51 protein-coding genes, 3 tRNA genes and 1 pseudogene (1 of these 55 running past the window's edge) are annotated in these 56,333 nt (G+C 62.4%); 23 read left to right on the forward strand and 32 right to left on the reverse strand.

Annotation, left to right across the window (positions count from 1 at the left end):
* Positions 1–359 precede the first annotated feature (359 nt).
* The 8 genes from AB5Y94_RS15675 to AB5Y94_RS15710 all read right to left on the reverse strand — a co-directional run bounded on the left by AB5Y94_RS15675 (position 360) and on the right by AB5Y94_RS15710 (position 5,766).
* Positions 360–2,933 carry a replication endonuclease gene (locus AB5Y94_RS15675; protein WP_368206127.1) on the reverse strand — a complete coding sequence of 858 codons (2,574 nt, stop codon included), beginning with the start codon at positions 2,931–2,933 and terminating at the stop codon, positions 360–362.
* The gene (locus tag AB5Y94_RS15680) at positions 2,933–3,217 is read right to left on the reverse strand and encodes a hypothetical protein (RefSeq protein WP_368206128.1); all 285 of its coding nucleotides are present in this window, start codon (positions 3,215–3,217) and stop codon (positions 2,933–2,935) included. The genes AB5Y94_RS15675 and AB5Y94_RS15680 overlap by 1 nt, the downstream gene beginning before the upstream one ends.
* Positions 3,214–3,663, reverse strand: a complete 450-nt coding sequence (locus AB5Y94_RS15685) for a hypothetical protein (RefSeq protein WP_368206129.1) — start codon at positions 3,661–3,663, stop codon at positions 3,214–3,216. Before AB5Y94_RS15685 ends, AB5Y94_RS15680 begins: the two co-directional genes overlap by 4 nt.
* 267 nt (positions 3,664–3,930) lie before the next feature.
* Complete coding sequence (locus tag AB5Y94_RS15690; protein WP_235354733.1) at positions 3,931–4,218, reverse strand: helix-turn-helix domain-containing protein; 288 nt, start codon at positions 4,216–4,218, stop codon at positions 3,931–3,933.
* Positions 4,219–4,220: 2 nt separating this feature from the next.
* Entirely contained in the window at positions 4,221–4,406 is a 186-nt protein-coding gene (locus tag AB5Y94_RS15695; RefSeq protein ID WP_042870735.1) for a hypothetical protein, read from the reverse strand.
* A 38-nt stretch (positions 4,407–4,444) separates the two neighbouring features.
* Positions 4,445–4,870 carry a hypothetical protein gene (locus AB5Y94_RS15700; RefSeq protein WP_126880522.1) on the reverse strand — a complete coding sequence of 142 codons (426 nt, stop codon included), beginning with the start codon at positions 4,868–4,870 and terminating at the stop codon, positions 4,445–4,447.
* 12 nt (positions 4,871–4,882) lie between these two features.
* On the reverse strand, positions 4,883–5,365 hold the full coding sequence (locus AB5Y94_RS15705; protein ID WP_368206130.1) for a phage regulatory CII family protein: 483 nt from the start codon (positions 5,363–5,365) through the stop codon (positions 4,883–4,885).
* A gap of 74 nt (positions 5,366–5,439) precedes the next feature.
* The gene (locus AB5Y94_RS15710; protein ID WP_082030449.1) at positions 5,440–5,766 is read right to left on the reverse strand and encodes a Cox family DNA-binding protein; all 327 of its coding nucleotides are present in this window, start codon (positions 5,764–5,766) and stop codon (positions 5,440–5,442) included.
* A gap of 128 nt (positions 5,767–5,894) precedes the next feature.
* On the opposite strand from AB5Y94_RS15710, the gene AB5Y94_RS15715 reads away from it, so the two are divergent.
* From AB5Y94_RS15715 to AB5Y94_RS15740, 6 genes are all read left to right on the forward strand, one after another.
* Positions 5,895–6,194, forward strand: coding sequence for a helix-turn-helix transcriptional regulator (locus AB5Y94_RS15715; protein ID WP_146062134.1), 300 nt, complete (start codon positions 5,895–5,897; stop codon positions 6,192–6,194).
* Positions 6,195–6,278: 84 nt separating this feature from the next.
* Positions 6,279–7,259: a tyrosine-type recombinase/integrase gene (locus AB5Y94_RS15720; protein ID WP_042870739.1), complete on the forward strand. Its 981-nt coding sequence runs from the start codon at positions 6,279–6,281 to the stop codon at positions 7,257–7,259.
* A gap of 350 nt (positions 7,260–7,609) precedes the next feature.
* Positions 7,610–8,926: a hemolysin family protein gene (locus tag AB5Y94_RS15725; protein ID WP_206220375.1), complete on the forward strand. Its 1,317-nt coding sequence runs from the start codon at positions 7,610–7,612 to the stop codon at positions 8,924–8,926.
* A 22-nt stretch (positions 8,927–8,948) separates the two neighbouring features.
* On the forward strand, positions 8,949–9,491 hold the full coding sequence (locus AB5Y94_RS15730) for a hypothetical protein (protein ID WP_005302733.1): 543 nt from the start codon (positions 8,949–8,951) through the stop codon (positions 9,489–9,491).
* Positions 9,492–9,768: 277 nt separating this feature from the next.
* A complete protein-coding gene (locus AB5Y94_RS15735; protein ID WP_368206131.1) occupies positions 9,769–10,671 on the forward strand; it encodes a homocysteine S-methyltransferase family protein in 903 nt (300 codons plus the stop codon).
* 9 nt (positions 10,672–10,680) lie between these two features.
* Positions 10,681–12,081, forward strand: coding sequence for a basic amino acid/polyamine antiporter (locus AB5Y94_RS15740; protein WP_368206132.1), 1,401 nt, complete (start codon positions 10,681–10,683; stop codon positions 12,079–12,081).
* Between the two features lie 66 nt (positions 12,082–12,147).
* Here AB5Y94_RS15740 and AB5Y94_RS15745 read toward each other — a convergent pair whose 3' ends face one another.
* Positions 12,148–12,987, reverse strand: coding sequence for a sterol desaturase family protein (locus AB5Y94_RS15745; protein WP_368206149.1), 840 nt, complete (start codon positions 12,985–12,987; stop codon positions 12,148–12,150).
* 229 nt (positions 12,988–13,216) lie between these two features.
* Between AB5Y94_RS15745 and AB5Y94_RS15750 the strand changes: the two genes are divergently transcribed.
* Complete coding sequence (locus AB5Y94_RS15750; protein WP_025201435.1) at positions 13,217–13,984, forward strand: ABC transporter substrate-binding protein; 768 nt, start codon at positions 13,217–13,219, stop codon at positions 13,982–13,984.
* Positions 13,985–14,084: 100 nt separating this feature from the next.
* On the opposite strand, the gene AB5Y94_RS15755 is transcribed toward AB5Y94_RS15750, so the two are convergent.
* From AB5Y94_RS15755 to AB5Y94_RS15805, 11 genes are all read right to left on the reverse strand, one after another.
* A complete protein-coding gene (locus tag AB5Y94_RS15755; RefSeq protein ID WP_368206133.1) occupies positions 14,085–14,828 on the reverse strand; it encodes an amino acid ABC transporter ATP-binding protein in 744 nt (247 codons plus the stop codon).
* Complete coding sequence (locus tag AB5Y94_RS15760) at positions 14,812–15,771, reverse strand: amino acid ABC transporter permease (protein WP_041203158.1); 960 nt, start codon at positions 15,769–15,771, stop codon at positions 14,812–14,814. The genes AB5Y94_RS15755 and AB5Y94_RS15760 overlap by 17 nt, the downstream gene beginning before the upstream one ends.
* Positions 15,772–15,861: 90 nt before the next feature.
* Positions 15,862–16,650 carry a transporter substrate-binding domain-containing protein gene (locus AB5Y94_RS15765; protein WP_019838861.1) on the reverse strand — a complete coding sequence of 263 codons (789 nt, stop codon included), beginning with the start codon at positions 16,648–16,650 and terminating at the stop codon, positions 15,862–15,864.
* 476 nt (positions 16,651–17,126) lie between these two features.
* Entirely contained in the window at positions 17,127–18,455 is a 1,329-nt protein-coding gene (locus AB5Y94_RS15770) for an MFS transporter (protein WP_368206134.1), read from the reverse strand.
* Between the two features lie 27 nt (positions 18,456–18,482).
* Positions 18,483–20,003, reverse strand: coding sequence for a signal transduction histidine-protein kinase/phosphatase UhpB (gene uhpB / locus AB5Y94_RS15775; RefSeq protein WP_368206135.1), 1,521 nt, complete (start codon positions 20,001–20,003; stop codon positions 18,483–18,485).
* Positions 20,000–20,590 (reverse strand): transcriptional regulator UhpA, encoded by a 591-nt coding sequence (uhpA, locus tag AB5Y94_RS15780; protein ID WP_005302722.1) that lies wholly within the window; start codon positions 20,588–20,590, stop codon positions 20,000–20,002. The genes uhpB and uhpA overlap by 4 nt, the downstream gene beginning before the upstream one ends.
* Positions 20,591–20,777: 187 nt before the next feature.
* Positions 20,778–21,173, reverse strand: a complete 396-nt coding sequence (gene rnk, locus AB5Y94_RS15785) for a nucleoside diphosphate kinase regulator (RefSeq protein WP_005302721.1) — start codon at positions 21,171–21,173, stop codon at positions 20,778–20,780.
* A gap of 231 nt (positions 21,174–21,404) precedes the next feature.
* A complete protein-coding gene (locus AB5Y94_RS15790) occupies positions 21,405–22,139 on the reverse strand; it encodes an ABC transporter substrate-binding protein (protein WP_162519024.1) in 735 nt (244 codons plus the stop codon).
* An 80-nt stretch (positions 22,140–22,219) separates the two neighbouring features.
* A complete protein-coding gene (locus tag AB5Y94_RS15795; protein WP_368206136.1) occupies positions 22,220–22,903 on the reverse strand; it encodes a hypothetical protein in 684 nt (227 codons plus the stop codon).
* Between the two features lie 50 nt (positions 22,904–22,953).
* Positions 22,954–24,348, reverse strand: a complete 1,395-nt coding sequence (locus AB5Y94_RS15800) for an alkaline phosphatase (protein ID WP_368206137.1) — start codon at positions 24,346–24,348, stop codon at positions 22,954–22,956.
* An 11-nt stretch (positions 24,349–24,359) separates the two neighbouring features.
* Positions 24,360–25,751 carry an alkaline phosphatase gene (locus AB5Y94_RS15805; RefSeq protein ID WP_024942425.1) on the reverse strand — a complete coding sequence of 464 codons (1,392 nt, stop codon included), beginning with the start codon at positions 25,749–25,751 and terminating at the stop codon, positions 24,360–24,362.
* A 332-nt stretch (positions 25,752–26,083) separates the two neighbouring features.
* Between AB5Y94_RS15805 and ylqF the strand changes: the two genes are divergently transcribed.
* Positions 26,084–27,034 (forward strand): ribosome biogenesis GTPase YlqF, encoded by a 951-nt coding sequence (gene ylqF / locus AB5Y94_RS15810; protein ID WP_010633500.1) that lies wholly within the window; start codon positions 26,084–26,086, stop codon positions 27,032–27,034.
* A 283-nt stretch (positions 27,035–27,317) separates the two neighbouring features.
* Positions 27,318–28,466, forward strand: a complete 1,149-nt coding sequence (locus tag AB5Y94_RS15815; protein WP_139752956.1) for an MFS transporter — start codon at positions 27,318–27,320, stop codon at positions 28,464–28,466.
* 128 nt (positions 28,467–28,594) lie between these two features.
* Here AB5Y94_RS15815 and AB5Y94_RS15820 read toward each other — a convergent pair whose 3' ends face one another.
* The 3 genes from AB5Y94_RS15820 to dinG form a co-directional block, all read right to left on the reverse strand.
* On the reverse strand, positions 28,595–29,491 hold the full coding sequence (locus AB5Y94_RS15820) for a histone deacetylase (RefSeq protein WP_042052016.1): 897 nt from the start codon (positions 29,489–29,491) through the stop codon (positions 28,595–28,597).
* Between the two features lie 91 nt (positions 29,492–29,582).
* On the reverse strand, positions 29,583–30,242 hold the full coding sequence (locus AB5Y94_RS15825; RefSeq protein WP_368206138.1) for a DUF2057 family protein: 660 nt from the start codon (positions 30,240–30,242) through the stop codon (positions 29,583–29,585).
* Positions 30,243–30,416: 174 nt separating this feature from the next.
* A complete protein-coding gene (dinG, locus tag AB5Y94_RS15830; protein ID WP_368206139.1) occupies positions 30,417–32,489 on the reverse strand; it encodes an ATP-dependent DNA helicase DinG in 2,073 nt (690 codons plus the stop codon).
* Positions 32,490–32,870: 381 nt separating this feature from the next.
* Here dinG and AB5Y94_RS15835 point away from each other — a divergent pair, with 381 nt between their 5' ends.
* The 3 genes from AB5Y94_RS15835 to AB5Y94_RS15845 all read left to right on the forward strand — a co-directional run bounded on the left by AB5Y94_RS15835 (position 32,871) and on the right by AB5Y94_RS15845 (position 36,531).
* The gene (locus AB5Y94_RS15835) at positions 32,871–33,995 is read left to right on the forward strand and encodes a porin (RefSeq protein ID WP_368206140.1); all 1,125 of its coding nucleotides are present in this window, start codon (positions 32,871–32,873) and stop codon (positions 33,993–33,995) included.
* Between the two features lie 229 nt (positions 33,996–34,224).
* Positions 34,225–35,166 carry a hypothetical protein gene (locus AB5Y94_RS15840; protein ID WP_368206141.1) on the forward strand — a complete coding sequence of 314 codons (942 nt, stop codon included), beginning with the start codon at positions 34,225–34,227 and terminating at the stop codon, positions 35,164–35,166.
* 174 nt (positions 35,167–35,340) lie between these two features.
* The gene (locus AB5Y94_RS15845) at positions 35,341–36,531 is read left to right on the forward strand and encodes an amino acid aminotransferase (protein WP_017765585.1); all 1,191 of its coding nucleotides are present in this window, start codon (positions 35,341–35,343) and stop codon (positions 36,529–36,531) included.
* A gap of 76 nt (positions 36,532–36,607) precedes the next feature.
* Here AB5Y94_RS15845 and AB5Y94_RS15850 read toward each other — a convergent pair whose 3' ends face one another.
* From AB5Y94_RS15850 to AB5Y94_RS15860, 3 genes are all read right to left on the reverse strand, one after another.
* Entirely contained in the window at positions 36,608–38,116 is a 1,509-nt protein-coding gene (locus AB5Y94_RS15850; RefSeq protein ID WP_368206142.1) for a helicase HerA-like domain-containing protein, read from the reverse strand.
* Between the two features lie 123 nt (positions 38,117–38,239).
* Positions 38,240–38,734, reverse strand: a complete 495-nt coding sequence (locus AB5Y94_RS15855; protein WP_019838874.1) for a DUF2062 domain-containing protein — start codon at positions 38,732–38,734, stop codon at positions 38,240–38,242.
* On the reverse strand, positions 38,728–39,246 hold the full coding sequence (locus AB5Y94_RS15860; RefSeq protein ID WP_011706585.1) for a DUF2062 domain-containing protein: 519 nt from the start codon (positions 39,244–39,246) through the stop codon (positions 38,728–38,730). The genes AB5Y94_RS15855 and AB5Y94_RS15860 overlap by 7 nt, the downstream gene beginning before the upstream one ends.
* On the opposite strand from AB5Y94_RS15860, the pseudogene AB5Y94_RS15865 reads away from it, so the two are divergent.
* The 11 genes and pseudogenes from AB5Y94_RS15865 (at position 39,184) to AB5Y94_RS15915 (ending at position 49,874) form a co-directional block, all read left to right on the forward strand.
* A pseudogene (locus AB5Y94_RS15865) lies at positions 39,184–41,458 on the forward strand (DNA internalization-related competence protein ComEC/Rec2). The gene AB5Y94_RS15860 and the pseudogene AB5Y94_RS15865 overlap by 63 nt on opposite strands.
* A 340-nt stretch (positions 41,459–41,798) precedes the next feature.
* The gene (gene msbA, locus AB5Y94_RS15870) at positions 41,799–43,568 is read left to right on the forward strand and encodes a lipid A ABC transporter ATP-binding protein/permease MsbA (RefSeq protein ID WP_368206143.1); all 1,770 of its coding nucleotides are present in this window, start codon (positions 41,799–41,801) and stop codon (positions 43,566–43,568) included.
* A complete protein-coding gene (lpxK, locus tag AB5Y94_RS15875; RefSeq protein WP_368206144.1) occupies positions 43,568–44,569 on the forward strand; it encodes a tetraacyldisaccharide 4'-kinase in 1,002 nt (333 codons plus the stop codon). The genes msbA and lpxK overlap by 1 nt, the downstream gene beginning before the upstream one ends.
* A 123-nt stretch (positions 44,570–44,692) precedes the next feature.
* Entirely contained in the window at positions 44,693–44,881 is a 189-nt protein-coding gene (locus tag AB5Y94_RS15880; RefSeq protein WP_005302702.1) for a Trm112 family protein, read from the forward strand.
* Positions 44,878–45,630, forward strand: coding sequence for a 3-deoxy-manno-octulosonate cytidylyltransferase (gene kdsB / locus AB5Y94_RS15885; protein ID WP_010633514.1), 753 nt, complete (start codon positions 44,878–44,880; stop codon positions 45,628–45,630). The genes AB5Y94_RS15880 and kdsB overlap by 4 nt, the downstream gene beginning before the upstream one ends.
* Positions 45,631–45,842: 212 nt before the next feature.
* Complete coding sequence (gene uvrY / locus AB5Y94_RS15890; RefSeq protein WP_005302696.1) at positions 45,843–46,487, forward strand: UvrY/SirA/GacA family response regulator transcription factor; 645 nt, start codon at positions 45,843–45,845, stop codon at positions 46,485–46,487.
* Positions 46,488–46,675: 188 nt separating this feature from the next.
* On the forward strand, positions 46,676–48,526 hold the full coding sequence (gene uvrC, locus AB5Y94_RS15895) for an excinuclease ABC subunit UvrC (protein ID WP_126881514.1): 1,851 nt from the start codon (positions 46,676–46,678) through the stop codon (positions 48,524–48,526).
* A gap of 302 nt (positions 48,527–48,828) precedes the next feature.
* On the forward strand, positions 48,829–49,383 hold the full coding sequence (gene pgsA, locus AB5Y94_RS15900; RefSeq protein ID WP_010633516.1) for a CDP-diacylglycerol--glycerol-3-phosphate 3-phosphatidyltransferase: 555 nt from the start codon (positions 48,829–48,831) through the stop codon (positions 49,381–49,383).
* 179 nt (positions 49,384–49,562) lie between these two features.
* Positions 49,563–49,638, forward strand: a tRNA-Gly gene (locus tag AB5Y94_RS15905).
* 34 nt (positions 49,639–49,672) lie between these two features.
* A tRNA-Cys gene (locus tag AB5Y94_RS15910) sits at positions 49,673–49,746 on the forward strand.
* 41 nt (positions 49,747–49,787) lie between these two features.
* Positions 49,788–49,874, forward strand: a tRNA-Leu gene (locus AB5Y94_RS15915).
* Positions 49,875–50,601: 727 nt separating this feature from the next.
* Here AB5Y94_RS15915 and AB5Y94_RS15920 read toward each other — a convergent pair.
* The 6 genes in view from AB5Y94_RS15920 to AB5Y94_RS15945 are tightly spaced (at most 8 nt apart) and all read right to left on the reverse strand, a layout consistent with a single transcriptional unit that may run on beyond the window.
* Entirely contained in the window at positions 50,602–52,215 is a 1,614-nt protein-coding gene (locus AB5Y94_RS15920; RefSeq protein WP_368206145.1) for a hypothetical protein, read from the reverse strand.
* Positions 52,212–52,760: a hypothetical protein gene (locus tag AB5Y94_RS15925; protein ID WP_368206146.1), complete on the reverse strand. Its 549-nt coding sequence runs from the start codon at positions 52,758–52,760 to the stop codon at positions 52,212–52,214. Before AB5Y94_RS15925 ends, AB5Y94_RS15920 begins: the two co-directional genes overlap by 4 nt.
* Positions 52,757–53,638 carry a hypothetical protein gene (locus AB5Y94_RS15930; protein ID WP_368206147.1) on the reverse strand — a complete coding sequence of 294 codons (882 nt, stop codon included), beginning with the start codon at positions 53,636–53,638 and terminating at the stop codon, positions 52,757–52,759. Before AB5Y94_RS15930 ends, AB5Y94_RS15925 begins: the two co-directional genes overlap by 4 nt.
* Positions 53,635–54,057 (reverse strand): tail fiber assembly protein, encoded by a 423-nt coding sequence (locus tag AB5Y94_RS15935; protein ID WP_368206148.1) that lies wholly within the window; start codon positions 54,055–54,057, stop codon positions 53,635–53,637. Before AB5Y94_RS15935 ends, AB5Y94_RS15930 begins: the two co-directional genes overlap by 4 nt.
* A gap of 8 nt (positions 54,058–54,065) precedes the next feature.
* Positions 54,066–55,886, reverse strand: coding sequence for a phage tail protein (locus tag AB5Y94_RS15940; RefSeq protein WP_368205531.1), 1,821 nt, complete (start codon positions 55,884–55,886; stop codon positions 54,066–54,068).
* Positions 55,883–56,333 carry the 3' portion of a phage tail protein gene (locus AB5Y94_RS15945; RefSeq protein WP_368205530.1) on the reverse strand. 152 nt of this gene lie beyond the right edge of the window, so only the last 451 of its 603 coding nucleotides appear in the window; its start codon lies off the right edge, out of view; the stop codon is at positions 55,883–55,885. The genes AB5Y94_RS15940 and AB5Y94_RS15945 overlap by 4 nt, the downstream gene beginning before the upstream one ends.

The following is a 56,333-nucleotide window of genomic DNA, read 5'->3' on the forward strand; positions in this document are numbered from 1 at the left end:
TCTTTGGCGAGCTCTAGCAGGCTGAGTTTACGACGTGCTACTTTCTCGTTGGTGGTCATACGGTGACTCCGGATAACACGGTAGGGGTACCGTTTTGTTATCCGGTTTGAAGCCGTATGACCACTCCCTTTTGTGGGCAACTGTCAGGTGAATACCATCTCCATACACTCCGAAGTAGCGTTGGGCCTGTGATGACTGTAGAGTTTGTGCGTAACAACGGCAGCCAGCAGGACGTTTCGTGCATCTGGTTTGGCGGAGACGGGACTCCATCAACTGCATTCTTTTATCCAGCAGCTCTCGTGTTGCATACCCATAGCTAAGATGCTTTGCTACAAAGAGGCCTCTACGGCCCCTTTGTCTTACCCCCCGAAAAATTCGGCATTACTGATCGCCTCTTGGTGGCGCTCGACTGGCGGTTGTGGCCACGTCCGCAGATCGACGGTATCGCGTAGCCGGTCAAGCTGGGTGCGGGCTGCCTCGGCGTCCCCATCTCCCAGGGCCTCCAGCAACACCAGAGCTTCATCGGCGCCAGCGGCCGTCATGCTAGCCAGCCAGGCCGCTGGATCCCCGGACTCGGCCAGTAAGCCCCGCACATCCTTGAGCTCCGCCTGGCGCTTTGCCTCCCGGCGTTTGGCTTCGGCTTCAATTTGATACGGTGATGGCTCGTTTGGTGATTCGAACGGATGCCGTTCGGTCACTTTCAACTCACCATCCCGAATGCAAACTGACCGGTCCCCCACCCTGACCACCAGGCCGAGCCGGATCATGGCCACACCCTCGGCATCTAGCCCCAAATGGAATAGATTTCTGTCACCCAGTGGATCCTCTTTATATCCTCGGAGATCGTCGCGTACAGTTGTTGCCAGAGCTCCAAGGGGGAAACCCCCTTCGCTTCGCTCGGTACCCACTAACTCGCTGCGCTCGCCCACAGACCAAAACCCGCTGCCCTGGGCCTCGGCGGTGCTCTGTGACCCACACTTGCGCAGCACCCATTCCCCAACACGGGTTTGCTGGATGAGGCCGTCAGCGGCCCGCACACCCACAAGCTTGGTTTGCGGTTCGCCGTACTGATTGGGTTCGGCAAAAGCGGTGCGGTGGATACTCAAGGGGCGTTCATCGCGCCGGCAACAGGGGCCGCCCATGGCTTGGGTGAAGTTCTTCCAGTCCACCGCGTCGGCATAGCGCCTGCACTCTTCCATGATGGGGCTGGCCAGCGGGGCCACGACGATCCCCTTGGCCTCTTGCAGGCGGCCAGGTAGCCGGCGCAGTTCCCGCCAGATCCCGACCGGTGGCCCTTTCAAGGGTTGGAACTGGCGCAGGCCCCAGAGCGAGGCCCAAGCCCGCACCCGACGGGCGCCTTCGGTAGCTGCGGTTTCTGCTTCCAGATCGCCTTCGTCACCGACCCGGTACCCGTCGATGTTTTTGGCGATGTATTTGACGATGTAGCCCACGGCTCCGCCCTTCTCCTTGTCCATTACCTTCCAGTCAAAGCGGGGCGTGATGTCGCTATAGGGCTTTTTGCTGTCCGGGTGGCGTTTGCGTTCCAGGTCGCCTTTGTTATGGCTCAGGGCATAGCGCTGCAGGATGCCGATCAGCCTGTGCTGGTGCTCGGGTTTGACCCAGATCAGCAGGTGCCAATGGGGTGTGCCGTCGTGGTGGGGTTCGACCACCCGAAAGCCGAAATAGTCGATAGGGTCGGCCACCAGGAATTCCCCCCGTTTGGCCAGGTTGCGATCGAGGGCAGAGCGGCAGCGCTTCCACAGCTCGCTGATGTAGTGTTGCGAGTCGCGGGGGGATGAGCCGTCGTGCTTGGGGTTCTCTTCTGTGCTGTCTGGTCCGCCGACCTGGGAGGCTCGTACCGTCTTCCAGGGATGGAAGCGGCTAGGCGCCGTCCAGGTGAAGAACAGACCCACATAACCCATTTCGTCAGCCACATCAGAGAAGCCCCGAGCGCGCACCACCAATTCATGGCGGCGGTTCTCCGGGTTGGCGATGGAGGCTTTAACCGCTTCCTCCAGGCTGATGATGATGTCGTCCTGGGCGTTATAGGCTTCCATGTCTTTGAGCCAAGCGGCGGCCATACGCTGGCGCTCGATAAAGGCCTGCAATCCCTGGCTGGACACGTAAGCGGATACCCCTTTGCGCACCTTGCCGAGGAGGATTGCGCAATGTTCGTTGTATTGATCCCAGATCTTGCGCATACGCCTGGCCCACCACTTAGGGTCGAGCCAGCGGATCAGATGATGGGCGATGAAATCGTCGCGGCTTGCGGCCGTTCTGAACCTGGGCAGGCGGGGCAGCATGCCCCAAGCGGTCAGCGGTTGGCGGCATGCCTTCCACAAACGGATCGCCGGCACCTGCTCAGCGCCGAAATCAGTGATGGCATTAAACAGCCGGGTGACACGTTCGGCGTAGTTGACGGCCAGGCGCTCGCGGCTCTCTTTGGTGCGCAGCGAGTCGAGCGGTTCGGGGATCACGTTCTGCACCTGGCGTAGGGTCGTGATGCGGCTTGATAGCCAGCGGTTGGCGTCGTAGCAGATCGCCACGTCTTTGAGCACGTCCGGGGCGCGACGGGCGCAGTAGCCCACGAACAACTCGGCGATCAGATCACCGGGCAACTGCACCCCTGACCCGCCGTTCTCACGCGGGATTGGCCGCTCCAGCAGGTCAAGTGCCCAGTCCAGGGCATAGGCACCAGGGATGCCGACAAAATAGCTCTTGATGGCTTCGACCCGGGTATTGATATCGCCGCCGGCGAGCTCCTTGCGACGAGCGGCGGGGAGGCGTGATGCGTCGAGTGGACAGAGCGAGACACGACGACAGGCCATGATGCGACGCGCCATGGCTTTGGTGGATGCTGCCAATTTCCAAGCAGCAGGTTGCCTGGGGGAGATGGGTTTGGCGTCGAACAGCTCGGCGTGGTAGTCCCGCATTAGAAGGGCAGGGGCTCGTCACCGCATAGGTGGGCAAGATACCGCTCCTGGTGGGCGACGGTGTCTAACGCTTCGATACGGGCGCGGCGCTCCTCTCTGCATTCGAACAGCAGGCGGCACAGGGCGTATTTGGGCGCTGGCAGTCGGGCCTCTCGTAAGGTGAGGAGCTGGTGTTGGTACTGACGAAGGGTTGCCAGCTTTACCTTGGCGATGGCGGACAAGGTGGCAATGTCGGCCTCTACTTCCGCTTGCAGTGCTGAAAAGTTCGGGGTGTTCTCGGTCATCGGATCACCTCGCCCAGTCCATGCAGGGGGGCGCACTCTTTCCACCAGTCGCCGATTTCGGTAGCAAGTGGCGTTTCCCCCTGGCCGAGTGCCAGCCAATAAATGGAACGGATCGCCCCAAGGGCCAGCACCTCAGCAGCATCAGTCCCATAGGTGGCGTTAGAGGCGCCTATGTAGTCGGCTCGGTAGCTCTGCCAGTGGAGCCATAGCCCGCTTTTCGGCTGGACCAGTTCATTGGGTTCGGCGTATTCATCATCGCTGCTGTCATCATCCAGCAGCGCGTCTGGGCTGCTTGTGGCCACAAGCTGGATCTGAATGTGCTGTGGGCCTGACCATACGCTGCCCAGGCACACCCGATTGTCATCAGCCCGGGCGGCGAACATGTCGGCCAGCAACCCCTCGATGAGCTTGGGGGCCTGGCTGGCTATCTTGATTGCGTCACTCATAGCTACTTCCTCAACGCTTTCTTACGGTCAGTTTGTTGTACCGTTCGTGGGTCATCAGCTGATAACCGCTGGCCCCACAGGGCCGAAACAGGCGGTATCGGTAGCCCACTGCAATGACATCCCCACACCCGGATTGCAGCCGGCGAGGGCGTTGACAGGCCAGCACTACTGCCGCTTTTGCCTGTATCTGGGCCGGTATCCGGCCAATGCTCTTGAATCCTTCCATGTGCATTGCTCCAGGGGCTGCCGAAACAGCCCCTTGTTGGATTAGTTGGGATGGGCCGGGCGCACTTGCTCGGGGATGATCAGAGAGCCTTTCATCAGCCATACGGCGTAATCAGACAGGCCGGGGGTATTGATGATGCGCAGCAGCAGGCCACCGCCAATCTCGCGATAGCCCAACTCGTAGTTCTTGAGGGTGGTAGGCGGGATATCCAGCTGCGCTGCAAATTTGGGACGACTCATCCCCAGAAATTCGCGCAGTTGGCGCAGTCGTTGGCGGGTACTGGCATTGAGGGCCGTCATGGACGGCATTTCAGAGTTGTGCAGGGTCATGGTTAGGCTCCTTGATGGGCATTAAGGCGATTGATGTGACCAAACAGAGAAGCCCAGACCAGGGCGTTAGCTCGCTGGCTCAGGATCGTCAGGTCGTTTTCCGAGTAGCGGGCGGCATATGGCCCTGTGATACGGCGGCGCTGGATCTCGCGGTTGCGCAGCGCGCGGGGGATTGCTAGAGTTGTCATGTCAAGATTCCTGGGGATGATTGACTGAGAGAGCCCCGTTAGGTGTTTGCGGCACCAGTGATCGGGGTTTTTTCTTGCCCGCAATTTGCGGTTTGTGGGTTGTTGACCAGTGTCATCAACAAGCCCTTGCTCTTCGCCAGCCGGTCGGCTGGTCCTGTTACCTCTGGTTTTTCTTCTGGTGGTGCTATCAAACCGGTGCGCCATTCTTCGAGGCTGACCGCGCCGTGAAACAGGTGCTGGAACCCAAGGCGGCGCATGGCCAGACAAAGGGCCTCGCGGTCGTGCTCCCCGAGTGGGAATTCAGGTCTTGCCAGCGAACTGGGTAACTCGGCTTCATTGCAGATGGCTCGACGTTGCGGCTGATTGAGCTCTCCCCAATACTTCGCAACCCTGCAATTGGCGTGGTAAAGCGCTTCACGCATTTCTGCCAGCGCCTTCTCGGCTGCACTCGCTCGTAAATTCATCTTTCCTTCTCCTCACATCGCCAGTGCCGCAAGGGGCGACACCACCTGAAATCGCTGTTCGACGTCATTGATCAGCAGTGCTACCGAGCCCATAGCAGCTGCGGCGATGCTCATGAAAGAGCGGTGCTCGTTGCTGGTGATGCGGCCGCGTTCCGTGAGCTCCAGGGTGCGCTGGCCGATGCTCGCAATTTGCGAGTTGAGCTGGATCACCTGGTGGGTCAGGGAGGGCGCCCGCTCGGCATCGGGAATGGCGACAGCAGTCAGGCCACACTCAAACAGCAGGGCATCGAGCAGCGTTTCGTCTTTGGTCACCTGGTAGAGAGCGATCAGGTCATCACCCGATAGCTTGTGTTTCTGCTGCTGATTGAACTTGTTGCGCAGCACATGGGCCGACATACCCATGCTGGCGGCCAACTTTTCTATGTTGCGATCCTTCACGAAACCGGCGCAGGCACTGCGGTAGTAGGGGTGTAGGTTTCTGGTGGTATTCGACACTCTGATTTCCCTCCAAAGGTCGTTATGGTTTTGTGGAAACCGAGCCACAAGAGAGAGGCATAAATGCATTTCATTCAGACACTGAGGCCAAGCCAGGCGAGCCAGCCATCCCGGATTTCCTTGGGTCGGCTTTCGAATGCCAATTTCAGTCCCGCATTCCAGGCCGGCAGGTATACGTAGTAGTCACCTTTGGCATTAGGGTTTCCTGGAACTTTCATTTCTACACCGGGTAACTTGCCCACTTTGATCATCTCCACCACGGCTTTACGGGTTTTTCCGATGGCATGGGCAAACGCATCGGCGGTTACTGCATCGGTGTGCACCAATGAAGGGGTGAGACCCACAGCAAACTTGGCCGGTACTTCGGTCTGGCTGTTCGGGGTTTTGGTTGCATCACTCATATCTGATACCCTCTCTGGTTGCCCCTGCTGGCTGTAGAGAGCTTTCAGGGGCTGCTAAACACTAGTTTATGTTTTTACCAATCGGCAAATCATTTGCTGATTGGCAAATTAACGCTCAAGGAGTGTGTGTGTCAATAGAAACTTCCGAGAAATTGAAGCTCATACGAGAATCAGAGAGGATGAATAGGAAACAGTTTGCAGAGCTGACCGGTATTCCTTACGGCACTCTGTCGGGCTACGAGACGTTGGGAAAGGAGATTGGTTTTTCATCAATCCAGAAAATATTTAGCCAACCTAGGTTCAGGAAGTACCACAGTTGGTTCATGTTTGATGAAGTTTCACCCGAAGCCGGCCAGATCGCGCCGGTTCTCGCACACGTTGGGCAAGACAGCAGCGCGTTACCGCCCTCAGACCAGAAGACTGGCTAACCCTACATAGGCAGTTCCTTGTCTATATAGAGGCGTGCGGCCTGAGCCAGCACGTATCAACAAGCAGTATCGGAGAGCTTCGCTATGTCGATTAAGAAGCTCGATGATGGTCAATATCAAGTGGACGTTAGACCGACGGGTCGCAAGGGAAAGCGGATCCGGCGGAGGTTTTCTAAGAAACACGAGGCAGTTGCCTTCGAGCGGCATGTGTTGGCGACACAGCATGATAAGCCCTGGCAGAGTAAGCCCACAGATGCCCGCACGTTGGCTGAGCTCATCGAAATTTGGTGGGCGCACAAAGGGCAGTATCAAAAGTGGGGGGCCCACGCACGCCGTACCTTATTACGGGCAGATCGATACTTGGGTGAAGTGCGGGTCAACCAGCTTAATGCTCACGCTTTGACTTTGCTGCGTTCGCGTATGTTAGCCGCAGGCATAACCCCCAATAGCGTCAACCGCCTGGTAGTGGAACTGAGCGGTATGTTCAATTTCCTCATCGAGGGAGGTTTCTACCGTGGTGAGAACCCTGTTCGAGAAGTGAAGGCTTTGAAGGTTGCGCCGAGGGAGATGAGTTATCTTTCCCCATCTGAAGTTCAGCAATTGTTGGCTGGGTTAAGTGGGGATGATAGAGGCGTTGCCGTGTTATGCCTGAGTACCGGCGCTCGTTGGAGTGAAGCTTCTACCGTTCGGGCCGAGCATGTAGTCAACCGACGGGTGACGTTCGTGGCTACCAAGAACGGTAAAAATCGAACGGTTCCCATCAGTGCAGAGGTTGAGGCTGAATGGGTGGCAAACAAGCGTGGGGTGTTGTTCCCCAAGGCGAACTACCTACGGGTGCGGGAGATGTTGAAGGTAGTGAAGCCCGATTTACCCAAAGGGCAAGCAGTGCATGCACTACGCCACACCTTCGCTACACACTTTATGGCGAACGGGGGGAACATTTTGGTGCTGCAACGAATCTTGGGTCATGCCTCTATCCAGCAGACGATGACCTATGCTCATTTCGCGCCTGATTTTTTACAGGATGCAGTGCAGTTCAACCCGCTCAGGGGAGGTGCTGGTTAGGTGTGGAGTGTCCACATCATTGACCACACCTTACCGTTTATGGGTGGGAATGAAAGCTTATCAGAGCTCATAGCCAAGCGGATGGCCTTACGCTGTAAGTCAGGTAGAACAAGGCTTAGCGCCGTATTCCCTTAGTTTTAACGGGTTGGTGACTCTGATGACGAAATGAATAAAAAGGCGCTTTGAGCGCCTTTTTTGTTGCCTTTTCAGTCAGTGCAAGATATCGCCACCCGACTGGCGCTTTTCTGCTAGAATATGCCCCCTGTGTGAGTCCCGGATCGACTCACGGTCCGGTCTCCCGGACCCAGTTTGCCGTCTTGTGCTAAGGCGGGTGTAGCAATAGGTTAATCATGAGTTTTGCCGATAGTTTATTTTTCCTGATGCTGCTGGTTGCCGGCAGCGTGTTCTTCTCTCTCTCCGAGATATCCCTCGCCGCCTCCCGCAAGATCAAGTTGCAGGTGATGGCCGATGAGGGCAACCGCCATGCCGAAAAGGTACTGGCACTGCAGGCCCAGCCGGGCAACTTCTTCACCGTGGTGCAGATCGGGCTCAATACCGTCGCCATCCTGGGCGGTATCCTGGGCGAATCCGCCCTGAACCCGGCCATCAAGGAGCTGGTCTCCGAGTTCTATCAGGGGCCCTGGCTGAGTGAAATCAGCTCGGCGGCCTCCTTCGTGTTCGTCACCGGCATGTTCATTCTCATCGCCGATCTGATGCCCAAGCGCCTCGCCATGACCATGCCGGAGCGGATCGCCGTGGTGGTGGTGCGCCCCATGCTGCTGTGCGTCACCCTGCTGATGCCTCTGGTGTGGCTGTTCAATGGCATGGCCAACGGCCTGTTCCGGCTGCTGCGCATCTCCATGGTGCGCAACGACGAGATCACCTCCGACGACATCTATGCGGTGATGGATGCGGGGGCCGAGGCCGGCGTCATCCAGCGCGAGGAGCATCAGCTCATCGAGAACGTGTTCGAGCTGCAGTCCCTCGGCGTCACCTCCGCCATGACGGCGCGCGAGAGCCTCATCTACTTCACCCTGCAAGAGGGGGAGGAGAGCATCAAGGCCAAGATCGCCGAACATCCCCACAACAAGTTCCTGGTGTGCGACCACAACCTCGACAGCATCAAGGGCTTCGTCGACTCCAAGGAGCTGCTGATCCGGGTCATCAGCGGCCAGAGCATCGATCTCAACAGCGGCTCCCTGGTGCAGAACGTCATCATCATCCCCGACACCCTCAACCTCTACGAGGCGATGGAGTACTTCAAGAACCATCGCGGCGACTTCGCGGTGGTGATGAACGAGTACGCGCTGGTGGTGGGTATCGTCACCATGAACGACCTGATGAGTACCGTCATGGGCGAGTGGGCCACCCACGTGGTGGAAGAGCAGATAGTGCAGCGGGATGAGAACTCCTGGCTGGTGGATGGGGTGACCCCTATCTCCGACGTGATGCGTGCCTTCGACATCGAGGAGTTCCCGGAAAACCAGAATTATGAAACCATCGCCGGCTTCATCATGTACATGCTGCGCAAGATCCCCAAGCGAACCGACTCGGTCAAATACGCCGGTTACAAGTTTGAAGTGGTGGACATCGACAGCTACAAGATTGACCAGCTGCTGGTCACCCGGGTCGAGGCCACGCCGGCCGACAAGCCCGCTCAGGAATAGTAAAAGGAGCTCGTTAGCAATCATGAAGATGCAGTCTCATTCCCGTGCGCTGGCCTGTGTAGCGCTCGCCCTGGCACTCGGTGCCTGCAGCCAGAGCGCACCGCGCAAGGCCACTCCCGTCGCCAAGCCGGCCGCTCCCAAGGCTGCCGTGGTCATGCCGCAGCCGGATCCCGATGCGGTGGTGCAAAGCGCCGTGGCGGAGCCGAGCCCGGTGTTCGACGAGGAGTATCACGGCCCGGATCAAGGTTCGCTCGAGTCGGTAACCGCCCTGTTTGCCCGTGGCTACATCGAGTCGGCCATGCGTGAGACCATGCTGGCGGCGGTGCACAGCGACTATCCGCTGCTCGGAATGCGGGACGTGCGCCTGACCGACCCGGTGGCCAAGTTCCTCACCTCTGCCCAGGCCCGTACCACGGCCCACGACTACCTCTATGCCGGGGTGCAGCGCCGGTTGGGGCGCCCGCTCAGCCCCGCCCAGTGGGAGCAGATCTGGCAGGGGTATCCCCAGCAGGGTCGAGTTTCCGACTGGGTCAAACAGACCAAGCGGGTACTGGCCGGGCGTTGAGCCACCAGTTCATCTGTTGCCACAAGAGGCCACCTTAGGGTGGCCTCTTGCTTTTCTGCTTTTCTGCTTTCTGAGTTTGTGGTTTTGCGGTGATGCCGGTTGCCGTCGGGCGGGCTTTGCTTTATCTTGCTTTGGCCATCTAAACATCTATATGTTTTTATGGCTGATTTATTCAGGGTGACGATGGCGACGGGTTGCCGCGCCGCCGGGGCAGGCGCAACGGATAAAGCGCACAGTCCCGCACAGCAAGACAACAACACAACAAGAGACGAGACAGATGGATACGCAGGCATTGTGGATACTGGATGGCGGCATGGGGCGCGAGCTGGCACGGCGGGGCGCGCCGTTTCGCCAGCCGGAGTGGTCGGCGCTGGCCCTGATGGAGGCCCCCGAGACGGTGCGAGAGGTGCACCGGGCCTATGCGGCGAGCGGGGCCCAGGTCATCACCACCAACAGCTATGCGCTGGTGCCGTTTCATATCGGTGAGGCGCGTTTTGCGGCAGAGGGGGAGGAGCTGGCGGCGCTGGCCGGTCAGCTGGCCCGCGAGGTGGCTGACGAGCAGCCGGGTAGCGTGCAGGTGGCCGGCTCCTTGCCGCCGCTCTTTGGATCCTACCGTGCCGACCTGTTCGACGCAGGCCGGGTGAGCGAGCTGGCGACCCCGCTTATTCGGGCGCTCTCCCCCCGAGTAGATTTTTGGCTGGCGGAGACCATGAGCCTCATCGCCGAGCCGCTGGCCATCCAGGCCCTGCTGCCCGAGGATGGCAAGCCGTTCTGGGTCTCCTTCACCCTGGAAGACGAGGCGCCGGGTAGCGAACCGACCCTGCGTTCCGGTGAGCGGGTGGCGGATGCCGTCGCCGCCTTGGCCGAGGCCGGGGTGGACGCCATCCTGTTCAACTGCTGCCAGCCCGAGGTGATCGACGCCGCGCTCAAGGTGGCCAGGGCCGGCCTGCAGGTCCTGGGGCGCACCGACGTTCGCCTCGGCGCCTATGCCAACGCCTTCCCGCCCCAGCCCAAGGAGGCGACCGCCAACGACGGGCTGGATGAGATCCGCACCGATCTGGGACCGCTGGATTATCTGGGCTGGGCCGAGCGCTGGCGCGCTGCCGGGGCAAGCCTCATCGGCGGCTGCTGCGGCATCGGCCCGGAACACATTGAGGCGCTGGCCAGCCGGCTGCGTTAAGGAGCGCCCATGAAAGAGAGCAAGATCGGGCTCTGGTCCCTCACAGCCCTGGTGTTCAGCTCCATGGTGGGGGCGGGGATCTTCAGCCTGCCCCAGAACATGGCCGAGGTGGCCGGCGCGCGCGCCGTGCTGATCGGCTGGGCCGTCACCGGGGTCGGCATACTGGCGCTGGCGGCCAGCTTCCTCTATCTGTCGCGCTTAAGGCCGGAACTCGATGGCGGCATCTACAGCTATGCCCGGGCCGGTTTCGGCGATCTGGTGGGTTTCTTCTCCGCCTGGGGCTATTGGCTGTGCGCCACCATCGGCGTGGTGGGCTATCTGGTGATCGCCTTCGCGGCGCTGGGCAGCTTCGTCGACACCCCGGAGCGGGTATGGTTTGGCGAGGGCAACACCTTGGCGGCCTTCATCGGCGAGTCCTGCATCCTCTGGGCGGTGCACTTGCTGGTGGCCCGCGGCGTGCAGCAGGCGGCCCTGTTCAACCTGGTGGCGACCCTGGCCAAGAGCCTGCCGCTGCTGCTGTTCATCCTGTTTGCCTGCTACTGGTTCGACCCGGTCACCTTCGCGGCGGATCAGGAGGGCAGCACTCTGGCAACGCCGGTCTCCGAGCAGGTGCGTAACACCATGCTGATCACCCTCTGGGTCTTCACCGGCATCGAGGGGGCGGCTGTGCTGTCGGCCCGGGCCAGAAACAGGCGGGACGTGGGCACGGCCACCGTGCTCGGGGTGGTGCTGGCGCTGCTGCTCTATGTGCTCATCTCGGTGCTGGCGCTCGGGATATTGAGCCGCCCCGAGCTCGCGGCCCTGCCCAACCCCTCCATGGCGGGACTGATGGCCCAGATGACCGGCTCCTGGGGCAAGCTGCTCATCAGCGCCGGCCTTATCGTCTCGGTGCTCGCCTCCTACGTGAGCTGGACCCTGTTCTCGGCCGAGGTGCCGTTCAGCGCGGCGGGCCACGGCGCCTTCCCGGCCATCTTCCGGCGTCAGAACCGCAACGGCACCCCCATCGCCTCGCTCTGGCTCACCAGCCTGACGGTGCAGGGCTGCCTGCTGCTGGTGTGGCTGCTTGGCAAGGGCTACACCAACCTGCTGCTCGTCTCCACCTCCATGATCTTGGTGCCCTATCTGCTGATCGGCCTGTTCCTGCTCAAGCTCGCCTTCAGCGGGCAGGGGAACCTCCTGATGCGAGCGGTGGCGCTGGTGTCGAGCGGTTACGGTCTCTGGTTGCTCTATGCCGCCGGGGTGGAGTACCTGCTGCTGTCGCTTCTGCTCTACGGGCCGGGTCTGCTGCTGTTTCTCTACAGCCGTCGCCAGCTGGGGGCCGATCAGCCCCTGAGCGGTCGCGAGCGTCTGCTGGCCGGGGTGACGCTGCTGAGCCTCATTCCCGCCGTCTGGTCCTTTGCCCACGTCTGACCGGGTGGTGACCCAATGCAAGAGAGCGCCCAAGGGGGCGCTCTCTTTTTGTCTGCGACGTTGTGCCTAGCGGCTGGCGGGGCCGGCCGGCTTGCCGAACAGCACCGCGAGCTTCTGTCGCCAGGGCAGGCCCCGGGCCTCTTGCAGCATGTCACGCCACTCGTGGAAGGTGAGGGTGAGCGGGTTGAAGCTGTGGATGGGTTTGGTGATGCCAAAGCGACACGGCTCGCCTAAGTCTTCTTCCACGAAGGTACCGAACAGCCGGTCCCAGATGATGAGCACCCCGGCGAAGTTGCGATCGATATATTTGGCGTTGCTGGCGTGGTGCACCCTGTGGTGGGAGGGGGTGTTGAAGATCCACTCCAGCCAGCCAAGCTTGCCCACCACCTGGGTGTGGACGAAGAACTGAAAACCCAGGCTCAAGAGCACGGTGGCCACCACGGCCTCGGGCGGGAAACCGATGAGGATCATCGGGATCCAGAACAGCCACATGCCGGAGACCGGGTACATCAGGCTCTGGCGAAAGGCGGTGGAGAGGTTGAGCCGCTCCGAGCTGTGGTGCACCACGTGGGAGGCCCACAGCCAGCGCACATGGTGGCTCGCGAAGTGGAACAGCCAGTAGCAGAGATCCTGCAGCAGGAAGAGCAGCAACAGGCTCCAGAGGTTGAGATCTATGTCCAGCAACCGCCAGCCCCAGAGGGCATCGTAGAGGTAGGCGATGGCGATGGCCGCCAGCGCGTCGCCCCCCTGATGCATCAGCGCCAGGGTGGCGTTGGCAAAGAGATCCCGCCACTGGTAGCCGGCGCTGGGAAAGGCGGCGCCATGCTTGCGCAGGTAGAGCATCTCCCAGCCGATAAAGGCCACAAAGATTGGCGAGAGGTAGAGCAGGAGCAGTTGCACATCCATGTCGGGCATCCAGTCAGAGCAATTGCTCTCCAGCATAAAGGATGAATGCAAACTTTCATTAACATTTTGCTGCAGTGGGTGTGTTCATCTGGGGCTTGGTGTGGCATGTGGCCAGCGGCAGCCCATCAATTGGTATGACGACTCCCTGAGCGGCGGGCGCAGTGACTATGCTTGATGAGGCTTTCTACCTCTGGAGTGGCAGATGATGCGGCTGTGGTGTTGTTTGTTGATGGGGGTCTGCCTGCTGGCGCAGGCCAAGACCCGGGTCGAGATCCTGGCCGATGCCAACTATCCCCCCTATTCCTGGCAGGAGGGAGAGGAGGTCAAGGGGATCTATGCCGACATAGTGCGCAGCGTGACGGCGTCCATGGATGGCTACGAGGTGGTGATCAAGGCCATGCCCTGGCGACGGGGTCTGAGCATGGTGGAGCAGGGCAGCGCCTTCGCCATCTTCCCGCCCTACTACCAACCAGATGGTCGCCCTTGGATGTGGCCCTACTCCCAGCCCCTGCTCGACGAGGAGCTGGTGGTGATGTGTGGCGCCGGGGTGGCCGTCAACACCCCGCAGGCGCAGTTCCCGACCGACTACTACGGCCTGCGCTTTGGCATGAATGCCGGTTTTACCATCGGCGGCGCCCCCTTCTGGCAGGCGATCAAAGAGCAGAAGATCGGGCTGGAGGAGGTGAAGAGCAACCGGGAGAACCTGCTCAAGATAGTGCGCGGCCGGGTGGACTGCACCGTCAACGACCGGCTCTCGCTGCTCTATGAGCTGCTCAGCATGATCAAGGGCAACCAGCTGGCAGTGGCCGACATGTCCCAGCTCAAGCAGGGGCCTGTGCTCAGCCGGGAGCAGGGGTTTCTCGGCTACAGCCGCAAGGGGGAGTTCGACTTCAAGGAGGACTTTGTCGAGCAGTTCGACAAGCATCTCTACGAACTCAAGAAGCGGGACGGGATCCGGACCATAGTGGAGCAATACCTGGGAAAGTCCCCACGCTGAACTGATGGTGGAGCCGGTCAGATTCAGTCATGCAAGCTAGTGTTACGGCGATGAAAAAGAGGGAGCCATGGACTCCCTCTTTCTTTTTGTGCGTTATCCCTTAGAGCACCTGGCTTAGGAACTGGCGCAGGCGCGGGGAGGGGGGATTGTCGAAAAAATCCGCCGGTTTCTCGTCCACCAGCAGCTCGCCGCTCTCCATGAACAGCACCCGATCCGCCACTTCCCGGGCAAAGCCCATCTCGTGGGTGACCACCACCATGGTCATCCCCTCGCGGGCCAGCCCCTTCATCACGTCCAGCACCTCGCCCACCATCTCGGGGTCGAGTGCGCTGGTGGGCTCGTCAAACAGCATGATGCGCGGCTGTATGGCGAGTGCCCGGGCGATGGCCACCCGCTGCTGCTGGCCGCCGGAGAGCTGGGAGGGGTAGCTCTGGGCCTTGTTGGAGAGCCCAACCTTGAGCAGCAGGGCCTTGGCTCTGTCCTCGGCGTCCTTGCGCGACAGCCCGCGCACCTTTTGCGGCGCGAGGCAGATGTTGTCCAGCACGCTCAGATGGGGGAAGAGGTTGAAGGACTGGAACACCATGCCCACCTCTTCTCGCAGCTTGTTGACGTCGCCAGGCTCGGTCAGGCTGATGCCATCCACCACGATCTGGCCATCGTTGATGGTCTCCAGCTGGTTGAGGGTGCGCAGGAAGGTGGACTTGCCGGAGCCGCTGGGGCCCACGATCACCACCACTTCCCCTTCGGCTACCTGGGTGCTGACGTTTTTCAGGGCGTGCACCTCGCTGCCGTAGAACTTCTCCACTGAGCTTGCCTTGATAATCGGATCAGTTGCTGCGCGCATATTTCACCTCCAGACGGCGTACAAGAAAGGAGAGAGTGCCGGTCAGCACCAGATAGAGCAGGGCCACGGTGAACCACACCTCGAACGGACTGAAGGTGGAGCTCACCACCTCCCGTCCCGCCTTGGTGAGATCCGTGATGGAGATGACCGAGACCAGCGAGGAGTCCTTGATGAGGTTGATGAACTGGCCCGCCAGCGGCGGCAGTACCCGCTTGAAGGCCTGCGGCAGGATCACGTAGCGCATGGTCTGGGCCGAGGTCATGCCAAGGCTGCGACCCGCTTCCATCTGCCCCTTGTGGATGGAGCTGATGCCGGCACGGACGATCTCCGCCACGTAGGCGCCGGTGAAGACCGCCAGTGCCGCCACCCCGGCGGTGAAGCGATCCAGATTGAGTACAGTGCCGATAAAGAAGTAGACAATGAAGATCTGTACCAGCAGTGGGGTGCCGCGGATGAGCTCCACATAGGTGATCGCCAGGTTGCGCAGGGCCGGATTGGGGGAGAGCCGTGCCAGCCCCGCCAGGGTGCCGAGCAGGATGGCAAAGATGCCCGCTACCAGCGAGAGCTTGATGGTCATCCAGACGCCCCAGGCGATGGGGCCGGCGGTCCAGCTCAGCTGGGTGTCGAGGGTATCGCCGCGAAAGACGGTATCCCCCTGCGCCACCTGACCACCGCTGACGGCGATGGGCTGGCGCTGGTTGGGATCGAGATCGTTTTGCAGGAACAGCTTGCCCTTGTCGGCCTCGGTGGTGCCGGCAACCACGGTGCCGTCGAACTCGGCGTAATTTTTCTGCTCCGCCTGGTAGGCGATGTATTGGGGGATTCGCTCCCAGCGCCAGGTGTAATCCACCGATTGCACGGCCTTGTAGATGCCGAACAGGGCGGCCAGCACGATCAGCAGGAAGACGCCGTGCCAGAGCAGTTGATTGGGTTGTTTTTCCATCTGTCTTGTTGGGTTGTGCACTGTCGCAACCTCGTTGTAGTTATTGTGTGGGGATCTGCGTGAAGGGGCGGCGGGCCGCCCCTTGCGAGGTTACTTGAGCTGATCAAGCCAAGCGGTGGATTCGAACCACTTCTTGTAGAGGCGGTCGTAGCTGCCGTCGCCCTTGATCTGGCGCAGGTAGTTGTTGAACCAGTTGAGGGTGTCCTGATCCCCCTTGCGGATCGCCCAGGCCAGCGGTTCGAAGGTGAACGGCTTGTCCAGATGCACCACGGCGCCCTTGTTCTGGGTGGCGAAGATGGCGTTGTAGGGCAGGTCGTAGACGAAGGCGTCGACCTTGCCGTTGATCACTTCCAGCTTGGCGTCATCCTGGGTTTCAAACTGCAGCAGGGTGGCTTTGGGGATCAGGCGCTTGACCGCCTGCTCGCCGGTGGTGCCGAGCTTGACCGCAATTTTGTACTTGGGGTCGTTGAGGTCGGTGAAGGACTTGATCTCGCCAGCCTTGTCCTTGCGCAAGACTATGGTCTGCCCGACCACGATATAGGGGTCGGCGAAGTTGACGCGCAGGTTGCGCTGGGGAGTGACGGTCATGCCGCCCATGATGACGTCGAACTTGTCGGTCAAGAGCGCGGGGATGATGCCATCCCAGGCGGTGTTGACGAACTCCACCTTCACGCCCATCTCCTTGGCGACCATCTTGGCCAGATCCACGTCAAAGCCGATGTACTGGCCCTGCTTGTTGGTCATCTCGAAGGGTTGATAGCCGGCGTCGAAACCGACCCGCAGCACGCCGCGCTCCAGCACGGCATCCAGGGTGGAACTGGGGGCCGCGTTGGCCAGCCCGCACAGCAGCAGGGTAGAGAGAATTAGTTTTTTGATCATAAGTGACGTCTCTGTCAAAAGTGTGTTCAGCCTTGAACCTGATCCCGTGCGACTCCGTGGCACAAGAGACTGCTGCATCCGGCAACAGGGCAAGACAGGATTATTGTCTTGATTGAGGCGAAAGCCCCATATGGGATTCTATTCGCTACCAGCTGAGTGAAAAATGTACCAAATGCCGATTGTGCCAGATGACTCAATAGGTTAGTGGCGCATTTTTCCCGTGGCGACACTCATAAAATCACACGAAAACAACATATCTATCTAATGGGGCGGGTTCAAGCCCAAAATGTATTCAGCACATTTTGTTACAAGGGGACCCGCCGTCAGCAGTGCCAATTGCTGCTCAGCCGGCTGGCGTGCGCCCACAATCAGCTTCACATAAGTGGTAAAGGGAGTTGGCAGAGAGGTGTGGGTGGCAGGGGCAGACCGGCTGCGCCGCGATCAAATCAAGAGACGGGTCGGTTAGCCGGGGGGAGTCAGGCCACCTCGCGAGGGCGGGGGGCCTGCGCCTTGAGGAAGGGGAGCAGCAACAGGGCGGAGACGCCGGCCGCCACCGAGATGACCACGAAGAAGCCCTGCCAGTGCCAGATCTCCATCACCTTGGCCAGCGGATAGCCCGACAGCGCCGCCCCCATGTAGGCGAACAGGCCGACGAAGCCGGTGGCGGCCCCCGCCGAATTCTTGTGGGAGCACTCCGCCGCCGCCATGCCGATCAGCATCTGGGGGCCGAACACGAAAAAGCCGATGGTGAAGAAACAGGCCGCCTGCATCACGTAACTGAAGAAGGGCATCAGCCACAGCGACCCTACCGAGAGCAATATCCCCACCGCGAAGATGAGGTTCATCGGCCCGCGGTTGCCGTTGAACAGCTTGTCCGATCCCCAGCCCGCCACCAGGGCACCGATAAAGCCCCCCACCTCGAACATGGAGATGGCCGAGTTGGCGCTCATCAGATTGAAGCCGCGCTGCTCGGTCATGTAGAGGTTGCCCCAGTCGTTGATGGCGGTGCGCACCACGTAGACCAGCACGTAGCAGCAGGCCAGCAGCCAGATGTAGGGGTTGCCGAGCACGTACTTGCGCAGGATCTGGCGATGGGATAGCCCCGCATCCTGAGTCTGCTGGGCCAGCTCCAGCGCATCGCTGCGCCACTCGCCCACCGTGGGCAACCCCATGGCGCTCGGGGTATCCCGCAGCCGCCAGCAGAGAAACAGCCCCGCGACGATAGCGATAAGGCCGGGCACTATCATGCCGTAGCGCCAGCCGTGCTGCAGGGCGAGGGTGCTGACGATGAGGGGGATGAGCGCCCCGCCCACGTTGTGGGCCGTGTTCCAGGCCGACCACCAGAAGCCACGCTCGCTGCGCGAATACCAGCTGGTGAGCAGCTTGGAGCAGGGGGGCCAGCCCCAGCCCTGGAAGAAGGCGTTGGCCACCCAGAGGGCGGCGAACAGCCACAGCGACGACGAGAGCCCGAACAGGATATTGATGACCCCGGTCGCCATCAGGCCGAGGCCCATGAAGTAGCGCGGGTTGGCGCGGTCGCTGATGATGCCGGAGAAGAACTTGGAGCAGCCGTAGGTGATGTAGAACAGGGTCCACAGCATGCCGATGTCGGCCTTGGCCAGCATGCCGCTGGCCAGCATGTCCGGCATGGCGAAGTTGAAGCTCTTGCGGGTGAAGTAGAAGACCGCGTAGCCCAGGTACATGGTCAGCAGTATGTGCAGCCGCCAGTGGCGATAACAGGCGTCGATCTCGGCCTTATCGCGGATGAGGGGCTGAGGCGGCGCACTGCGCATAAAGCTCAGCATGGAAGTGCTCCCGGCCGGAGAGTGGGCTTATTCATGGTTTTCCTCCCGCTTGCGATCGGGCAGGGTCACGGTCAGCTGGGTGCCGTGTACGCAGGAGAGTTGCAGTGAGCCCCCCAGCGCCTGCACCCGCTCGCGAATGCCGAGCAGGCCGTAGCCCTGGGGCGTGCGGTGCTCGGGCAGGCCGCAGCCATCGTCTTCCAGCAGCAGGATCAAACGCTCCCCCTGACGCTGGGCCCGGATGGTGACCGAGTTGGCGTTGGCGTGTTTGACCACGTTGTTGAGCCCCTCCTGACAGACCCGAAACAGGGTGACCCGCTGGGCATCGGAGAGGCCGGCGTCCGCCAGCTGCCACTCCAGCCGGGTGACGATGCCGCGGCGCTCCAGCTCAAGCTCGCGCAGCAGGGCGCGCACCGCCTGCTCCAGGCTCATGTCGTCGAGCTGGCGGGGGCGCAGCCGGCCGAGCAGGCCGCGCACTGCGTCGTAGATGCCCAGCGACAGGGTCTCGATGAGGGCGCTGCTCTGGCCCACCCCGGCGTTGTCAGGCGCCAACCGGCGCGCTATGCCGGCCTGGGTGCGGATGGCGGTGATGGTCTGGCCGATGTCGTCGTGCAGCTCGCGCGCCACCTCCTTGCGGATGCTCTCTTCGGTCTCCAGCAGCCGCTCGGTGAGCTGGCGGTTGTGAGCGAGCTGGCGGGTCAGCGCCTGGTTGAGTTCGCGCTGGCGCTGGATGCCGGCGCCGAGCAGCAGGCCGGTGAGGCTCTGGGCCAGCAGGGAGAGCAGCAGATCGAGCGGATGATCGTGCCAGGCCTGACCGGCCATCAGCGCCACCGTGTTCATCAGGGTGGCGAGCAGGGCCCCTTGCCAGCCGTAGCGCCAGGCCATGGCGATGATGGGAATGGCCAGACAAAACGGGGTGAAGCGCACCAGCGAGTCCGGCAGGCCGAGCTGCAGCCAGAGGCTCAGCACGAACAGCAGCAGATACCAGACCAGGTGGCGAAAGCGCCAGTCCACCGGTTGATCCACCAGCGCAGGGCCGAGCGGCACCCAGGTAGCGCGGGTGAGGTAGTGCCAGATCAGCATGCAGGTGGAGGTGAGGGTCAACCCGCCGGTGAGGGTGAGCAGCAGGGCGGTGAGGCCATCCTCGCCGGCCAGGTGCCAGAGCAGGGATTGCAGCCCGGCGGCCACAGTGACGGTGGCCAGCAGCACCAGCAGCTGCTGCCAGTCGTTGCGTACCGGCTGGCGGCGGGCGATGAGCAGCGGCAGCAGGGTGAGCAGGCTGCCCGCCTGAATGAGCGGCCACAGCGGCAGCCCCACCTCTTGGTTGAGCCAGTAGAGCAGCAGGGATTCGCACAGCAGCAGCGGTGGCCAGTAGGCGAGCGGGCTTTGCAAGAGCAGCCCCAGCCGCAGGCCGAAGGGAAACAGCAGGGCTGCCAGCATGGGGGAGCCCGCCAGATGCAGGCCAATGCTCCACAGGCAAAACCAGCCGGCGGCAAAGATGAAGCAGGCCGCCAGCGCGATGGCGACATAGCTGGCCAGACGAGCGATCACCAGCTGTCCAGCATGCGGTGGGCCAGCTCAACGTTGTTGCTGACCTTGAGCTTGTCCATCAGGTTGGCGCGGTGCACGTGCACCGTCTTGGGGGAGAGGCCGAGCTGCTCGGCGATGGCCTTCACCTCCAGTCCCCGCGCCAGCAGCTGCGCCACCTCCCGCTCCCGATTGGTGAGCGGATCCTGGCTGTTGCAGGCGAGCTTTTGGGCGATGTCCGGGGTGAGGTAACAGCCGCCATGGGCGGCGGTGCGCACCGCGGCGATCAGCTCGTCCGGGCTGCAGCGCTTGGAGAGGAACCCCTTGGCGCCGGCCTGCAGGGCCTGCTCGATGAGGGCCGGGCTGTCGTGCACCGACAGCATCACCACGGCCAGCCCCGAGGGGAGGCGCTTGAGCAGGTCCAGCCCGGATTGATCCGGCATGGAGATGTCGCACACGCACAGCTGTACCCCGCTGCCGGGCAGACCCGCCAGCGCCTCGGCGGCGGAGCCGAATTCGGCCACCACCCGCAGGTCGGGTTCGAGATTGAGCAGTTGGGCAAAACCGGAGCGGACGATCTGGTGATCGTCGATGAGGGCAATCTTAATCATGATGTCAGCCTGAAATCTGCGGCCAGGGTGCTGGCGCGGCCAACAAGATACCTGCCCCCTCGTCCCGGCTCAAGTGAAAGCGGGGCCGGAAGGCAGGATTGGCGCCACTTCTGCGGCAAAGCTTGATCGGGATCAGCTGCAGGGGCACGCCCGGCGCCGTCATGCAGGCCGGCGGGTGCCCTGGGGGTTAGCGGTGCAGCTCGCCGGCACGCTCCGGCTGATAGACCACCTCCAGGATCTCCACCTGGATGGTGCGACCGGCCGGACCCGGCCAGGCGATGCTGTCACCCACCTTGAGCCCGAGCAGGGCACTGCCGACCGGCGCCAGCACGGAGATCTTCGATTCGTCCCCCTGCACGTCCCGCGGGTAGACCAGGGTCAGGCAGAATTCGTTGCCGCTGCTCTGCATCTTGAAGCGCACCGTGCTGTTCATGGTCACCACGTCCGGCGGCATGTCGGCCGGTTCGCGGATCTCGGCGCGGTCCAGCTCCTCCTGCAGGGCCAGGTGCTGGGGGTGGTTGCCGAGCAGTTGCTCGATGCGGTCGAGATCCAGGCTGGAAATCACGAGATGTGGCTGTTTCATAAGATATTCCTTATCAATGGGTCAGATGGCCAGGATGACGGACAAGCTGGCCGAAAAAAGAGTGTGCGATACGAAAAAACAGATCGGGAATGCGATGCCCCCAACGACTCGCTGTCAGGGGCGAGGGCGGGGGCTCAACGGGGTGTGAGCTGACTTGACAAAATCATGAGCGCTTTCATGGGGATACCATAACCATTCTGAACTGCTTTGGCAATTCTCCTGACAAGCTTGTCAGGGCGCCTGGTAATCGTACTGCTTGATGATGCGCGCCAGGCTGCCGTCGTCGCGCATGGCGGCGATGGTCTGGTACCAGCGGGTCGCCTCGGCGCTTGGAAAATGGGGGCTGGCAGCCAGGTACAGGGGAGACTGTTGCAGGGTTTCGCCGCGCACCAGATCCGCCAGCGGCAGGCCGGCCTGCTGCTGGTTGTAGCGGGCGCTGTTCCAGGCCACAGCCCAGCCCTGGATGCGGCCGAGCGCCAGCTTGTCGGCATTGTGGATCTCCTCGGCTACCAGTGCCTGTTTCACCTGCGGATAGGGTCGCAGCAGGCTCTGGCCAAAGGAGCCGCGCATCACGCCGACAGTGAGGCCGGGCAGGGCATTGATGGTGAGAGGGGTCGGGTGGTATTGGCGATGGCTGACCAGCACGAAGGCCTCGTCCATCAGGGGGGCAATCCAGAGAAACTGAGGGTCGCGCTGGGGGCTGCGCACCGGCGGCACCAGCAAGACATTCCGGCGATAACGGGCCTGGCTGAGGGCGCGGGCCAACGGCATCAGCTCGATGGTCAGCGGCTCCTTGAGCCGGCGGGCGGCCTCTTCCAGCACCTCGATGACCATGCCGCTCGGGGCGCCCTGATTGGAGCGGATCACATAAGGGGGGATCTCGGCGGCGATGACCACCACGGCCCGGGCCGGCAGGGCGGAAAAAAGCAGGGAGCAAAACAGCAGCAGGAGAGCGGAAATTCGCATGGCAGACCTGATCCGGGATGAGTACCCAGAGTGTACCACCCCGTCGGCACAAGTCAGCCCACCCTGTTCGGGGCGTCCCGTCAGTCGAAGAAATCTCGCAGATCCAGGGTCTGGTAGCCCTCCAGCTGCTGCCAGGGCAGGGCTTTGGGCAGGGATTTGAGGGTCACCTCCATCCGGTAGCTGCGATAGCCGTCGAGGCTCGCCGACTCCACCACCAGCGGCAGCTGCCAACGGCTCGACCAGAGGATGCGGGTGCGCTGCTTGCCCTCGAGCTTCTCATACCAGCGGGCCTGCTCGGGAGCCGGCTCGTCGAGGGGGGTCATCTCCTGCAGCAGGGCCGGGTTGATGAGGTGGCGGATCCTGGGCCAGTCGGGCTTGAAGGCCACCTGGCCATACTCCTCCTCCGGTACCTCCACCAGCTGGTTGTGCCAGTTGTCGGCGTAGCGCAGTTGCAACTCATCCTGCTGGTTGCGGGTCACCCAGCGCGCCGCCATCTGGTGGGTAAAGTGCTTGTGGCCCGGGGTGGCATCGTGGGCGGCGTGGTAGGCGCGGGCCAGAGGGAGGGGAATGAGCCGCTGGCTCCACACCTGGTCGCCGACCCGCAGCCACTTCTCCTGCCACTGGCTCTCCTTGCTGATGCCGTCGCTGCTGGTCACCCTGTCCTGATAGCGGATGCGGGCGGCCAGATCGGGGACTTCCTCGGCAAGGAGGGAAAAAGAGAGGCTGCTGGTGAGCAGCCACAAGGGTAATAAATATCGCATCATGCCGTCTCGCTCGAGCGAGCAGGGCCCGGCACTTGGCCGGGCCCTGCCGTTTACAGACCGAGCGCCTCCTTGAGCTTGCCGAACACCTTGGTGTTGTCGAGGGTGCCCTTGAAGCGGCTGCTGCCGGCGCCGTCGGCAAACAGCATCACATCGCCGCCGCCGTGGGTCTCGGAGCCCAGCTTGACCCCGGTCTCCTGCAGGTAGTCGTCCGCCATCACCTGATCGCTGGTGAGGGTGGGGCGCACGTCGGCGCGGTTGGGGCCGTTGCCGAACACTAGCGTGGTGAAGGGTTTGCCATCCACGTCGTTCTGGGTCGAGCCGTCGCCGTTTTTCACCAGATCCAGCACCTTGTTGCCCTTGGCGGAGTAGCCGTTGATGGTCATGGTGTGGTCATGGTCGGCGGTGACCACGATCAGGGTATCTTTCAGATCCACCTTGCCGAGCGCCGTCTTGACCGCCTCGTCGAGCGCCACCGCGTCGGTGAGCGAGCGCTTGGCATTGGTGCCGTGCAGGGCGTGATCGATGCGACCCCCTTCCACCATCAGGAAGTAACCCTGACTGTTCTGGCTGAGCAGATCGATCGCCTTGGCGGTCATCTCAGAGAGGGAGGGCTGGGTACTTGCCGCCCCCTTGGCGACCCGGTCCAGCTCGTAGTCGAGGTGGGACTTGGCGCTGAACAGCCCAAGCACCTTGCCCGAGTTGACGCCAGAGAGCTCCTCTTTGGTGGTGACGTAGCGGTAGCCCTGGGCAGTCAGCTCGGCGGTGAGATCCCGTCCGTCGGCACGGCCCCCCTTGTTGCTGGTGCTGTTGTAGGGCGTCCAGTGGTTGGCGCCGCCCCCCATCAGCACATCGACTCCATCCCCCAGCGCGGTGTTGAAGCCGGCGCCGCCCGGTACCGCCTGCTCGGCGATGGCGTAGGCGGCATCCCGGTGGCACATGTGGGAGTAAGTGGCGGCCGGGGTGGCATGGGTCAGCTCGGTGGTGGTGACGGCTCCCACCGACTTGCCGGCCGCCTTGGCCAGCTCGAGAATGGTGGGCACCGGCTTGCCGTTGTCGCTGGTGCAGTTGTTGATGCCCTTGTTGCCGTTGAGGTCCTTGCCGGGCGCGACGGCCTTGGTGTCGCTGCTCATGGCGATCACCTCGTTGTTCATCTTGACCCCGGTTGTGTAGGCCGCCATGGAGGGGGCCGAGTCGGTGGTCTGGGCATCGTTGGAGAAGGTCTTGATGCGGGCGCTGCGGGCCAGCTTCATTATCTCCAGATTGCCCTCTTCCCCCACCTTGTAGAGGCGGGTGGCGGTGAGCACGGTGGGGCCCATGCCGTCGCCGATAAACAGGATGACGTTCTTGGCGTCGCTGGCCTGTGCTTGGGCCGCGCCGCCGAGGGCGGCCAGCAGGGCTGTGCTGACGAGGGTTTTATGCAGTTTTTGTTTCATGGCGCTTTTCATGGGAATGCTCCTTACAGCCCGGCCGCAGCCTTGACCTTGCCGAACACGGCGGTGTTGTCGAGTGAGCCGTGGAAGCTCTCCGCTCCCTGGCCGATGGCGCCGAGGAAGACGTCGGTGCCGCCGTGAGTCTCGTTGCCTATCTCGCCTACCTTGACCACCACCTCCTGGTGATAGTCGTTGGCAGAGACGGTGGCGTCGTCCAGCGGCGCTACGCTGCTGCGCGGACCATCCACCCGGTTGTAGCCGTTGCCAAAGCCGATGATGGTGTAGGGCATGCCGTCGGCATCCTTGCTCGGTTCGCCGGTTTCGTAGTTCTTCACCAGCCCGAGTACGCCTGGGTTGTCAGCGGTGGTCTTGCCGGTCCGCTTGGCGTAGCCGTTCAGCACCAGCGTGTGGTCATGGTCGGCGGTGACCACGATCAGGGTGTTTTTCAGCTCGGGATCGGTTTTCTTCACCTCGTCGATGGTCGCCTTGATGGCGTTGTCGAAGGCGAGGGTGTCCTGCAGGGCACGCTTGGCGTTGGTGTCGTGCAGGGCATGGTCGATGCGCCCCCCTTCCACCATCAGGAAGTAGCCCTGTTTCTTGTCCTTGAGCTGCTTGATGGCGGCCAGGGTCATCTGGGTCAGGGAGGGCTCGCTGGCGGGTCGGTCCAGGTCATATTTCATGTGGCTTGAGCCAAACAGCCCCAGCAGCGGCTTGCTCGCATCGGCCTGGTTCAGCTCGTCCAGGGTTGCGGCAAACTGGTAGCCCTTGGCCTTCATCTCGTCGATGAGGTTGCGGCCATCCTCGCGCTTGCCCTTGTCGGCCTTGGGCAGGAAGAAGCTGCTGCCGCCGCCGAGTACCACGTCCACACCCTCTTTGAGAGCGCTGTTGTAACCGGCGCCGCCAGGTACCAGCTGGGCGGCGATGTCCGCTTCCAGATCCCGGTTGCAGAGGTGGGCATAGGTGGCGGCCGGGGTGGCGTGGGTCACCCGGGTGGTGGTGACCACGCCGGTGCCGCGGCCGGCGGCCTTGGCCAGCTCCAGCAAGGTGGTGACCGGCTTGCCGGCGCTCTTGCTGCAGTCGTTCTCCTGGGTGGCATCGCCGTCCATGCTGATGACACCGTTGTTGCTCTTGACCCCGGTCATGTAGGCGGACATGGAGGGGGCCGAGTCGGTCACCTGGGCGTCGTGGGAGAAGGTCTTGATGAAGGCCGTCTCCGGCAGGGTATCGATGGTGAGGCTGCCCTCTTCACCGACGCCGTAGATGCGGGCGGCGGTCAGGGTGTTGAGACCCATGCCGTCGCCGAGGAAGAAGATCACGTTCTTGGCACCGGGCTCGGGCGCACTGCTGTCGTTGTTGGAGTTGCAGCCGGCGGCCAGGGCGGCGCCGATCATCAATGCAAGTCCTGCCATCTTTCTCATTGGGGTTCGCTCCTTGTAAAACCTGAGCGCAGCCTAGAGGTCGCAGATGACACTTTTAGTGAAACTGGATGACAATCCGATGAAGGTGTTGCGTGAATGTTATGTTGTATCAATCACTTATCTATCAATAGCCGGGGCCGGTCACATCGGCTGACGAGGGGAGGGGGTGGGCGAAAATCTGGCCGGTTTGCCGGCTGGCGGCTAGAATGGCCTGTCAAATCGGGGCGGGTGCAGGTAAAATGCGCCCCCTTGCGACGCCCTGCGTCCGCCATCGCCCGCCGCTCGCGCCACCGCAAGCCCGCGCCCGCAGTCCCTAGATGAGAGTAACGGATATGTCCATCAACTGGTTCCCCGGCCACATGCACAAGGCCCGCAAAGAGATTGCCGAGGTCATGCCCCAGGTCGATGTCATCATAGAGATGCTCGACGCCCGCATCCCCTTCTCCAGCGAAAACCCGCTGGTGCCCGAGCTGCGCGGCGATACTCCGGTGATCAAGGTGCTCAACAAGGCGGATCTCGCTGACCCCGAGATCACCGCGCTGTGGGTGGCCCACATGGAACAGGAAAAGGGGATCAAGGCGCTGCCCCTGACCCAGCAGGAGCCGGAGAAGATCAAGCAACTGCTGACCCTCTGCCACGAGATGCTGCCGGAGCGCAATCTGGAGCTGCGCGGCGTGCGCGCCATGATCATGGGCATTCCCAACGTGGGCAAATCCACCCTGATCAATACCCTGGCGGGGCGCATCATCGCCCGCACCGGCAACGAGGCGGGGGTGACCAAGTCCCAGCAGCGGATCAAGCTCGACAACAACGTCATCCTGACCGACACCCCGGGCTTCTTGTGGCCCAAACTCAACCCGCCCTCCTGCGGTTATCGGCTGGCCATCACGGCCGCCATCAAGGACACCGTCTATGACTACGCGGACATCGCCATGTTCGCCGCGGACTACTTCCTCAAGGCCTATCCGGAGCGGATCCAGGCGCGTTATCAGATTGACGCGCTGCCCGAGACCGAGATCGAGCTGCTGGATCTCATTGCCCGTCAGCGCGGCTTCATGCGCAAGGGGGGGCTGTCGGATCTGCACAAGGCGTCCGAGATCCTGGTCAACGAGTTCCGCTCTGGCCTGCTGGGCCGCATCTCGCTGGAGACCCCGCAGATGGTGAGCAGCGAGATCGTGGAGGCCGATGCCGAGGCCGAACAGAAGGCCAAGGAGAAGGCGGAGCGGGAAGAGGAGCGCCAGGCGCGGGCCCGCCGCAAGTACGCCAAGAAGCGTCAGCGCTGACCGGCCTTGTGCCAGGTATATAAAGAAGAGGCGGCCCGGGGTCGCCTCTTCTCGTTATGGCCCCCAGGATTGAGAAGAGGCCGACAGGCAACCGGCATCTGCCCGTCATCATGGCCAAAGAGTCGATGAATCAAGGGGATAAGCTAGGCGCCGAACGGTGCCGTGCTGCACCGCACCAGCAGCATTCGATAAAACCTTGCGATCCTGCTTCCAGTGCCGATTGACAATGGCATTGGCGGTGGCATGATGCGCTCGCATTTTGACTCTCCTCGCGGTTTTACCCATGACCATATACACCCGGCCAGTGCTGTTATTGCTCTGTGGCCTGCTGCTGCTGACCCTCTCCATCGCGGTGCTCAATACCCTGGTACCGCTCTGGCTTGCCCATGAACAGCTGCCGACCTGGCAGGTGGGCATGGTCGGCTCCTCCTATTTCAGCGGCAACCTGCTGGGCACCCTGCTGGCGGGCACCTTGATCAGGCGCTGCGGCTTTAACCGCAGCTATTACCTGGCCTCCGCCCTCTTTGCCGCCGGTTGTGTCGGGCTCGGCATTACCCTTGATTTCTGGAGCTGGCTCGGCTGGCGATTTATCGCCGGTATCGGCTGCGCCATGATCTGGGTGGTGGTGGAGAGCGCGCTGATGTGCAGCGGCAACGCGCACAATCGGGGCCGTCTGCTGGCCGCCTACATGATGGTCTACTACCTGGGCACTGTGCTCGGCCAGCTCTTGGTCAGCAAGTTGCCGACCGGCCTGATGGATGTCCTGCCCTGGGCGAGTGGGCTGATCCTGGCGGCTATCCTGCCGCTGTTGTTCACCCGTATCGTCAGTGAGCGCAGCGAAGCGCAGGGCTCAACCCGGGTCTGGCCCATGTTGCGGCTGCGTCAGGCACGGCTCGGGGTCGACGGCTGCATCATCTCCGGCATCGTGCTGGGGTCGCTCTACGGCCTGATGCCGCTCTACCTGAACCATCAGGGGGTGAGCGATGCCGGCATTGGTTACTGGATGGCGGTGATGGTGAGTGCCGGCATCCTGGGGCAGTGGCCGGTGGGTCGGCTGGCGGACAGGTTTGGTCGCCTGCCGGTGCTGCGGGTGCAGGTGCTGGTGGTGATCCTGGGGTGCGGGGCCATGCTCGGCGGCGTGGCGATGGGGCCGGCGCTGTTCATCCTGGGCGCCGCCGGGTTTACCCTCTATCCGGTGGCCATGGCGTGGGCCTGCGAGAAGGTCGAGCACCATCAGCTGGTGGCCATGAACCAGGCGCTGCTGCTGAGCTACACCATTGGCAGCCTGCTCGGCCCGGCCTATACCGCGCTCCTGATGCAGCACCTTTCGGACAATCTGCTGTTCATCATGATCGCCGGTGTGGCCTTGCTCTACCTGCTGATGTTGCTGCGCCCCATGGGGAAACACTCGACACCGGTGGCCCACGCCTGAACTGTGGTCGGCGGCAGGACACCATCCTCGCTTCTCGATAGGGGGCTGGATGGCACGCATATAGAGCAGAGGCGGCCCAGGGGCCGCCTTGTTGTTGTCTGCAACGGTGGCCAGGCAGAGCTCAACGGCTAGCCGTAGCGTTTGTTCGCCTCTTCAAACAAGGACATATGCAGTGGGATCAGCTGTTGCCAGTCACGCCGGTAGCCGCCGCCCGGTACGGCGGCAATGGGCAGCCCGTGCCGTTGTGCGCAGTCAAAGACCATGGCATCGCGCTGGCGCACCCCCTCATCACTTAATGCGAGATAGCCGAGTTCGTCGGCATGATGCACGTCCACGCCGGCCTGATAAAGGATGAGATCGGGGGCGTAGAGCCGCAGCGCCAGATTGAGCGCCTCTGCCAGCGTGGTGAGGTAGGCATCGTCCTCCATGCCGCTTGGCAGGGGGAAATCCATGTGGGAGGCGGGTTTGTGGCGGGGAAAGTTGTGCTCCCCGTGCAGAGAGAGGGTGATGATGTCGCGCCGCCCCTGGCACAGGGCGGCACTGCCATCCCCCTGATGGACATCGAGATCGACGATCAATACCTGTTCGCAGCGCCCTTCGTCCAGACAGGTCTGGGCGGCGATCACCAGATCGTTGAACAGGCAAAAGCCGCTGCCAACGTCTCGGTGGGCGTGGTGATAGCCACCGGAGATCTGCAGGCCGCAGCCTTGCGCAAGGGCGTGGCGGCTGGCGGCAAGGGTGGCCCCCACCGAGCGCAGGGTGCGTTCAATCAGCACGGGGGACCAGGGAAACCCCAGCTGGCGAATGGCGCCTGCATCCAGGGTGCCGGTGAGGGCCGCGCCCACATAGGCCGCATCGTGCACTCTCTCTATCTGGGTGCGACTGGCGGGCGCGGCCTCTGCCAGCGGATAACCCAGGTTTCCCAGCTGTTCGAACAGCGCCTGGTATTTGGCCAGCGGAAAGCGATGGCGCGCTGGCAGGGTCAGGGCGGAGTAGAGGGGGTGATGGAAGATGCGCAGTGACATGAAGGCTGGGCCTTGGCAAATGGGCAGATATGAAAAAGGGGAGCCAGGCTCCCCTTTTTCATGCCCGATAATTCGGGACGAACAGATGCAATTACTGCTGCTGGATCACCCAGATCTGGAAGGCTTTGCGGGTCTCCGCATCGGCCTTGTTGTACCAGTTTTGCAGCTGGGTCAGGGCTTCCGGATTGCTCTGGGCCTTGCTCGGGGCGACCTGAACCGGGGCGCTGTTGGCGGCCATGACGGCAGCGGTAGAGACAGCGACAGTCTTGGGCTGGTTGAACGCCTTGCCCATGTTGATCAGCTCCTGCTGATAGTCACGGGTCAGCTGGAAGCCTTCCACCTTCGGCAGCACGAACTGCTCGGTGGCGACGACCTGGCCGCTGCTCTTGTCTTTGAGCGTGACTTTCTGTTCCTTGACGAACTGGTTGGCTTCGGATTCGTTGCGTGGCTTCTTGTAGTCCAGTACCAGTTTCTGGTTGTCGGCGGCGGTGAAGTTGATCACCAGCGGCTCGGCGGTGACCAGCTTGGTGTCGCTGCGGCTGGAGTAGTTGCCTTCGAAGGCGACGACCAGTTGGTGCTTGCCGGCTTTGATAGGATAGGTACTCGTCTTGTCGAGCAGTTTGGGATTGATGGATTGGCCATCGATCAGCTGCACCACATAGGGGTTGTTCACTTCCAGTTGGGCATCGGCCAGGGCACTACCTGCCCACAACAGACCAGCCAGGGCTGGCACCAGAACAGTCAGTTTCATTTCATCTCCTTGAACAGTCAGGCGAGTGCCCACTGAAAAACAGGGGCTCATTTTTGCAGGTTTGCCAGAGGGCGGCAATAGGCGTTTATGGCGCCCCTGTCGCGTCTGGGCTCGTGCTTTCCCGATGCAAACTCATCGGGCCAGTGGGGTTGGCTACCTTGGTCAACCTCGGCCCTACTCAATCCGGCGTCGAAATGGCGGCAGGGCATCGAGCAGCCCCTTGCCGTAGCGTTTGGTCAGCAGACGGCGATCGAGAATGGTGACCCGGCCTCTATCCGCCTCTTTGCGAATGAGGCGACCACAGGCCTGGATGAGCTTGCGCGACGCCTCCGGCACCGTCAGTTGCAAGAAGGGATTGCCCCCCCGTTTCTCGACCCACTCGGCGGTGGCCTCTTCCACCGGCGAGTTGGGGACCGCGAACGGCAACTTGGTGATCACCAGGTTGGTGAGGTAGTGACCGGGCAGATCCAGCCCTTCCGAGAAGCTGCCGGTGCCAAACAGTATGCTGGCCTGGCCGCCATCGCATTTTTGTTTGTGCAGGGTGAGCAGGGCGTTGCGGGAGGCTTCCCCTTGCACCAGCAGGGAGAGTCCCTTGGCCCGCAAACCCACCGCCACCTCGTTCATCTGCCGGTAGGAGGAGAACAGCACCAGGCTCGCCTCCTTGCCGGCCAGCAGACGGGGCAGGATGCTGACGAGCTCCTGGGTGAAGGCGGGGGCACTGGGCTCGTGTTCCATTTTGGGCAAATAGAGCTCGGCCTTCTGGTAATCGAAGGGGGAGCGCAGGCGCAGATAGCGGGTACCGTCGTGCTCTTTGAGCCCCACCTGGTGGCGGAAATAGCTGAAGGAGGAGAGGGCTGTCAGGGTCGCCGATACCAGCACGGCGCCAAGACACCTGGACCAGAGCCACTCCTCCAGCAGGTAGCCCACCTCGATGGGGGAGGCGTGCAGCCAGATGTCGCCGTCATCGCTCTTGACCATCCAGCGGGCCAGCGGCGTCTTGCCCTCTGCCACGTGCCGCCCCAGCATCTCCCACAGGGCGCAGAAACCCTCCAGCCGCTGCAGATAGAAGCCGCTCTCCGCCAGCAGGGGTTCGGCATCCTTGCGACGGATCTCGCCATCCTTCAGCGCTTCGCCGATGGCCCCCTGCATTCTGTCCAGCGCCCGCAGCGCCTTCTTGCTCGCCTCCTTGAGGTTCTCCGCCAGCATGGGCAGGGGGTCGGGCAAGACACCATCGGCGAAGCGATGGTGTTTTTCTTCATTGAACAAGCGGTCGTTGGCGGCGAGCCACTGCTCCAGCGCCTTCAGATCCGGTTGCAGGGAGGCCAGCGCGTCCTGCAGCTTGAGCTGGGGATCGAGCAGACTCTCCTTGTTGAGGGTTCTGGCCAGCTTGCCTGCCCCCTGCGCCAGCTTCTCCAGCCAGCGGCGTGAGCCCTTGACGCTGGCCGAGGCGGCGCCGTGATCCCGGGCTATGGTGGGCAGGTGATGGGCCTCGTCCAGCACATAGAGACACTCGTCCGGCGGCGGCAGTATGATGCCGCCACCCATGGTGAGGTCGGAGAGCAGCAGGGCGTGGTTGACCACCAGCACGTCGGCCGCATCCATGTCGTTGCGGGCGCGGTGGAAGGGGCAGTGTTGATGATGAGTCAGCGCCTTGTTGCAGGTGTGGCGGTCGGCGGCGATACGATCCCAGCAGTTATCGTTGATGGGCTTGGGCCAGTTGTCCCGATCACCGTCCCACTTGCCTTCCGTGTAGGCCTGCCACAACGCCTGATAGCAATCCTTGTCGGCGTCTGACGGCTTGTGTTTGCTGAGGGCACCGAAGTCAAACTCGAAGTTGGCCATCTCGCTGCCGCTGGCGGCCTGCTCCAGCAGGTGTTCGCAGCAGTAGCGCTGGCGCCCCTTGACCAGCATGAAACGAAACAGCAGCTCGCTGTGGCGATGATAGAAGGGGAGGTCTTTGTGGATCAGCTGCTCCTGCAGCGCCACGGTGGCGGTGGAGATCACCAGCTTCTTCTGGGTGAGCCGTGCCACCGGGATGGCCCCCTGAGCATAGGAGAGGGACTTGCCGATACCAGTGCCGGCTTCGGCCACCAGGATGCGACGCTGTTTGTCATACTCCCCGGTCAGCGTCTTGGCTATTTCGGCCACCAGAAAATTCTGCTCCTTGCGCGGCACAAAACCGGGTAAACCATCGGCTATTTGCCGATAGGTATTGCGAATGGTGGTTTTGAGACGGGTAGACAGCATGAAGAAAATGACCGTTGCGCAGGGTGAAGGAAGACAGGATACCTGCAACCGGCAACCCGGGTCGAGGTGTGTGGCAACGCACAGATCCGACCTCTTCTTCTATTTATAAGGCGAGTCGTCGTTATTGTGTGATAAATCACCAATTCGGTCGAGTTTTGCCAGCGGTTATCGCTGTAAACGTTTTCCCATGGCGTGCAAACAATGTGGGATTCAGGTCACAATTTTTTCGCTGTGACTATGCTTTTCGTAAAAAGTTCCAAGTTTTTTCATTGCGGATTGGAAAACCCGGTGCTAGTCTCGGCGCCATAGTGATGCAAAGTACATCGCTAACACAGGGAATAACAACGACTTAGTGTTTAATTACAGTAGGCATTGGAAACTATGAAAAAGACAATTCTGGCTATTGCTATCCCGGCTCTGTTTGCATCCGCCGCTAACGCTGCAGTGGTTTATGACAAAGACGGTACCACTTTTGACGTATACGGCCGCGTACAGGCTAACTACTACGGTGACCACAACAAATCTGTAGCTGGTACTGACGACTCCTTCAAGCTTGATACTGAGACTGGCAATATTGTTCCTGTTAAAGGCACTGCTGCTGGTTACCAAGACGTTGATGGCGAGCTGGTTGGTTCTTCCCGTCTGGGTTGGTCCGGCAAGATTGCCCTGAACAACACCTGGTCCGGTATCGCCAAGACTGAGTGGCAAGTTTCTGCTGAAAACTCCGCCAACAAGTTCGATTCCCGTCACATCTACGTTGGTTTCGACGGCACCCAGTACGGTAAGATCATCTTCGGTCAGACCGATACCGCGTTCTATGACGTGCTGGAACCGACCGATATCTTCAACGAGTGGGGCGACGTAGGTAACTTCTATGACGGTCGTCAAGAAGGTCAGATCATCTACTCCAACACCTACGGTGGCTTCAAAGGCAAACTGTCCTATCAAACCAACGACGACAAGGCCGTCAAGGTTACTGACGTAGGTCAGGGCATCAAAGAAAACGCAGTGTACGGCAAGGATGTTAAGCGTAACTACGGTTATGCCGCGGCTGCCGGTTATGACTTCGACTTCGGTCTGGGTCTGAACGCAGGTTACTCCTACTCCGATCTGGAAAGCACTGCAACCAACAAAACTGGTGACAAGAAAGAGTGGGCACTGGGTGCACACTACGCCATCAACGGTTTCTACTTCGCCGGTGTTTACACTCAAGCTGACCTGAGCTACGACAATACCACCGGTGGTAACAAGGACAAGGGCCGTGGTTACGAGCTGGCTGCTTCCTACAACGTTGATGCCTGGACCTTCCTGGCCGGCTACAACTTCACTGAAGGTAAAGCTGCTTCCAACACCGCTGGTGCTGAGTACAAAGACATCGTTGACGAAACCCTGCTGGGCGTACAGTACGCTTTCACTTCCAAGCTGAAAGCCTACACCGAGTACAAGATCCAGGGTATCGACAAGATGGACGACGAGTGGACCGTTGCCCTGCAATACAACTTCTAATTTAGCCTCTGCGCTGATTTAGTTGATGAACGGCCAAGCTTGCTTGGCCGTTTTGTTTTATCTGCTTCCCACCTGATTTTTCTGTTCTCCTCTGTTGATGATCCTCTCCTTGCCCTCTTTGACTTGCGTCACTTCACGTTGTCTCTTTTCTGTACTTGGCTCCCGGCCAGCGAATCGCTAGATTATTCAGCTCGTTGCAGGATGTTCGGCAGACAGGGAAGGATGACGCTTGATCGACTTTAGTCACCCGCAGTGGCGGGAGCTGGCCCGCCAGCTGCTGGACAACCCCACCTCGGTGGTCCGCGCCCGCCAGTGGCAACCCCTGCTGGGCCTGCTCAAGGACAACCAGCTGCTGCTGGCACTGGGCAACCACCACTATGAGCTCACTCCCGCCGGTCGCCGCTACCTGACCCGTGAACTGACGCTGGCCGAGATCGCCACGGCGCCGCCCACCCCGGAGGAGTGGCTCCATGGGCAGGGCTGGCAGCTGGCGGATCAGGTCAACGAGCGGGTACTGGCCGCGCTCTATCGCAAGAGCGAGGTGAGCTTTACCCCCAACGAGCAGATCGACTTCGAAGACAAGGGGATCCGGCTCTGTTCGGATCAACAGGTGCGCCTGCGTGCCCCCCAGCCGTTCAGCCTGTTTTTCAGCGGCGGCACCCTGCTCGATGCCGCCCCCTGGCTGCAGGTGCTTGGTGAGGTGGCGCTGCCCGAGCGCAACCTGGCCAGCCTCAGCAAGATCCTGTGGGGGGAGGGGGAGCTGCTGCGGGTGATCACCACCGACAGCGTCGGTGCCTTTGCCGAGCTGGTGCTGCCGGCAGGGACCCTGCTGATCTGGGCTCCCGCCTCGGCGCAGCAGGCGCTGCAGCAAGTGATCGCCGCGCTGCCGCCTCAGGTGCAGTGGAGTCATCTCACCTCTCTCGATCCGAGCGGGGTGGATCGGGTGCTGACTCTGGCCCAGCGCCTGGGTCGGCCGGCCAGCTGGTGGCTGCCCACCGTGCTGGCTCCCATCATGACGGCCTATGCCCTGCCGCTGACTGACTCCCGCCCCTGGGAGCCGAGCCGGATCCCTCGCTCATTGTTAGCAGTTTGTAGCGGTTTGGTTGAGTCCAATGGTGGCTTGTCTGCCGAGGTGTGCGCGTTGGCGCCGCAGTGGCATGCCATCGGTTGAGATTGCCGCAGATCCGGCCGAAAAAGCGGTTTTCCCCCATCCTGCACGGTGATATAAAGAGTTGACGAAGCGCTCGCCAGTGAGCGCTTTTGTTTGCCACGTGTTTTGCGTGTCACGGACGGTGTGCCAACACGCTTTGCCAGCCAACGAACTCAACGGAATACAGGGAATACCATGTTTGAAAAGGTTGTTGCCGCCCCAGCGGATCCGATCCTGGGCTTGACCGAAGCCTTCCGCGCCGACTCTCGCAGCCACAAGATCAACCTGGGGGTCGGGATCTACAAGGACGAGACCGGCGCCACCCCCATTCTTCACTGCGTCAAGAAAGCCGAACAGAAGCTCTTGACCGACGAGAAGACCAAGAACTATCTCGGCATCGAAGGCAATATCGAATACGGCCGCATCGTGCAGCAACTGCTGTTCGGACAGGATTCCGCGCTGGTCAACAGCGGCCGCGCCAAGACGGCGCAAGCGCCGGGTGGTACTGGTGCCCTGCGCATCGCCGCCGAGTTCGTGGTACGCAACAACCTCGCCAAGACCATCTGGATCTCCGATCCCACCTGGGCCAACCACGTCAGCGTGTTCCAGGCCGCGGGTCTGACCGTCAAGTGGTACAAGTACTATGACGCGGCGACCAAGGGGCTCGACTTTGCCGCCATGCAGGCGTCTCTGGCCGAGGCGCAGGCTGGCGATCTGGTGCTGCTGCACGGCTGCTGTCACAACCCGACCGGTATCGATCCGACCGCTGATCAGTGGCGTGCCCTGGCCAGGCAGAGTGCCGCCGCCGGCTGGCTGCCGCTGTTTGACTTCGCCTATCAGGGCTTTGCTCGCGGTATCCAAGAGGATGCCGAAGGTCTGCGCATCTTCGCCGAGTGCCACGACGAGCTGCTGGTGGCGAGCTCCTTCTCCAAGAACTTCGGTCTTTACAACGAGCGGGTCGGTGCCTTCACCCTGGTCAGCGCGACCAAGGCGATCGCTGATGTGGCCTTCACCCAGGTCAAGACCGTCATTCGTGCCAACTACTCCAACCCGCCGTCACATGGCGCTGCCGTCGTCACCGCCGTGGTGAGCGATCCGGCCCTCTATGCCGAGTGGGTGGAAGAGGTGGCGGCCATGCGGGTGCGCATTCGCGAGATGCGCGAGCTGCTGGTGGAAAAACTGGCCGCGCGCGGCGTGAACCAGGACTTCAGCTTTATCCGCGAGCAGAACGGCATGTTTTCCTTCTCCGGTCTTTCCAAGGATCAGGTGGAGCGCCTCAAGAGCGAGTTCGCCATCTACATCGTCGGCTCCGGCCGGATCAGCGTGGCCGGTATCACCCGTGCCAACATAGATCCGCTGTGCGACGCCATCGCCAAGGTGTTGTAAGCGAGTCATCGCCATCCGCTCAGTAACAAGTCCGCCGGGTCTCCCCGGCGGGCTTTTTCATTTTTCGGCTTAGGCCTTAACGGCGGCGCTTGCCACCCCCCAACAGGGAGCCGAGCACGCCGCGTACCAGCTGGCGACCCACCTCGCTGCCGATGGTGCGGGCCACGCTCTTGGCGGCGGTTTGCACCACGCCGTCGTGCTGGCCGCCACGGAGGCCGGTGCGGCCAAACAGGATGCCATTGAGGGCATCGAGCAGGCCGCCTTCCCCGTTGGATGACGGCTCGCTGCCTTGCTCGCCAGTGGTTGTCAGCTTGTCGCCGTTGAGCCGCTCGAAAGCAGACTCGCGATCCTCCGGCGTCTCGTAGCGGCCGTGCAGCAATGAGCCCTGAATGAGCGCCTGCCGCTCGGCGTCGCTCAAGGGGCCGATGCGGCTGGCCGGCGGGGCGATGAAGGCGCGCTCCACCATGCTGGGTCGTCCCTTCTCGTCGAGCAGAGAGACTAGCGCCTCGCCGACCCCGAGTTCGGTGATGACGCCGGCGGCATCGAAGGCGGGGTTGGCCCGCAGGGTGTTGGCGGCGATCCGCACCGCCTTCTGATCGCTCGGGGTAAAGGCGCGCAGGGCGTGTTGCACCCGGTTGCCAAGCTGCCCCAGCACGCTGTCGGGGATGTCGGCCGGGCTCTGGGTCACGAAGTAGACACCCACCCCTTTCGAGCGGATGAGGCGCACCACCAGTTCAATCTTCTCCAGCAGCGCCTTGGGAGCGTCGTTGAACAGCAGGTGCGCCTCGTCGAAGAAGAACACCAGCACAGGTTTGTCCGGATCTCCCACCTCCGGCAACTGCTCGAACAGCTCGGAGAGCAGCCAGAGCAGGAAGCAGGCATAGAGCCGGCTGGATTGGGTCAGCTTGCTGGCGGCCAGCACATTGATATGGCCGTGGCCGGCCTCATCGGTCTGCAGCAGATCCTGGATGTCCAGCATGGGCTCGCCAAAGAAGTGATCGCCGCCCGCGCTCTCCAGGGTGAGCAGGTTGCGCAGGATGGCGCCGATGGAGGCGGTGGAGACGTTGCCGTAACGGGTGGTGAGGGACTTGGCGTTGTCGCCGGCAAACTGCACCATGGCGCGCAGGTCTTTGAGATCGAGCAGCAGCAGCCCCTCGTCGTCCGCCACCTTGAACACCAGCTCCAGCACCCCGCTCTGGGTGTCATTTAGGCCGAGCAGGCGGGCGAGCAGCAGGGGCCCCATGTCGGAGATGGTGGCCCGCACCGGGTGGCCCTGTTCGGCAAACAGATCCCAGAACAGGGTGGGGTTGGCGGCAAAGGCGGGGGCCGGAATGCCGAGCTGGGCCAGCCTGGCATCCAGCTTGGCCGAGCCAGCCCCGGCGGCGCCAAGGCCGCTCAGATCCCCCTTCACATCCGCCAGAAAGACCGGCACGCCGAGGTGGGAGAATCCCTCTGCCAGCACCTGCAGGGTGACAGTCTTGCCGGTGCCGGTGGCCCCTGTGATGAGGCCGTGGCGATTGGCCATGGCTGGCAGCAGGGCGAGGGGATGACCACTGGCATGGGCCAGCGTGAGCGGTTCGGCCATGGTGGGCTCCTTGTGGCAAATGGGGGACGAAAAACAACGGGTTACAAGGAGTGTGGTAGCGGGGTCAGGGGATGGCAAGGCAGTGCCTCGTCAGCGCGCCAGAGGCTGACGAGGCGGGTGAGATCAGCGGGGGCGGACCAGCTTGCCGAGGCGCAGCAACAGCAGGGTGAGGAGGCCGCCGCTGGCAGCGGTCAGCACCGCCAGCAGCAGGCTGCCGAGCAGAAAGGGGGGCACCAGGGTAGCCGCTTCGTGCTCCAGCCAGTGCAGGGTCCAGGTGAGGTGAAATGGCTCCGGCGTCTTGTGCAGCACCAGACAACCGGTGCGATAGGCGTAGAGGTACATGAAGGGCAGGGTCAGCGGGTTGTTGAACCAGACCGCCAGCAGCGCCAGCGGCAGGTTGAGGCTGAACGCCAGCGCCAGCCCGACCGCGATGAGTGAATGCATGGGGATGGGAAACCAGCAGGCGAAGATGCCCGCCGCCACCGCCCCGCTCAGGGCGCGCGGCCCCCCTTGCCAGAGGGCGGGGGCGAGCAGGCGCTCGCCAAACAGGGCGAACCACTTCTGCTGGCGCAGGGTATCGGGGTCAATCTTGAAGCGGGCAAACCAGCGATTCAGCATGCGCGGGCCACCTTGCGTTTCTGCCACTGACGAACGGTGCTGATGCGCCAGCAGGTACGAATGAGGGCGTAGCCGATGAGGGAGCTGAGCAGGGCGAGCACCAGCGAACCCAGCAGCAGCGGTGGGGCCACGGTCTCGAACACCGACACCAGCCAGGCCCAGGTGAACTCGATCTCGATGTGCTGGGAGGATTGCCCCAGCAGCTGACAGCCGGTCAGGTAGGCGCCGTAGAACAGCGGCGGCATGGTGAAGGGGTTGGAGAGCCAGACCAGGGCTACCGAGAGCGGCAGGTTGACCCGGCAGGCGATGGCGCCGCCGGCCGCCAGCAACATCTGGCAGGGGAGCGGCACCCAGGCCATGAACAGCCCCACCGCGAAGGCACCGGCCGCCGAGCGGCGATTGAGGTGCCACAGGTTGGCGTCCAGCAGCAACTTGCCAAACAGCCGCAAGTGCTTGTGTTCCTTGAGTGTCGCCGGATCAGGCAGCCAGCGTTGTATGAGTCGTTTGGGCATATTGAAACCTTGCTAAATACTTGCACCATGGATCTGCGCCTGCTGTCGTTTGCCCTCGGGGCAAGCTCCTCACTGCTTTGGCCATGGTTGCCTTCATGGGAATGGGGTGGCCTGATGCTGCTGCTCGCGTTTCCCCTCGCCGGTTACCGCTGCTGGCGGCTGCTGTTCTTGCTGGGCGGCATCCTCTGGATGCAGGGGAATTTGCACTACCGGCTTGCCTGGCTGGATCAGCTTGGCAAAAAAACGAGCCACATCATAACCGCACAACTGCAAAGTGCAGAACCCGAGGGCGATAAATTTGTCCGGCTGGTGCTGCGGGTGAACAGGCTCGATGAGCAGGTGCTCACTCCGGCGCCCCTGGTGCGCATCAATGCCTACCAGGCGCTGCCCACCATGACGGCAGGCAGTCGCCTGACCCTGGAGGTCTCCCTCAAGCCGGCCCACGGCCTGGCCAACGAGGCCGGGATGGACGGGCGGCGCCTGCTGCTCGGCAAGGGGATCACCGCCACCGGCAACTTGCGCCGGGTGATCCAGATTGAAGCTGTGCCGGCGGGGCTGCGCGAACGCTGGCTGGCCCGGGCCGCTGCCAGCTGGCAGGATCTGAGCCAGGGTCCGTTGCTGGAGGCGCTGACCTTCGGCGAGCAAGCGGGCATCACGACTGAGCAGTGGAGCCTGTTTCGCGGCAGCGGGCTGACCCACATCATCGCCATCTCGGGGCAGCACATCGCGCTGGTGGCTGGGGCGGCTGTTCGGACTGCGGGGGGCGATTCTGCTCGCCCTGCTGTTTGCCGCCCTCTACAGCTGGCTGGCCGGGTTTGCGGTGGCCACCGAGCGGGCCCTCATCATGGTGCTGGTGTGGAGTCTGCTGCGCTGGCGACGGCGGGAGTGGCCGGCCCATCGCGTCTGGTTGTGGGCCTTCGTGGTGCTCACGCTCTGGGATCCCTTCGCCCTCTATTCGGCGGGATTCTGGCTCTCCTTCCTGGCGGTGGCTCTGCTGCTGGTGGCGAGCCTGCTGGAGGCCAAGCCCGGGCTCGTCCGCCTGCAGGGCTTGTTGCTGCTGGGGCTGCTGCCGCTGCAACTGGCGCTGTTCGAAGGGATAGCGCCGCTGTCGCTGCTGCTCAATCTGCTGGCATTGCCGCTCTTTTGCATCGGCATCATACCGCTGGCGCTGGTCGGGGTGTTGCTGGCGCCGCTTTCGGGGGAGCTGGCCCACCTGCTGTTCTGGCTGGCCGATGTCGGCCTGCAGTGGGTGTTGTGGGCGCTGGAGAGGTTGGCCAGCCAGTGGCAGCTCTGGTGGCCGGTGCCGGGCTGGGTGCTGCCGCTCACCGCCCTGCTGAGCCTGCTCTGGTGCGCCTGGCATGTGCCGGGCGGTCGTTCCTTGCTGTTGCCGGGGGGCGTGGCCCTGCTGCTGGCGGCCTGGCCGGCGCCGACCCACTGGCAGCTGAGGGTGCTGGACGTAGGGCAGGGGCTGGCGGTGCTGGTCACCCGGGGCGAGCGCGGCATCCTGTTTGACACCGGCGATCGCTACCCAGGCGGTTACAACATGGCGGATGCCGTGATCCTGCCGCTGCTCAACCGGCTCGATGTGCGGGTGCTGGATTATCTGGTCATCAGCCACAAGGACCGGGATCACGCCGGCAACCGGCGTACCATCCTGCAGGCCCTGCCGGTACGCCACGAGCTCTCTTCCTTCGACTTCGGCCGCTTCACGACCCTGTGCCGGCGTGGCCAGCAGTGGCGCTGGCAGGGGCTCGAGATGGCAGTGCTCTGGCCGCAGCAGCCGGGAGGCGGCCACAACAACGACGGTTGCGTGCTGCAGATCCGCGATGGGGCGCGGCGCATTCTGCTCAGTGCCGACATCGAGCGGCAGGCGGAGCAGCGGCTGCTGGCGCTGGAAGGGGAGGGGCTTGCCAGCACCTTGCTGGTAAGCCCCCATCACGGCAGCCGCACCTCCTCCACGGCCCCCTTCGTGGCGGCTGTGGCCCCCCGCTATGTGGTACACAGCGCCGGCTTCATGAACCAGTGGGGCTTTCCCCGCCCCGAGGTGGTGGCTCGCTACAGGGAGGCGCAGCAATGGGTCACCGGGCTGGACGGGGAGATCCTGGTCGAGCCTGCGGCGGACGGGCTGCGGATCAGTGCCGAGCGGGAGCAGGGCCCCTGGTTTCGTCGCAATGGTGACTGGTGGCGTCCTGCATTCTGGCCTGAGCGCTGAGCGTAAACCCGGCTGTGGCTGGGATAACGGTCGTCATTTCCCGCTCTGGTGATGGGCACTGCTTGGTGTAATCCTGTGCTTTGGCTGGGATAACGGCCGTCATTTGCCGTCTTGGCGATGGGCATGCGCTGGCGATGCTTGGTGTAATCCTGCGCTTTGGCTGGGATAACGACCGTCATTTCCCGCTCTGGTGATGGGCACTGCTTGGTGTAATCCTGCGCCTTGGCTGGGATAACGGCCGTCATTTGCCGTCTTGGCGATGGGCATGCGCTGGCGATGCTTGGTGTAATCCTGCGCTTTGGCTAGAATAGCCCGTCATTTCCCTTATTAACGGCTATTCATGCAACAAGAAACCTCACAAGACAGCTGGCCTGTCTTCAAGCGTCTGCTCGGCTATGTCCGTGACCGCAAGCTTGGCCTGATTGGCGGCATCATCGGCATGCTGGGCTACGCCGCCGTGGATACCACCTTCGTCTATTCCATCAAGCCGCTGATCGACAAGGGGATCAACGGCAATGATCCGACCGTGCTCAAGTGGATGCCCTTCTTCGTGCTGGGTATCGTGGCCCTGCGCGGCGTCGCCAACTTCCTCTCCAACTACTGCATGGCCTGGGTCGGCAACCACGTGGTGATGCGCCTGCAGCAGCAGGTATTCAACCACATGGTGGCGATGCCGATGAGCTTCTTCGACCGTCAGAATACCGGCCACCTGCTCTCCAAGGTGACCTATGACGCCAGTCAAGTATCCTCGGCCGCCAGTACCACCCTGGTCACCCTGGTGCGGGAAGGGGCGACCGTCATCGGTCTGCTCGGCCTGATGTTCTGGCACTCCTGGCAGCTGTCGGTGATCTTCCTGGTGGTGGGGCCCGTGGTGGGCATCATCATCGGTCTCATCAGCCGCCGTTTCCGTCAGATCAGCCGCCACATCCAGCAGGCGGTGGGTGACATCACCACCTCTACCGAGCAGATGCTAAAGGGGCACAAAGAGGTGCTGATGTTCGGTGGCCAGAAGGTGGAGGAGAAACGCTTCTTCAAGGTCAGCAACAACATGCGCCAGCAGACCATGAAGATGGTTGCCGCCGATGCCATCGGCAGCCCGGTGGTGCAGATGGTGGCCTCCATCGCGCTGGCGGCCTTCCTCTATGTGGCCACCATCGACAGCGTGCGCAGCGAGCTGACTGCCGGTACCTTCACCGTCATGATCACCTCCATGATGATGCTGCTCAAGCCGCTGAAAAGCCTGACCGACGTCAACAACCAGTTCCAGCGCGCCATCACCGCCTGCCACAGCCTGTTTGGCCTGCTCGATACCGAGCCGGAGCAGGATACCGGCACCCGTACCCTGGAGCGCGCCCGCGGCGAGATCGAGTTTCGCAACGTCACCTTCACCTACCCGACCAAGGACACCCCGGCGCTGCACAACGTCAGCTTCAAGGTGGAGGCAGGCAAATCGGTGGCCCTGGTGGGGCGCTCAGGCTCTGGCAAGAGCACCATCGCCAGCCTGCTGACCCGCTTCTACGATATCGAGCAGGGGGAGATCCTGCTGGACGGCGTCAACATCCGCGATTATCGCCTGAGCGAGCTGCGCAAGCAGTACGCCCTGGTCTCCCAGCACGTGCACCTGTTCAACGACACGGTGGCGAGCAACATCGCCTACGCCGCGGAAGAGCAATACAGCCTCGACGAGATCAAGCAGGCGGCCCGCATCGCCCACGCCGACGAGTTCGTCAGCAAGATGAGCAACGGGTATGACACCGTGGTTGGCGAAAACGGCGCGTCGCTCTCCGGCGGTCAGCGTCAGCGTATCGCCATCGCCCGCGCCCTGCTGCGCAATGCCCCCGTGCTGCTGCTGGACGAGGCCACCTCGGCGCTGGATACCGAGTCAGAGCGCCACATCCAGGCGGCCATCGACGAGCTGTGCAAGGCGCGCACCTCGCTGGTGATCGCTCACCGCCTCTCCACCATCGAGAAGGCGGACGAGATCCTGGTGATCGACGAAGGCCATATCGTCGAGCGCGGCAACCACGCGGCCCTGATGGCCCAGCAGGGGACCTATGCCCAGCTGCGCGCCATCCAGTTCGGCCATGCCACCGCAGGTGGCAACGCCTGATGCTGGAGCGGCTCTGGTATGCAAAGAGTGGCTGGCGCTGGTTGCTGGCCCCCTTTGCCCTGCTGTTTGCCATCATCAGCGGCACCCGCCGCTACGCCTATCGGCACGGCTGGCGCAAGGGCTATCGTGCCTCCTTGCCAGTCATAGTGGTGGGCAACATCTCGGTGGGTGGCAACGGCAAGACCCCGGTCGTGGTCTGGCTGGTGGAGCAGTTGCAGGCCCGCGGCTATCGCCCCGGGGTGGTGAGCCGCGGCTATGGCGGCAAGGCGCCCCATTACCCCTACCGGCTCGATGCCGCCAGCACCACGGCGCAGGCGGGGGATGAGCCGGTACTGATCGCTAGGCGCTGTGGCTGCCCTGTGGTGGTGGCGCCCAGGCGGGCCGATGCGGTGCGTCTGCTGGAGCAGAGCGGTGAGGTGGACATCATCATCACCGACGACGGCCTGCAGCACTATGCGCTGGCCCGCGACATCGAGCTGGTGGTGGTGGACGGGGCGCGCCGTTTTGGCAACGCCTGCCTGCTGCCCATGGGGCCGCTGCGCGAGCCGGTCACCCGGCTCAAGCGGGTGGACGCCATCATCTGCAACGGCGGCGAGCCGGGGCGGGGAGAGTATCCCATGAGGTTGGTGGCCGATTCCCCGCGTCGGGTACGCGATGAGGCCCCGCTGACCACGCCGCTGGCCGGTCCGGTCGACGCGTTGGCGGGGATTGGTCATCCGCCCCGTTTCTTCGCCACCCTCGAGGGGCTTGGTTACCAGCTGGATCAGCGGGTGGCCTACGGGGATCACCATCCCTTCGATCGGGACGAGCTGGTGGGCCGCTTTGCCGGCAAGCCGCTGCTGATGACCGAGAAGGATGCGGTCAAGTGCCGCGCCTTTGCCCTCGACAACTGGTGGTATCTGCCGGTCAGCGCCGAGTTGCCCGCCTCCCTGCTCGATACCCTGCTGCACAAGCTGGGTGCGAGCTGGAAGGGGCAGGGCGCAACCAAGGCACAAGGTTGATCTCGCTCGCCAGCGCGGGAGAGAAGGGGGCTTGTCATGCCCCGCATGAAACATCTGGTTGGTTCGACACCCATCGCCGGCGTGATTAAGCCGCTGGCGCGACATCGTTGAAGGAGTATCGTTTTGGCTTTGGACATCAAGTTGCTCGACATCATTGCCTGCCCGGTCTGCAAGGGCAAGCTGCACTATAACAAGTCCGTGCATGAGCTGGTCTGCCGCTTCGACAAGCTGGCCTATCCGCTGGAGGAGGGGATCCCGGTGCTGCTGGAGAACCGCGCCCGTCCGCTCAATAGCGACGAGCTGTCGTCATGAGCTTCGTCGTCGTCATTCCGGCCCGCTACGCCTCCACCCGGCTGCCGGGCAAGCCGCTGGCCGACATCCATGGCAAGCCCATGGTACAGCACGTGGTGGAAAAGGCCCTGCAGTCGGGCGCCGATCGGGTGATCGTCGCCACCGACGATGAGCGGGTGCAGCAGGCGCTGGCCGGCCAGACCGGGTTCGAAGTGTGCATGACCTCGAAGGATCACCAGTCCGGTACCGAGCGGCTGGCCGAGGTGTGCCGTCACTACGGTTTTGCCGCCGACACCATAGTGGTCAACGTGCAGGGGGACGAGCCGCTCATTCCGCCGGTCATCATCCGTCAGGTGGCGGACAACCTGGCCGCCGCCAGCGCGCCCATGGCCACCCTGTCGGTGCCAATTCAGGACGCCGAAGAGGCGTTCAACCCGAACGCCGTGAAGGTGGTGACCGACCAGGATGGCTACGCCCTCTACTTCAGCCGTGCCTCCATTCCGTGGGATCGTGATCGTTTTGCCGCAAGCCGCGAGCAGATTGGCGATCACTACCAGCGTCACATCGGCATCTACGCCTATCGAGCCGGTTTCATCCAGCGTTATGTGGACTGGGCGCCGAGCGCGCTCGAGCAAGTAGAGGCGCTGGAGCAGCTGCGGGTGCTCTGGTACGGGGAGAAGATCCACGTGGCCCAGGCCCTCGAGGCGCCGCCGGTCGGGGTGGACACCCAGGCCGATCTGGACAAGGTGCGCGCACTGCTGGCGAACTGATACCGACAACAGTAAAAATGACTCTGAACGGTGCCTGCGGGCGCCGTTTTTTGTGTTTAATCTTTACATAATTATTTGATTACAAACGTCATTTATGAGCACTTTCAAACTTTTCCCGGCCATGGTTTGCCAAATCGACGAGTTTGGTTATGATGCAAGACGCCGTGTTAACCCTAACTGGCATATAACGAGATAAAAAACGGGGTGTTTGGGTGATTAATGTATTCCTGGTCGATGATCATGAGTTGGTGCGTACAGGGATAAGACGCATTCTGGAAGATGTCCGCGGGATCAAGGTGGTGGGCGAGGCGCAGAGCGGGGAAACCGCAGTCACTTTCTGTCGTCAGAACCATCCCGACGTGATCCTGATGGACATGAATATGCCGGGCATCGGCGGCCTGGAGGCAACCCGCAAGATCCTGCGGATCCGACCCGATGTGCGCATCATAGTGCTGACCATTCATTCAGAAAATCCGTTCCCGACCAAGGTGATGCAGGCGGGGGCCGCCGGCTATCTCACCAAGGGGGCCGCACCGGACGAGATGATCCACGCCATTCGCCTGGTCCACTCCGGTCAGCGTTACATCTCCCCGGAGATCGCCCAGCAGATGGCCCTGAGCCAGTTTGCCTCGGCCGACGAGAACCCTTTCAAGTCCCTCTCCGAGCGCGAGTTGCAGATCATGATGATGATCACCAAGGGGCAGAAAGTGACCGATATCTCCGAGCAGCTCAACCTGAGCCCGAAGACGGTCAACAGCTATCGCTACCGGCTGTTCAGCAAGCTCAACATCAATGGCGATGTGGAGTTGACCCATCTGGCCATTCGCTATGGCATGCTGGATGCCGACACCCTGTAACGGGCGGCGTGTAGCCATCAAAGGCGGCCTGTGCCGCCTTTTTGCTTTTTGCCGGTCTGGCGCAGTATGCTCTGTGCCGTCTTCTGCTTTCATCCGTTGAGCCGAGTTGCCGATGAGCCTCTCTTTCGATCTTCTGCTTGCCGCGATATCCCAGACCCAACACCTCGATCCCCGTTGCCGGAGCCAGCATGACCTCCTCTGAACCTCTCTTCGACAGCAAGGCGTTTCTCAGTGCCGTCACCCATCAGAGCGGTGTCTATCGCATGTACGACAGCGGCGGCACCGTCATCTACGTGGGCAAGGCCAAGGATCTGAAGAAACGGCTCGCCTCCTACTTTCGGGCCAACGTCGACAGCATCAAGACCCGCACCCTGGTGCGCCAGATAGCCGACGTGCAGGTGACGGTCACCCACACCGAGACCGAGGCGCTGATCCTCGAGCACAACCTGATCAAGCAGTACCAGCCCCGCTACAACGTGCTGTTGCGGGATGACAAGTCCTACCCCTGGATCATCATCACCGCCCATCAGCACCCGCGCATCGGCGTCCATCGCGGTGCCCGCAAGGTGAAGGGGGAGTACTTCGGCCCGTACCCCTCCGGCGGCGCGGTGCGCGAGAGCCTGCACCTGATGCAGAAGATCTTCCCGGTGCGCCAGTGCGAAGATGCGGTCTATGCCAACCGCACTCGTCCGTGCCTGCTCTACCAGCTCAAGCGCTGTGCCGGCCCTTGCGTGGCCGGGCTGGTGAGCGAGGCCGAGTATGCCCAGCAGGTGGAGTTGGCCAAGCTGTTTCTGGCGGGCAAGAACCAGCAGGTGATAGGCGAGCTGGTGGGCAAGATGGAGTCCGCCAGCGGCGATCTGCGCTTCGAGGAGGCGGCCCGTTACCGGGATCAGATCCAGGCCCTGCGCCGGGTCACCGAGCAGCAGTCGGTGAGCGGCAACGTGCTGGACGAGCTCGACGTGGTGGGGGTGGCCTTCGAGCAGGGGACCGCCTGCATCCACGTGCTCTTCATCCGCCAGGGCAAGGTGCTGGGCTCGCGCAGCTACTTCCCGAAAGTGCCGGCCGATACCCAGCTCGACGAGGTGGTGCAATCCTTCCTGCTGCAGTTCTATCTGTCGGGGCAGGGGGGGCGGCAGATCCCGAGCGAGGTATTGCTCGACGTGGCGCTCGAAGACGAGAACGTCATCGCCGAGACCCTGAGCCAGACCGCGGGCTACAAGGTGCGGGTGGTGAGCCGTACCCGCGCCGAGCGGGCCCGCTTCATCAAGCTCGCCTCCATCAACGCCCAGACCGCGCTGCGCTCGCGGCTCGCCCACAAGAGCACCATCACCGCCCGCTACGATCAGCTGGAGGAGCTGCTGGAGCTCGAGCGCCCCATCGCACGCATGGAGTGTTTCGATATCTCCCACACCATGGGGGAGCGCACCGTGGCCTCCTGCGTGGTGTTCAACCGTGAGGGGCCGCTCTCCTCGGAATATCGCCGCTTCAACATCGACGGCATCACCGGCGGCGACGATTACGCCGCCATGGAGCAGGCGCTGGAGCGGCGCTTTGGCAAGCAGCAGGAGCCGGACAAGGTGCCTGACGTGCTGTTTATCGACGGCGGCCTCGGCCAGCTGCGCCGCGCCGAGGAGATCCTGGCCCGTCAGCTGGAGTTTCTGGGGGGAAAATATCCGCTGCTGGTAGGCATCGCCAAGGGGGTGACCCGCAAGGCGGGGCTGGAGACCCTGATCCTGGGGGAGAGTCACGAAGAGCTGCACCTGCCGGCGGACATGCCCGCCTTGCACCTCATCCAGCACATTCGCGACGAATCCCACCGTTTTGCCATCACCGGCCACCGCGCCAGACGGGCGAAGGCCCGCACCACCAGTACCCTGGAGGACATTCCGGGGGTGGGGCCGAAACGGCGGCAGGCGCTGCTCAAGTATCTGGGCGGTCTGCAGGAGGTGAAAAAAGCCGGGGTGGAGGAGCTCGCCAAGGTGCCCGGCATCAGCCAGGAGCTGGCTCAGTCCATCCACGATGCCCTGCACTCTCTCTAGCCATTGGTAGCCGAGAAGGGGGGATGAACCTCCGTGTTGCCCCTGTTTGCCCAGACGGCGAGCAGGGGCTGTCGCCCCGGGTATCGACAAGAGGCGAGGTGAGTCACACCATTCACCCCGGGTTCATCTCCTTCAGGGTCCAGGCACACAAGAGCCGTGACGCCGGGGGGCCGCAAATGCCATAATGGCCCGCATCCTGAGGTTGTTGATGGATTAATAGACCAAGGCGGGCGCCTGTCCGGTTGCATCCGTGATCGGCTTGGGGCTACCATGTAGCGGCATACAAGAAGTGGCTGAAAATAATGACAAATATTCCTAATCTGCTGACGTTTTTTCGGATCTTGCTCATCCCCGTCTTCGTCATCCTGTTCTACCTTCCCTACCAGTGGTCCTATCTGGCGGCGGCCATCGTCTTCATCCTGGCGGCGGCGACCGACTGGTTTGACGGCTACCTGGCCCGCAAGCTGAATCAATCCACCGCCTTCGGTGCCTTCCTCGATCCGGTCGCCGACAAGATCATGGTGGCGGCGGCGCTGGTGGTGATCGTCGAGCACTACAACACCATCTGGGTGACCATTCCCGCCATGACCATGATTGGCCGCGAGATCATCATCTCCGCCCTGCGCGAATGGATGGCCGAACTTGGCAAGCGCTCCTCTGTGGCGGTCAGCTGGATCGGCAAGTGGAAAACCATGATCCAGATGGTGTCGCTGACCGGCCTCATCTGGCAGTACGACATCTGGATGGTGTGGCTCGCCTATGTGCTGCTCTACGTGGCCACCGTGCTCACCTTCTGGTCCATGTTCCAGTACATGAAGGCCGCCTGGGGCGATCTCAGCTATCACTCCCGGTTCTGAGCTGCCGACACAAAGAACCGTTTCCCCGTTCTTGGGGCAGGGAAACGGTCGTGAGCGCTGAAAAGGCAGGAAAAGGGCAAAAAACACTCGAACGATCAGGGTATTAAACATTTTTGGTTGACTGGGCGAGGAACATCGCTAGAATGCGTCCTCGTAGTCAGGCAGTCAGCCAGACCGATGCGGGAATAGCTCAGTTGGTAGAGCACGACCTTGCCAAGGTCGGGGTCGCGAGTTCGAGTCTCGTTTCCCGCTCCAAATTCAGACAATAGAGAGTTTCTCTCTTTTGCATGGCGCGTTAGCAAAGCGGTTATGCAGCGGATTGCAAATCCGTTTAGTCCGGTTCGACTCCGGAACGTGCCTCCATATTGACAAGCCCGCCACGCGAGCTTGATACCGATTGCGGTGCCCGAGTGGTGAAATCGGTAGACACAAGGGATTTAAAATCCCTCGACGTTCGCGTCGTGCCGGTTCGATTCCGGCCTCGGGCACCATTAAAATCAAAGACTTACAAAGGCCGCTAGCAATAGCGGCCTTTTTGTTTGTGCCAAAGTGGCGACAAAGTGGCGACAGAAATTTCGGTGATCGATTTAGGCCGACTCTATAACCTTGCTGTCTAGTGGGTGCGCTCGTTCGAAAACCTATTTTCCGTGGGTATGGCAATCGGCTTACCAATGGCACAGAGCACCTTCAAAATTTCAGTTCTCAATGAACCACTTCTGGTGCCTAACCCACTGAAATAAAAAGCCTTCGCGCTGTTCCCCTGCAGCGAACCGGATCCTTTCTTATAGGTCCGATCCCCACGAAAAATACGACCATCCTATTTTATTCAATGACTTACGCTTTCATTGGGGCTATCCACACCTCCTTCAAACTGTAAAACCCTGCAAAAAAGATCCTTCTTTTCAGATCCTCAACGCTCTGCGGATCCTTTATCTGGCGCGGTCTGGGCATATGGTTTTGCGGTAATCCACTTTTGCAAAAATTTTTCCTGGTGAAGCCCGCAGGCGGGAGCGGATGAGCGCGGATTCCGTGACGCAGACGCGGCGGTGGGCGTCGCCGCCGTGTGCTGGGAGGCTGTGAGTGCGCGCAGGCTTCACGTATGATGCAGCGCTGCCCGATGGCTGCCTCTTCATGCGGCGCCATTCCCTGGCCATGTTCAGGCGCTGTCAGGCAGATAGAAGAAGGCCCCACACTGTGGGACCTTCTTTGCTTGGTGGCTTACTCGATGATGGGGGATAGCTGACCGGCTAACTGTTTGGCCTGTTGGCCATGTCCTGTCATGGCTGCGCTGCTACCTGGCACTGGCCCACTGCCGTGGGTGTGGCCGGCAGTGGCCGTGGCCAGCTGCTCCACCACGTTCATCAGCTGTAGCAGCAATTGGAAGATGTTCACGCTCTCGGTCCCCATCCACGAAAGGGGCGCCTCCAGGTGCTGCAATTCGCCGGCAACTGCCCGGCGCAGTTGTCCCACCACCTCGACCAGATCTCCCGCAGTGGTCTGGCTCATGTTGCCCAAACTTGCCAGGGTGAGATCATCCCCGGCCAGCAGCTCGACGGTGCCCAGCGCCTCGATGAGCTTGAGCCCGCCCACCTCTTCGATGCTGTGCTGGGCCACCTGCAGCCGATGCTGGCCATGTTCTCCCTGGTAGTCGTCACTCTGGTGGTGCATTTGCAGGGCGCGGTCGTGCAGGCGCCGGTCGGTGTGGCGGGAGAGGTTGCCCACGGTGTCGGTGCGGCTGAACACCTCGGCCCGTTGCTGCTGCAGCTGCTCGCCCGGGGCGATGTCCGGCAGGGGCCAGCCACTGCCGAGCACGGTGCGGATAAAGGGCCGGTCAGCCCGCCCGAAAGCGAACCCCAGTTCAACCAGCGTTCCCTCGATAGGGAACTGCAGCAGGCCCTGTTCAGGCCCGCCGAACTGCACCGGCAACGGCACGGCCCGATAGAGCGGGGCCGCCTTGTCCGGTTGGCCATCCTCGCCGAGCAGCTGCACGTCCACCGCATAGCGTGGGCGAAAAGGATCATTGAGCTGGCCAGCGGTCGCGCTGTCGCTGATGGCCTCGACCCGCCCGAACTTGGGCAGGTGCATGTCGTCGGCGAGCTCCGGGAACTCCCCCTCTATCTTGCGCCGTTCCGGTGACTTGGTGACCTTGCCCTGGGTGGACGTGGTCAGGGTCATCTCATCCCCCTTGAGGCGGACCCGCATCACCCGCTTTCCGTTGATGATGGCGCCGGGCCGGATGGACGGCACCGGCGACAGGGTCATTGTGTCGCCTGCCTGACGACCTGGCCAGGCGGGATCAAGCGTCACCTCCTTGTCATGCCAGCGGCTGTCGGCATGGCTGCCCACGAAGATGGCGCCATTGGGTTGCTGGTACCAGACAAAGTCGGGTACCTGAAAGGCACGGCCGGCGTTATTGAGCAGTTGATAGCCGGTGCCGGCGCTGGTGAAGTTGGGGATCGGCCGGTCGGTATAGTCGGCCCCCTTGGGTAGCAGAAAGGTCAGCCCGGTCTGGTCGGTCAGCCAGGCCAGCAGACCGCGCAGGGTGGCATGCTGTTGGCTGACCGGCAGGCGAGTACCCAAGGAGCCGGCCAGTTCTCGGCACAACAGCTTACTGGCGCCATTGGCGGCGGGCTGTACGTCGTACACGTAGCCGGTGAACCAGCGGCGCAGATCGCCGCTGTAGCCGGTGTCCATGGTAAAGGTCTGTCCCTTGTTGGCGCTGCCCTCGATGGTGAGCGCGGCGCGCCCGCCAGCATTGAGATCCAGCACCAGGTCGTGGTCGATGAGGTGCACCGGCCGGCCGGCGATAGTCAGTGAGGTGGAGAGTTTCATGCCAGCATGTCATCCATCGGTTTGAGCACGTAGCGCTCGAAGCTGCTCAGATCCTGTTCTTCTTCACCGCTCCCCTTGTCGCCTGGCTTGGCGGCACTGGTGTTGGCTGTACTCTGGCCCACGGTGGGGGCGTTCTTTGGTAAGCGTTGTTCGCGCTTCTCCGGTACCGAGTTGAATTCCTTCAAGGTGAACTGCACCTGCCAGGCCAGCAGCCCCTCCTGCTCGCTGGCGGTGATGCGGCCGGCAAACTTGGCCTGGCGCACCTTCACCGACTTGGCCAGCAGCGACCCGACCCGGTAGACGTGGCGCTTGCCGCCGGTACCCTTGGTATCGGCCAGCTCAAACAGCCGGCTCAACATCTGCTCGTCCTTGAACGGGATGAGGCCGGAGATGTCGAGCTCCTTGGCCTTGGCACCCTGTTCGGCGCTGCTGGTCGAGCTGGTCTGGCCGCTCTGGTCCTTGTCCTGAAACTGCATCGATGCGGAGACCCGCATCGACTTCATGATGATGGGCTCGCCATCGAGGGTCAGCATGGCTTGGCTCATGGGGTTAACTCCTGCCAGAAGGTGAGCGGGGATGGGGAGAGCAGCAGGGCGCCGACTGTCATGCTCTGGCTGTGGTCGGGTGGCGCGCTCTGCCCGAGCTGGGTGGCAAGGCTGGCGGCATCCCCCTGGCCTTGCCAGTGCCAGAGGGTACCGGAGAGGGTACCCAGCGCGGCCATGGCCTCGGCGAGGTGTGCCAGGCGGTCGGTGCGGCGCGTCGCCAGCCCCTGCAGCTTGGCGATCGGGGTCTGGCTGTCCCGGGCCAGGCTCTCCAACTGGGCCAGTTCTGCCCCCAGCGCCAGACGGGCAGGGCGCAGCGGTGCCCAGCTCAGTGGCTCATCGGCGCGCCAGCGCGGTACCTTGGCCGCGGTGGGCTGGCTCATGGGGTCATTGTTGGCGGTGAGCCGGCGCAGGGTCGCGCACCATTCCGGCAACGGCAGCACGGCGCAGAGGATGGCCAACTGGCGGGCCAGCGCGTCGGCGCTGTTACCGGTGACCAGCCAGGCGAGGGCATGCAGTTGTCCGGTAGGCAGCAGGGGATCGGCCCCGTCCTGCAGCTTGGCGGCCAGGGTGGCGACCGCGTTGGGGGCGGCCAGGCTGAACTGCTGGCCTTGCTGTTGGCCGACCCCGTGTTGGTATGGGGTGACGGTGAGGCAGCGACCGGTGACCAGCAGGCGGTCGAGCTCGTTGCGCAGCCCTGCCAGCGCGGCGGCGGCCTCGCTGAGCGGATGGGGCCGGTACTGGGCCCGCTCTGCCAGACCCTGCAGGCGCGCCATAGCGCTGTCCTGGGTTGCCGGGAGCTGACCCAGCACGCCCTGAGCGCGGGTATGTACGCTGCCGGTACTGGCTGGCCAGCGCAGCGCCCCTTGTGTCCAGCTCATCGCGGCGCCTCTGGCCAGTTGACCTCGGTTGGCCAGCCATCGCTTTGGGGGAGGCGGTAGAGGGCGACCCGGTAGCGCTGCCAGGCGCTAAGCTGTTCGCGTTCGGCCTCGCTGATGATCCCCAGCGCCAGGGCATCTTCTAGTGGTGCCATCGCTGTGGCTGCGAGTTGTAATCTCACGTCCAACATGGCCTGCATTTCAGACGATGTCGGTAGGGGCTGGGGTATGAGGGTGATTTCACCGAACTCCCCGAACATCGCCCTGGTGTATAGCGCTCGGCCGTGCTCTTCCGCATCGTCTTTCCGGGCGCTAAATGGGACGAAATCAGGAAGATGGCTAAAGAGCACTTCCATATTAATCACATCATCTGCGTTAACCTGTGCTGTCACTGCTCTGACTGATAACACTTGAACATTCATCTTTGACCTCACGCAATGCGAATAAATAGGGTGACGTTCCAGCTTCCGTAATCACGGTCACCGGCGGCATACCCGAGCGCTTTCCACGTTCCTGCGGGAGAACCACCGTACAGAATGCCTTCTGCAGAACTGAATCTGAGGGCTGATCCCGCGATGGTTTGGCCAGGTGAAATTTTCCCTCCTGAATTGAATCGGCCTAACAGCGCGTATGTACCGATCTGCTGATAGCCACTGGCAACAATGTCGGCATTTCCCTGTGAGGCCGGGTGGGTATGACCTGAAGGCGGCATGGTCGCGGGCTTGTCGGTGACCTCACTCCAGGTGGGCCAGCGGGTGGCTGTGGCAGGCGCTCCGGTCACTTGCGACCAGGGGTGGCTGTGCGCACTGGGTGGCATGGTGCCAGGCTTGCCGGTGACCTCATTCCAGGCGGGCCAGCGAGTTGCTTGCACCGGCGCGCCAGTGATCTGGCTCCATGGGTGAGCGTGGCTTGCGGCGGCGGCTCCCAGCTCGGCCAGGGTGGGCTTATTGCCGGTGTTGTAATCCCGCGTCCAGGGCGTCCAGGCCCCGGTGCTGTATTGCGCGCGCCGCCAGACCCGGCTGGAGTTGTAAACCAGGTAGGTCTGCTGGGTGCCGGCGGCATTGCTGACGATCAATGCCCCGGCCAGGTTTTCCGGGTAGTGGCGTGCCGCCGAGGTGTTGGCGTTGGCGTGCTGGGCATATACCTTGGGCTCTTTGAGGGTGTCCAGATCCTCGGTGCCCAAGTTGATGGGGTTGAGCCAGGAGCCGGGGTGGGAATGGTTGGCTGCCGCGAGGTCCGGCTTGCTGGTCACCTCTGCCCAACTGGGCCAGCGGCTGGCGGTGGCCGGAACCTGATCAAGCTCACCCCACTTGTGGCGGTGGCTGCCGTCTTTGATCTCCACCGCGATGGTGACGCCCTGGGCGTCTTCCAGGATGCCCTTGCCGGCCACGTCCCCGGTCAGCTCGATGGTGCGCTTGCGGCGCACGTCGGTGACGCTGCCGTCCGCATTGATGATGGCCACCTTGGCCACATGGTGCTGATGGCCGTTGCTGTCCAGGTAGTCGGTGAGCTCCGGCACACTTAAGCTAAGGGTGAAGTGATTCACCCAGGCATCGAGCAAAGAGCCCGCCCGGTAGATATCGAGCCAGAGCCCCACCGGCTTGGCGCCCGGGGTCACCTTCTTGACCTCGTTCAGTTCCGCCCGCAGGCCGCCCACGTAGGCCACCCCGGGCTGCATCTTGTAGACCCCGGACTCGTTGACCAGCTTGAAGCCGTCACCGTAGAAGGTGGCCGACCCGAAGAACTGCAGCGCCTGCAGGCGCAGGTCGTCGTCTATTCCGCGCAGGCGGGCGGCATAGTCGATTTGCCAGGTGCTGGCGTCCACGTGGGTGGCGGTGGCCTCTGCCGCCTGGTCGTACTCCATCAGCATGGATTTCACCAGGCTGTTGCCGGTCTGGCCGGTGGCCTCATTGGTCTTGAGTTTGGTTTCCAGCCCCTTGTGCACAATCATCCCCACCACGCCGGTGGCCTTGTTGATGAGGTACATGGCGTTGAAGCTGAAATCGCCGACCGTGGTGTCCATCACGATGGTGTAAGCCACCGCATCGTTGTTGATGCGCCCGCGCTGATCCACCGCGTGCCGGTGCACAATCTGGCCCGCTGGCGGCAGCCCGCTGTCCGGGTTGATGGCCGCCTCGGGATCGAGCCCCGGCACGTTGGCCAGCACGAACTCATCGAGCACCACCGGCACTTGGGTTGCTAGGCACTCCTGCCAGTAGCGGGAGAAAGCGTTGGTAATGATCTGGCTCATGCGTTCCTCTTAAGTGTCGCGCCGAACACCTGCTGGTTCATGTCGATACGACTGAACCGCAGGGTGCCGGTGACCGGATACACCACTGCAAAGCGATAGCGGCGGCAGGTGCGGCCATAGTGTTGAATGAGGGTTTCCATCAGTTTCTGGTTGGCCGCGATGGCGCCGTCGGTCACCTCGATGGTGATGACGTCCCAGGGGGCGCCGGCCTGGCGTTCGTGGACGTCACACCAGCCGATGCCCAGGCGCTCGAAAATGCGCTTAAAGCCGGCCACCTCGCCGGCGTCCCGGGCGTTCACAAAGGCGAACTTGACCCGCTTGCGGAAAAGCTCGAGCGGCTCGCCGTTGAAACGGGTGATGTCCCGCTCCCAGGCGAGTAGCGCCAGCAGGGACGCCGAGCAGGTCAGCGGGTCTTGCTGGGCCAGCGGCAGCAACAACCAGCCCTTG

It is taken from the genome of Aeromonas sp. s5 (assembly GCF_040907865.1).
GTDB classification, from domain to species: domain Bacteria; phylum Pseudomonadota; class Gammaproteobacteria; order Enterobacterales; family Aeromonadaceae; genus Aeromonas; species Aeromonas dhakensis.

Coding starts and splice junctions, on each gene's coding strand:
- AB5Y94_RS15675 (WP_368206127.1), bottom strand. CDS start 2,933: ATGCGGGACTACCACGCCGAGCTGTTCGACGCCAAACCCATCTCCCCC.
- AB5Y94_RS15680 (WP_368206128.1), bottom strand. CDS start 3,217: ATGACCGAGAACACCCCGAACTTTTCAGCACTGCAAGCGGAAGTAGAG.
- AB5Y94_RS15685 (WP_368206129.1), bottom strand. CDS start 3,663: ATGAGTGACGCAATCAAGATAGCCAGCCAGGCCCCCAAGCTCATCGAG.
- AB5Y94_RS15690 (WP_235354733.1), bottom strand. CDS start 4,218: ATGACCCTGCACAACTCTGAAATGCCGTCCATGACGGCCCTCAATGCC.
- AB5Y94_RS15695 (WP_042870735.1), bottom strand. CDS start 4,406: ATGACAACTCTAGCAATCCCCCGCGCGCTGCGCAACCGCGAGATCCAG.
- AB5Y94_RS15700 (WP_126880522.1), bottom strand. CDS start 4,870: ATGAATTTACGAGCGAGTGCAGCCGAGAAGGCGCTGGCAGAAATGCGT.
- AB5Y94_RS15710 (WP_082030449.1), bottom strand. CDS start 5,766: ATGAGTGATGCAACCAAAACCCCGAACAGCCAGACCGAAGTACCGGCC.
- AB5Y94_RS15720 (WP_042870739.1), top strand. CDS start 6,279: ATGTCGATTAAGAAGCTCGATGATGGTCAATATCAAGTGGACGTTAGA.
- AB5Y94_RS15725 (WP_206220375.1), top strand. CDS start 7,610: ATGAGTTTTGCCGATAGTTTATTTTTCCTGATGCTGCTGGTTGCCGGC.
- AB5Y94_RS15730 (WP_005302733.1), top strand. CDS start 8,949: ATGAAGATGCAGTCTCATTCCCGTGCGCTGGCCTGTGTAGCGCTCGCC.
- AB5Y94_RS15735 (WP_368206131.1), top strand. CDS start 9,769: ATGGATACGCAGGCATTGTGGATACTGGATGGCGGCATGGGGCGCGAG.
- AB5Y94_RS15740 (WP_368206132.1), top strand. CDS start 10,681: ATGAAAGAGAGCAAGATCGGGCTCTGGTCCCTCACAGCCCTGGTGTTC.
- AB5Y94_RS15745 (WP_368206149.1), bottom strand. CDS start 12,987: ATGGATGTGCAACTGCTCCTGCTCTACCTCTCGCCAATCTTTGTGGCC.
- AB5Y94_RS15750 (WP_025201435.1), top strand. CDS start 13,217: ATGGGGGTCTGCCTGCTGGCGCAGGCCAAGACCCGGGTCGAGATCCTG.
- AB5Y94_RS15755 (WP_368206133.1), bottom strand. CDS start 14,828: ATGCGCGCAGCAACTGATCCGATTATCAAGGCAAGCTCAGTGGAGAAG.
- AB5Y94_RS15760 (WP_041203158.1), bottom strand. CDS start 15,771: ATGGAAAAACAACCCAATCAACTGCTCTGGCACGGCGTCTTCCTGCTG.
- AB5Y94_RS15765 (WP_019838861.1), bottom strand. CDS start 16,650: ATGATCAAAAAACTAATTCTCTCTACCCTGCTGCTGTGCGGGCTGGCC.
- AB5Y94_RS15770 (WP_368206134.1), bottom strand. CDS start 18,455: ATGCTGAGCTTTATGCGCAGTGCGCCGCCTCAGCCCCTCATCCGCGAT.
- uhpA (WP_005302722.1), bottom strand. CDS start 20,590: ATGATTAAGATTGCCCTCATCGACGATCACCAGATCGTCCGCTCCGGT.
- rnk (WP_005302721.1), bottom strand. CDS start 21,173: ATGAAACAGCCACATCTCGTGATTTCCAGCCTGGATCTCGACCGCATC.
- AB5Y94_RS15790 (WP_162519024.1), bottom strand. CDS start 22,139: ATGCGAATTTCCGCTCTCCTGCTGCTGTTTTGCTCCCTGCTTTTTTCC.
- AB5Y94_RS15795 (WP_368206136.1), bottom strand. CDS start 22,903: ATGATGCGATATTTATTACCCTTGTGGCTGCTCACCAGCAGCCTCTCT.
- AB5Y94_RS15800 (WP_368206137.1), bottom strand. CDS start 24,348: ATGAAAAGCGCCATGAAACAAAAACTGCATAAAACCCTCGTCAGCACA.
- AB5Y94_RS15805 (WP_024942425.1), bottom strand. CDS start 25,751: ATGAGAAAGATGGCAGGACTTGCATTGATGATCGGCGCCGCCCTGGCC.
- ylqF (WP_010633500.1), top strand. CDS start 26,084: ATGTCCATCAACTGGTTCCCCGGCCACATGCACAAGGCCCGCAAAGAG.
- AB5Y94_RS15815 (WP_139752956.1), top strand. CDS start 27,318: ATGACCATATACACCCGGCCAGTGCTGTTATTGCTCTGTGGCCTGCTG.
- AB5Y94_RS15820 (WP_042052016.1), bottom strand. CDS start 29,491: ATGTCACTGCGCATCTTCCATCACCCCCTCTACTCCGCCCTGACCCTG.
- AB5Y94_RS15825 (WP_368206138.1), bottom strand. CDS start 30,242: ATGAAACTGACTGTTCTGGTGCCAGCCCTGGCTGGTCTGTTGTGGGCA.
- dinG (WP_368206139.1), bottom strand. CDS start 32,489: ATGCTGTCTACCCGTCTCAAAACCACCATTCGCAATACCTATCGGCAA.
- AB5Y94_RS15835 (WP_368206140.1), top strand. CDS start 32,871: ATGAAAAAGACAATTCTGGCTATTGCTATCCCGGCTCTGTTTGCATCC.
- AB5Y94_RS15845 (WP_017765585.1), top strand. CDS start 35,341: ATGTTTGAAAAGGTTGTTGCCGCCCCAGCGGATCCGATCCTGGGCTTG.
- AB5Y94_RS15850 (WP_368206142.1), bottom strand. CDS start 38,116: ATGGCCGAACCGCTCACGCTGGCCCATGCCAGTGGTCATCCCCTCGCC.
- AB5Y94_RS15855 (WP_019838874.1), bottom strand. CDS start 38,734: ATGCTGAATCGCTGGTTTGCCCGCTTCAAGATTGACCCCGATACCCTG.
- AB5Y94_RS15860 (WP_011706585.1), bottom strand. CDS start 39,246: ATGCCCAAACGACTCATACAACGCTGGCTGCCTGATCCGGCGACACTC.
- msbA (WP_368206143.1), top strand. CDS start 41,799: ATGCAACAAGAAACCTCACAAGACAGCTGGCCTGTCTTCAAGCGTCTG.
- lpxK (WP_368206144.1), top strand. CDS start 43,568: ATGCTGGAGCGGCTCTGGTATGCAAAGAGTGGCTGGCGCTGGTTGCTG.
- kdsB (WP_010633514.1), top strand. CDS start 44,878: ATGAGCTTCGTCGTCGTCATTCCGGCCCGCTACGCCTCCACCCGGCTG.
- uvrC (WP_126881514.1), top strand. CDS start 46,676: ATGACCTCCTCTGAACCTCTCTTCGACAGCAAGGCGTTTCTCAGTGCC.
- pgsA (WP_010633516.1), top strand. CDS start 48,829: ATGACAAATATTCCTAATCTGCTGACGTTTTTTCGGATCTTGCTCATC.
- AB5Y94_RS15920 (WP_368206145.1), bottom strand. CDS start 52,215: ATGAAACTCTCCACCTCACTGACTATCGCCGGCCGGCCGGTGCACCTC.
- AB5Y94_RS15925 (WP_368206146.1), bottom strand. CDS start 52,760: ATGAGCCAAGCCATGCTGACCCTCGATGGCGAGCCCATCATCATGAAG.
- AB5Y94_RS15930 (WP_368206147.1), bottom strand. CDS start 53,638: ATGAGCTGGACACAAGGGGCGCTGCGCTGGCCAGCCAGTACCGGCAGC.
- AB5Y94_RS15935 (WP_368206148.1), bottom strand. CDS start 54,057: ATGAATGTTCAAGTGTTATCAGTCAGAGCAGTGACAGCACAGGTTAAC.
- AB5Y94_RS15940 (WP_368205531.1), bottom strand. CDS start 55,886: ATGAGCCAGATCATTACCAACGCTTTCTCCCGCTACTGGCAGGAGTGC.